Source organism: Candidatus Magnetominusculus dajiuhuensis, assembly GCF_046044395.1.
GTDB lineage: Bacteria > Nitrospirota > Thermodesulfovibrionia > Thermodesulfovibrionales > Magnetobacteriaceae > Magnetominusculus > Magnetominusculus dajiuhuensis.
Window position 1 is genome coordinate 1 of sequence record NZ_JBJUSG010000001.1, and the last position, 57671, is coordinate 57671.

Below are 57671 nucleotides of genomic sequence, written 5' to 3' on the forward strand. Positions count from 1 at the left end.
ATTATACTATACATACTACCAGTATCGTTCTTGCCTTCACCGAGAATCGCTGGTTGGCCATAGACAAACTCGTATGCTTAGGAGTAGAATACCATCATGGAGACACTTACAATCGAACGAGACTTAGACTTAACGGAGATAATCAATGGGGAGGAAGTCGTGTCACCAATCCCTTTTACGAAACACCAACGAATCATCAGTAATCTTTTCAGAATAATAGACCGTCACGTTGAGGCAAATAAGCTGGGGAAAGTATATTTAGCCCCACTTGACGTAATCTTCGAGGAAGGGGTCAACCGGCTTCAGCCCGACATACTATTTATACGTAAAGAGAACGCAGCCATAGAGCAGGATTGGATACGCGGCGTACCAGATATAGTCTGTGAGGTTGTCTCGGCGTGGAGTTACAAAAAGGACATGGTAGTGAAGAGGGCTATCTACGAAAAGTACAAAGTGCCTGAGTATTGGATAATTGTATCAGAGCTGCTGGCAATTGAGGTCTTAACAATCGAGGGCGATAGATACAGGACTTTCTCCATAGGAGATATAGAGGGCGACGGCTTAGTTACATCTAAGGTCATCGAGGGGCTTCAAGTCAATATCAAAGACGTGTTCGAGGTCTAATCTCCTGGCTCTATCATCAGTTGTCTAATGACTTTTAGGGACACTTCTAACTCAGATCGGAGTTATTGTAGCAGCGCTTCTGCTCTAAGAGCTGTTTGGAAGGTAAAGGCATTGCATCTCACTGTCCCCATCTGCTTAACATGCGGTTATATAAATTAAATGAATTGCCTATGCGGTTAACTCAGGTAGAGGGTTCTCTGGATTCCTGCCTTCGCAGGAATGACAGACAGGACAGGGCAAGTGACAGACAAGACGGGGCATATGACAGACAGGACAGGGCAGGTGACAGACAGGACAGGGCAGGGCAGGTGACAGACAGGACAGGGCAGGGCAGGTGACAGACAAGACGGGGCAAATGACAGACAAGGCAGGGCAGAGGACAGACAACATAGGGCAGGTGAACACATAAATGTGTCATTCCTGCGAAAGCAGGAATCCAGTTTTTGATTAACGGAGCTAACGGCATAGACAATTATGACTAATCCCCGCACAACAAACTCCACGCGGATTTCTTACGGCACTATGCTGATTGGCGCGCTGTCGCTTATAAGCCTGCTGCGGATATTGTATATCCTTTCCGGCCAGTTGGATTTAAGCCCCGACGAGGCGCTTTACTGGGACTGCACGAGAAGGCCGGAGTTGAGTTATTACACAAAAGGCCCGCTTATTGTATATCTCATACTGCTTTCGACACATGTGTTTGGGGTGAATGTGTTTGGGGTGCGTATTTTGGCGGTGGTTTTCTCTGCCATGTCAAGCGTATATCTCTATAAACTCTGTATTCACCTCTTTGACGATACAAAAGAAGGGCAATTTACCGGACTTACCGCCGCGCTGCTGCTTCAGGTAATACCGCTTTACGCCGCGTATGGGGTTATCTTTACGATTGATTCCCCGTTTGTATTTCTCTGGATAGTGTCGCTGTATACCTTTTGGAAAATCGTCGGCAACGGCGACAAAGAGGCCGGATATGGTTTGTGGATACTGCTTGGGATTTTGACCGGCGTTGGGTTTATGGCAAAGTATATTATGGCGTTTTTTTACATATGCGCCTTTTTGTTTCTTCTTTTTACCGAAAACCGGCGGCTCTTAAAGACTCCTAAACCGTATGTCTCCTTTGTTGCAGGCATATTGGCCCTCAGTCCTGTTATAATCTGGAACGCGGCACACGGTTGGGTTACGCTCAGGCACACTGCGGGACATGCCCATGTGGCCGACGGGTTACAGATATTGCCGATGAGTCTGCTTGAGTTCATAGGTTCGCAGATAGGTATCGTTACCCCCGTAGTTTTATTTCTTATTATAGCCGCCCTTTTTAAACTCAGGGCAACTAAAAGGGGCGATTTCCTGTTTTGGTTTTCCATCCCCGTGCTTTTATTTTTCACCGTGAAGAGCGTTCAGGGAAAGGTTCAGGCAAATTGGCCGATGACGGGCTATATTACGGGGCTTGCCGCCGCCGCGTGGGTGTTTTTCAGGAGAGACGCGTTTAAGGCCATGTCCATTCACGCCAAAAGGACGATAGTAATAGGGACGGCCGCCGCCTTAGTTGTAACGATAATCGGGCATTTCTCCGTAGTGTTACACTTAAACCCTGACAATGACCCCGCCTCAAGGCTCAGGGGCTGGCGGGAATTTGGGACCGCGATAACCACCATCTACGGCGAATTACAACAGGAGGGCAAGGCATATCCCTACGGCACAGAGGTATTACTCGTTTCTGACAAGTACCAGGTTACGGCGGAGATGGCCTTTTACACGAAGGGAAACCCGTGGGTTTACTGTATAAATCTTGGCCGGAGGGTAAACGAATATGACATGTGGCCGGGGATTAACGAAGCGGCCATAAAACTGAGAAAGGCCGCCCCACAACGGCGCATAGACGCGATATTTGCAACCGACGGCAACCAGCCGACTCATCCCTTTGTGGCATTCGCGTTTGACCGTTGCGAGGCAACACCTCTGACAGTAAATGAAAATGGACAAATCCTAAGGGAATACTCTATATTTAAGTGTTATAATTTCAAAGGTATGATAGAAGCAAAACCAAGTGCCTACTGATTAGGAGGTTGTTAGATGGACATATGCGTAATAGGAACGGGCTATGTAGGGCTGGTAACCGGGGCGTGTTTCGCCGAGTTTGGCGTGATGGTAACGTGTGTTGATAAAGACGCGGGGAAGATTGATGCCCTGAAAAGTGGGGAAATACCGTTTTACGAACCCGGCCTTAAGGACCTCGTGGCCAGTGGTATGCGTGAGGAACGGTTAGTTTTCACTTCAGAACTTGCAGCCGCAGTGAGGAAATCACTCGTAATATTCATAGCCGTGGGCACACCGCCCAGGGAAGACGGAAGCGCCGATATGAGTTATGTGGAGGCCGTAGCCGTAGAGGTTGCCAAATATATTGACTCATACAAGGTTATAGTGACCAAGAGCACCGTGCCTGTGGGAACAGGCAAGTGGCTGAAGGAACTCATTTCAGGGGAAGTCAAAGGGGGAGTGGATTTTGATGTGGTGTCTAATCCGGAGTTCTTAAGAGAAGGCGCCGCTGTCAATGACTTTATGCGGCCCAACAGGGTTGTTGTCGGGTTGGAGGGCGACAGGGCGCTTTCTATAATGAAGGAGCTGTACAGGCCGCTTTATCTGTTAGAGACACCGTTTATTATAACGAATATTGAGACGTCAGAGCTTATCAAATACGCGTCCAACGCGTTTTTAGCCACGAAGATTTCATTCATCAACGAAATAGCAAATCTCTGTGAACATGTCGGCGCGGATGTACACGATGTGGCGCGGGCGATGGGACTTGACGGCAGGATTGGAAAGAAGTTTCTCCACCCTGGACCGGGTTTTGGAGGCTCATGTTTCCCCAAGGACACCCACGCCCTGCTTTCCCTTGCCACACGTGAAGGCGTTACGCTAAACGTAGTGAGTGGGACTATTAAGACGAACGACGCCCAGAGAGAGCTTATGCTTGAAAAAATACTCCGGGCGGTAGGAGATATAAAGGGAAAAACAGCCGCATTTCTTGGCCTATCTTTTAAACCAAACACGGACGATATCAGGGAGGCACCGTCGCTGTTTTTAATTGGCGAGTTGCTGGAAAGGGGGGCGAAGATAAATGCCTTTGACCCGGTTGCGTCGGAAAATGCGGCGAAACTTTATCCAACCGTGAACTACTGTTCAACAATAGACGACACCCTCAGAGGCGCGGATGTTGCTGTGATGATGACTGAGTGGAACCAGTTCAGAACTCTCGACTTTGAACGAATATATGCGATTATGAAAAGGCCCCTGTTTTTTGATTTGCGAAACGTCTATGACCCTGTGAAAATGCGAGGCATAGGCTTTGAGTATTACTCAGTCGGGCGACTATAGCCGGGAAAACCAGCCCCCATAAATATCATGCCGCGCGGTATTGAGCCGCTGCCGTTTTATTCAACAAGCCGCGTGCTCAGATAAGTTTACCGTGGCATACCCGCTCAGACCCAAAAGATAATTTCTCAGCTATGCGGTAAATAACGCCGACAGCCGCCTCTGTCGGCGCAGTAACGCCACGCACGCTAACACGATTACTTTACGGCGGCGAGGGCCTTTTCGTAGTCCGGGTGGTTTGTGACCTCCGGTACTATCTCTATGTATTTGATTGTGCCGGTTTTATCTATTATCACTATGGCGCGTGTCAGCAGGCGTAGTTCCTTTATCAGGAGGCCATAGGCCATTCCAAAGGCAGCATCTTTATAGTCTGAGAGGGTTTTGACCCTGTCAATTCCGGCGGCGGCGCAAAATCTGGCATTGGCAAACGGCAGGTCCATGCTGATATTTAACACCACGACATCAGTGCTTAATTTGGCCGCGGATTCGTTGAACTTCCTCAACTGCATGTCGCAAACCGGCGTGTCCAGAGACGGCGTTACGCTGATTACTACCGTCTTATCCGGGAAATCCTTCAGGGAAACCGCGCCTAACCCGTTGTCTAAAACTGTGAACTCCGGTGCCTTGTCCCCAACCTTTACCTCAGTGCCAAGCAGCGTCAGGCCGCCGCCCTGAAATGCTATAACCCCTGTCCTTTCCATAGCAGACCTCCTCCGTAAATATTTTGTTTTGTGCCGGTGCAGAACCGACTATAAGAATTTTACAATAAATCAAATCCTTTGTAAAGCGCCCTGACTACTAAACAGCCAACTCTCCGTCGCCCTGTGACAGATGATTACTTTTGTGGGTTGCACAATACTGTGTATTTATGATAACATGTGTATCAGTGATGTTGAGGGTGCCAGAAAGGACATGTGTTTGCTGCAGGAAAAAGAACGCAAAAAGCGGGCTTTTGAGGATTGTAGTACCGGAAGACACCCCGATATTCGACAGGTTTAAGAAAATGCAGGGCAGGGGATACTACCTGTGCCCCGATAAAAAATGTGTGGGTAATTTTATGGATGAGAAAAAAATAAATAAATTTTTAAAAAGAAAAATAACTGCGTTGCCGGCATGGAGGGAGTTATTGAAAACGGAGGTCGGGGCTTCATGCACACAATAAGGATAAACGAAGTTGCTAAAGAACTAGACGTACCAAACAAAGTACTGCTTGATTTGATAACTAAGATGGGCATCGAAGGCAAAACTCACTCCTCGGGCATATCGCAGGAACTGGCAGACAGGCTTAAGGCCGCAGTTAAGGGAACAGGGACTATAGAACCCGTAAAACCGCGTACCCCGTATACGCCGCCACCGTCATCATCGGTGCCGCCTGCGAGGCCGCATACACCTTCACAGGCAAGGCCGCCGTACACACCGTCATCGCAACCATCACAGGCGAGGCCGCCATATACGCCATCGTCGGCAAGGCCCACGCCACCAAGACAGGACGCTCAACCGGCAAGGCAAGGCCCACACAACGACAAAAACGAAAAAAGGTTCACCCCTGCCGCCAAACAACAGGCATCCGGTCAAAAGAAGCCGACACCAGGGCCGCAGCGGCACTCTACCCCGAAACCGGCTCATCTGGCTCAACCAGCCCATTCGGACAAAGACAAAGAAAAGCTCATACCAATCCCCGGCGTTGTGGTTGCGAAGACCGAGGAAGAGGATGAGATAACTATTCCCGATAGATTTAAAAAGAAAGTCGAGGTTGAAAAAGCGGAGAAGGCCAAACCAAAGGTCAGTATGCAGCGCGCCTTCCAGTCTATAAGAAAGGTCGAGCAGAAAAAGATATTCGACTCACGCTCAAACAAAAAGGGGATGCGCTCACGTTCGTCGTCGCGCTCAATGCCGCAAAAACAACTAATCCCGGCCACAGTCCCCCGTAAGAAGGTAATGAAAATCCAGGAAGGCACTACGGTAAGTGAGTTTGCGAAGGCCATCGGGCAGAAGATATCAGAAGTCATAAAGAAATTCATGGAACTCGGCACGATGCCCACTATAAATCAGCCCATAGACATTGAGGCCGCCTCCATTGTCGCAGAGACCTTCGGCGTGAAGATAGAGGTATCCGAGGTGGAGGATTTCGATGCGGCCGAGGTGCAGGAGGACTCCGAAGGGCTTGTTCACCGCCCCCCCGTTGTTACAATTATGGGGCACGTTGACCACGGCAAGACCTCGCTTCTTGACGCCATCAGAAAGACCAAGGTAACAGAGTCCGAGGCCGGAGGAATAACCCAGCACATCGGGGCATACAAGGTGACGCTCAAAGGCAAGGAGATAGTGTTTCTGGATACGCCGGGGCACGAGGCATTCACCACGATGAGGGCGCGCGGGGCAAAAGTAACCGACATCGTCGTGCTCGTAGTAGCTGCCGACGATGGCGTAATGCCACAAACCATTGAGGCCATAGACCACGCAAGGGCCGCCGCGGTGCCCATAGTAGCGGCCGTAAATAAAATAGATAAACCCAACGCCGACATAGACAGGGTAAAAAAAGAACTCGCCGAGCATGAGGTAATATCAGAGGCGTGGGGCGGCAAGAATATATTTGTCGAGGTATCGGCAAAGAAGAAAATCGGCATAGAAGACCTGCTTGAGATGATTATCCTGCAGGCCGAGATGATGGAACTAAAGGCCAACCCCAAAAAACCGGCACGCGGGGTGATAATCGAATCAAGGCTGGACAAGGGGCGCGGGGCAATAGCAACCGTTCTAATCCAGTCGGGGACGCTTAAGGTCGGCGATGTGTTCGTAGCCGGAGTAAATTTTGGCCGCGTCAGGGCACTCATAGACGATGTCGGCGTTAAGACCATAGCAGCCACACCCTCAACCCCCGTTGAGGTCATAGGGTTTTCGGACGTGCCAAACGCCGGTGAGATGTTCATGGTAGTGGACGACGAAAAAAAGGCGCGGCAGATAACGCTGTCCAGAAAACAAAAGGCACAGTCACTGACCGTGGCACACGCCAAAAAACTCAACCTCGACGAACTCTACGCCAGAATCAAAGAGCTTGAGATAAAGGAACTGAATATTATCATAAAGGCCGATGTGCAAGGCTCTGCCGAGGCCCTCAGGTCTTCTCTGGAGGGGATAAAGCACGAAGAGGTAAAGGTAAAGGTTATCCATACCTCCATGGGCGGCATCAACGAATCCGACGTAATGCTGGCTTCGGCTTCAAACGCCATAATCATAGGGTTTAACGTCCGGGCAGACGCAAAGAGCATGAAACTTGCCGACAGAGAAGGCGTTGACATCAGGTTTTATAACGTCATATACGACGCCATTAACGAAGTCAAAAAGGCCCTTGAAGGCCTCCTTGAACCGACGCTGAAAGAAACCATTCTCGGCACAGCGGAGGTAAGACAGTTGTTTACTATCTCAAGAATAGGCACTATCTGCGGCTGTCAGGTAACCGAAGGGGTCATTCAGAGGGGAAGCGACGGCATCAGGGTAATCAGGGACAACATCGTCATTTACGAAGGGAAAATTGCCACGCTGAGGAGATTCAAAGACGACATAAAAGAGGCCCATAAGGGCTACGATTGCGGCATTCTCGTGGAGAATTTCAACGATGTGAAAGTCGGCGACATTCTGGAGAACTTTAAGATAGAGAAGGTTGCCGGTAAACTGTAAACTCAACCCCTGCGTTGCGGCTTATGATGTCAGCTTATGATAATAGGGATAATGCGAATCAGCCTATACATACCCGATGCAGGCTCGCTGAAGGCTAAGAGGTTTGTCATCAAATCGGTGAAGGACAAGATAAAAAACAAGTTCAACGTCTCGCTGGCTGAGGAGGCAAACGACCTGTGGCAGCGCGTGGAGCTTTACGCCGCCTGTATATCCACTGACACTCAGCATGTAAACAGTACGCTGGAAAACGTAAAAAATATGATAGAAAAAGACCCGCAGATAGAAATCCTCGGCTATTCGCTGGAGCTTTCCTGATGCTGCCCTATAAGCGTTCACAGCGTGTAGGCGATCTGCTGAGGCAGGAGATTTCGGAGATAGTCCTAAGCAGGATAAAAGACCCGCGGCTTGGATTTATCACGGTTACAGATGTGGAGCTAAGCGACGACCTTAAGACGGCACACGTGTTTATCAGCGTCCTGAAAAAGGGTGAACTAAGCAAGACATTAAAGATACTGAACGCGGCGGCCGGATTTATCCGCCATGAGGCCGCAAAGAACGTCAAGCTGAGGCAGATTCCAAACATCGTATTCGCAGAAGATATATCTCTTGCCTACGGGATGAAAATAGACGGTCTGCTAAAAAATATAGAAAAAGATGAAAGAGAAAGGGTGAAAAATGAAACCTCCTGAGAACTTAGTGTCATACCTGAAGGATAATGACACATTCTACATCGTGCCGCACATGTTTCCCGATGGTGACGCCCTTGGGTCAGCCCTTGCGCTGGAGAGTGCGCTTTGTACCATCGGCAAAAAGGCCATAGTCTTTTCTCGTGACCCCGTGCCGGACATGTATAATTTCCTCCCCGAGGCCTCCCGGATAGCGCCTATAAGCGACCTGAAGTCGTCCGGGGACGCGGTCTTAGTGCTTGTTGACTGCAACGCCCCCAACAGGGCGGATATAGAACGGGTAAAGTTTAAATTCACAATCGTCATTGACCACCATGAGACGGAATCCGACTTCGGCGACATCAGATGGGTGCTGCCCAAGTCCCCGGCCACCGGCCTGATGATATATTTTCTGATTAGAGCACTCGGCGTTGAGATAAGCGGCGCTATGGCCTTAAATCTCTATGCGGCGCTTGCTGTGGATACCGGGATATTCAGGTACTCCAATACGACGGCCGAGTCTTTGTCTGTGGCCGCTGACCTCGTCTCAAAGGGCGTCAGGCCATCTTTCGTAGCCGACCGCCTGCATAACAACTGGACTGAGGCAAAATTCATGCTCCTCAAGCATATGCTCAATAACCTTGAGATACAAAAAGACACGGCCATATGTTTTATAACAAGCGATATGCTGAAACGAACAGGCGCCAAGCCCGAAGACACAGAAAACTTTGTCAACTTCCCCATTATGATAAATACCATAAAAGTGGCGGCCCTGTTTAAAGAGACAGGCAAGGACTTCTGGAAGGCCTCACTGCGCTCTCGCGGCGATGTGAATGTGGCTAAAATAGCCGAGAAACTCGGCGGAGGCGGGCATAAAAACGCGGCGGGCTTTAGAATAACAGGAGACATAGAGACATCAAAAATGGCGCTCATGGAATCTTTGGACGGAATCGGAGAGTCCTCCGGGGGTGATTAACGGCGCTATAAATTTCAATAAGCCGGAAGGGATATCCTCCCATACCGCGGTGCAGCGAATAAAGGCCGCGCTAAAACTCGGCAAGGCCGGCCACGCCGGCACACTTGACCCTCTGGCCGAGGGGGTGCTTATTGTGCTTTGTGGGAATGCCACAAAACTCACACCGTATCTGGCCACGCTGGACAAGAAATACAACGCCGTCGTAAAACTTGGAGAGCACACGGAAACCCTCGACAGAGAAGGGAAAGTAGTCAGGACAGCCCCAATATCAGGGATAACCGCCGAAGGTGTTGAGGAGGCGTTGAAGGCATTTACCGGCGTAATTTCCCAGACCCCGCCCATGTACTCGGCCCTGAAGATAAACGGTACCCCCCTGTATAAACTCGCCCGCAAGGGGCTTGAGGTAGAGCGCAAACAGCGCACCATTACCATATTCGACATCACATTGACGGCCTTCGATTTGCCATACATTACGCTGGCCCTACACTGCTCAAAGGGGACATACGTCAGGAGCCTCTGCAGCGACCTTGCCGAGAGCCTCGGCTCATGCGGATACGTCCACGCGCTCAAACGCACGGGTGTGGGGATGTTCAACATAACCGGCTCATGCGGCCTGGATACCCTTGAAAGCGCGCGGGTGCTTTCTATGGACGAGACTCTGTGCCACCTTGTTGAGAGGACGCTTACCCCTGATGAACAAAGGAAGATACTAAACGGTTCAATGCTTGATGACTATGCCCCTGACCGGCAAAACGGGGAAGCCGTGAGATTAAAGGACATAAGGGGAAATCTGTTTGGGATTGGCACATATGCGGACAAAAAAATTAAGATAGCGACTTTTTTAGGGAAAAGCCGAGGCAATAGTTAAAGCAGAATTTTATAATAAATGGTTAAGTAGCTAAAAAAATGGGAAAAAAACACTTGACAAGATTTTTAGATTATGTTAGAAATATACTGTGATAGATATATTCGGGCCTAAATCGCTGCTTGGGCTGGACATAGGGTCGTCCAGCATAAAGGCCGTGCAGTTGAAAGACCTCAAAACCGGTTACGAGCTGGAACTGTTTGATTTCCTGCCGATTGATTCTGACCTGATAGTCGAAAACGTGGTGGCAGACTCAGAGAAACTCTCCGGCGCAATCAAGGCGCTGGTCAAAAAGGCAAAGATAAAGACCAAAAACACGGTAATATCAATATCCGGGCACTCCTCTGTGATAATCAAACGCATCACGCTGCCAGACATGACAGAGGAGGTGTTAAACGAAAATATACGTTATGAGGCAGAACAGTATGTGCCCTTTGGGATAGACGACGTGAATCTGGATTATCAGATACTTGGCCCAGCCGAAGAACCGGGACAGATTGATGTTATACTGGTGGCGGTAAAAAAAGATGTATTAAACAGCTATATAAGCGCGGTCAAAGACGCCGGATTGACTCCGGTCATAGTGGATGTAGACGCCTTTACGCTTGAGAACATGTATGGGGCAAACTATCAGACCGAGGCATCCAGAAGCGTGGCCCTGCTCAATGTGGGTGCGTCAAATACGACAATAAACATACTGAAAAGCGGGATATCCGCCTTCACAAGAGACAGCTCCATTGGGAGCAGAAATCATACCGAGGCCCTGATGAGCCAATTCTCTTTATCATACGAAGACGCGGAGAGGATAAAGGCCGGTGCCACAGTAAACGGAATTACCCCTGAACAGGCGGCCCCTGTGCTTGACAGTGTATCAGAGGACATAGTGATGGAGATAAATCATTCGCTGGATTTCTTCAGCGATTCTCCAGAGATGGAGGCAATAGAGGGCTTGTGGCTCGGTGGTGGAGGGGCGCTGGTAAAGGGTTTAAAAGAAAAGTTGTCAGACATGACGGGCTATCCCGTGACGCTGTTAAATCCGTTTAAGGATATAAAGATACCAAAGGGTATTGACGCCGCTTATCTGCAGTCCATAGCCCCGATAGCCACGATAGCCGTCGGGCTTGCAACAAGAAGGCTCGGAGACAGATGATCAAAATAAATCTCCTTCCCTCAGATGGAAAGGCGAAAAGAAGAAAAAAACCCCCCGCCGCGATACCCATCCTGTATGCGGTAATCGTTTTGGTGCTGGTGCTTTCATTAGCAGGAGCGGGCTTCGGGTATAAGATTTTGTCAAACAAACTCAATATGATGCAAAAGGAAAAGGCGGAAAAGACCAAACAACTTGAGGCATTGAAAAATAAAACGAAAGATGTCGAGGCCCTTGAAAAGAAAATCAAGGAGATTGCCGATAATAAAAAGGTGATAGAACAGTTAATAGCCAACCAGACCACGCCGGTAAAGGTGCTGGATGAGATAAGTAAACTCCTGCCGGACAATGTCTGGCTGACAAAGATGAGCATTAACGAGCAAGGCCTGTCGTTAAGCGGCACCGCCGAGAAAAACGACGATTTAGTCATATTCGTAAACAAACTTAAGAACTCAAAACTCTTTAATAATGTCTATCTGAGCAAATCCCAGAGCGGGTCTATAAGTATGGGAGGCACGGGACACGCGGATATGCCCGTGTACAATTTTGAGATGCAGATGAGCATAAATGTAGTGGTTAAGGCGGCATAATGCTTGTGCTCCCTGACATAAATAAACTTCACCCCGGCCTTAAGGCATTGATAGCGCTCGTGCCGGCAATCATAATAGCCATACCTTTTTATCTGTTAATATACAGCCCTACCACTGAACAGATTGATAAACTGAAAGTGGAACTCAAAAAGACAGACGAAGAGATAGCCACAGCAGAGAAAAGGGTGGCAAAACTGCCCGGTCTGCAGGCACAGAAGAAATTAGCCGAAGAGGAGTATAATACAATCAGGAAGCATCTGCCCGAAGAACACGAGATAACGAACCTCCTTAAGCAGGTATCTGACAATGCGATAGGTGCCGGATTGAAGGTGGATTTGTGGGAGCCGCAGCCAAGGAAAAACCACGCAAGCAATATACTTTATGAGATTCCCGTCAGGGTGCTGGTACAAGGCACATATCACAAACTTGGCGATTTCCTGAGCAGAATAACGGCACTTGACCGGATAGTCAACACGTCGAAAATAGATTTGAGCAGCCCTAAGGTATCGGGTGACGAGGCGGTTCTGTCTATAAGTCTTGGGGCCTCGACCTTCTCCGCCATCGCTGATGACAAGGGCAAAGGCCCCGGCAAATGATAGGCCAAATGACATGGTATGCAGAGATATGATAAAGGGTTTGTGCTTTATAGCGGCAGTGTGTGTCTGTTTTCTATGGGGCGTTAGTTTGCCGGGTGAATGTGCGGCGTCTCCAGCCGACCCCGCGGCGGCAGTCCCTATGGACAATGAGACGGCCACAGCACTAAAGCCTCTTACAATAGAGAGGTACAACTATGAACCGAATGGAAGGAAAGACCCTTTTTTGTCGCTGGCAGAAATGAGGAAAAAGAGGCTGACGGCATCGGCGGCGGTAAAACCGAACAGGCCCCCCCGCGCACTTTCACCACTTGAGATTCCCGAACTAAATGCCATAGTGTTAAAAGGAATAGTGGTGGATGCAAAGAAAAGATATGCCGTTGTGGAAGTAGACGGAAAGACATTCGTAATAACTGAGAGGATGTATCTGGGCAGAGAAGGCGGAAGGGTTGTCAAGATCAACAGTGATAACTTAGTAGTGGAAGTGATTACATATGACGACCTCGGCAAAGAGGACAAGTCTTTACATCCAATACCACTGAGGAAAGAGGGCCAGGAATGATTAACGCAACAATAAAAGGATTGACAACCACTGCCTTATGTATAGTTTTTCTTAACGGGTGCACCCAGGCAATTGAAACCACAAGAAATGCCCCAACTGCCCCACAACAAGACAACGCCATCGTGTCCACTGACATGGCAAAGGAACCTGTGGCCGCCGCGTCCGACAACTCTAAGCCACAAAAAGCCAGTCTCCCGGACGAACAGACTGGCAATGCCATCACATCAATAGAAGTGACAAATGAACTGGTAAACATAACGGCATCTAAACCGTTCAGGTACAAGGTGGCAGACACCAGTGACTCATACACAAAGAGGATTGAGCTGTTTGACATCTCCCCCGGCCGCTTTAAGGATATTATACTGCCGGGAAGCACAAAGGTGGCAGACATGAAGGTAACGTTAGCTGACAACCGGTGCGTGGTAGTGTTGTCGCTCACCGCGGCTGCCAGCATAAAGGACAAGTATGCCAATAACACCCTCTCGCTGGCGTTTGATAAACCAGAGCCGGGCGTGAACTCCGAGCAGCCCACGGCCAGGCCTCAGCACAACAAAGGACATCTGCCAACCGGGAAAAATGTAACGGGAGTCAGATTTGCAAAAGACGCGGATAAGGCGGCCAGAGTGGAGATAGAAGGAGACGGTTTGTTAACGGCGGACATATCCACTCTCAACGGCAGGGTCATCGTGGATTTACGGGGGGTAAAAATGACCACCGTGACTCCGAAAGATGTCTCACCACCCATCAGGGCAATCAGGTGGGCGCAGCATAAGGACAAGGTTCGCATAGTGATGGATTTATCAGAAAACGCGCAATATAAGGTTGACGACCAGGGCGACAGGCTTGTTATCATCATAGTTGACGCGGCCTCAACGACGCCAGCGGCCACTGTGGAAAAAAAGTCGTCCGCCACAAAGGATAAGGCGGCGGCCACAGAAGTCTCAAGTGAGGACAAACCGGTGCCTTCTCCCACGCCGCAGGCTAAGCCTGATATTTCAAAGAAAAGAAACCCTATCACGCTGAACTTCAATGATGTTGATGTCATTGCGGTTTTAAAACTCATAGCCTACGTCAGCGACTATAACATAGTGGTTGACCCGCATGTAAGCGGCAAGGTGACGATTCATGTCAAGGATATGCCATGGGACAAGGCCCTTGATTTAATCATGGAATCCACTAAATTAAGGAAGATAGTAGAGGGCGACGTGATTAAGATAGTACCGGGTGAGGTGCCCGCCTCCACTGCTGACATCAAATCCACCCCGCCGCCACCACCAATACACATAAATGATTTGAGCATCATGTTCTCTGATGCCGGCGGTGAAATGAAGATTATAAAACGGGCAAACGTAGCGGCAGGCAGCGGCAGCATATGTCTGGATATAAATCCCACTGACATACAACCGGCCATAATTCCCCACCCACCCGTGGCTCAGAAAAAGGCTGTCCACGCGAAGAGCTCCCATAAGAAAAAGGTAAAGAAAAAATGATTTACTTCATAAAGAGCAGTCTCCCCCGGAGGAAAGGTTATGATTAAAAGACGTAATATGCTTGCCTTATTTTTGTTGGCCGTATTATTGGTTTCAGGCTGCGTGAGCACAAACACCACGCTCGGTGATGAGCCTATTCGCGCCGTATCTGATAATGTGTTGACTGATGTCAGCGTTGATGACTATTCGCTGAAAATCACGGCGACCGGGAACTTTGAGTACTCCTTTTCGAGAACCTCCGACCCGTTTAAGGTGTTTATCGAGCTAAAAGGCGTCAGCCAGGGGCTTTTTACAGAACGAATCATCCCTAAAAAAGATGGCATAAGCGAAATTGCGTTTATAAACAAGACTGTGCCCGTAAAGGCCACCCTTATTGAGCTGACCCTGACCGCTCCGTTGGATGTCGCCCATTCTCTTAACGGCAACGTGCTGGCAATTAACGTCAAAAGGTTAGATGATATCTTGTCCAGCCCGCAACCGGCACAGTCCCACCATGACGCCGATGTATTTGTAATGCCGGAGACCGAGACCGCGGAAAACACCCCCGCCCCGTTCAACCCTGACGCCAGAGGCATAACAGGGCTGACGTTTAAGAAAGAAGACGGTGCCGTAAACCTGGTAATACAGGGCGACGGCGCTATGAAGCCTAATTTCTCAAAGCTTCGGGAGACTTTGCTTGTTGACATACCCGGCGTGCGCCTATCAGCAGTTATGCCTACTGATTTGCTCCCCCCTGTAAAGGAACTCAAATCGGAGGAAAGACCCTCAGGAATACGAATAATTATGAAGCTGGATAAAGACGCCTCATCAAAGGTGTTGACCGTCGGCGATACGGTGATAGTGTCCTTGACGACTACGGAGATGGCGGCTGCGGCAGCGAAAAAAATGTCAGACATAGACGCAAAGCATAAGTCGGCCATTGCAGAAGGCAAAAAAGCGGACAGGAAGGCCCCCGCGCAGGGCAAACTTTCCCCACCGCCGGACGGCGGCACTCAGCCCCTGCCTGTGGCGTCATCAACAGATAACGCGGCAGAGGCAAAGGCACCCGATGCCGGTGTAACTGGCGTTCTCTGCGGTAAACCCGTACCCTGCGGCACGAACAACAAGCTGCTCAGCCTCGATTTCCAAAGCGCGGGTATAGTTTCGGTTTTCAAGGTGCTGGCAGAGGAAAGCGGCTGCAACATAGTTGTTGACCCCACGGTTCAGGGGCAAATAACTATGCAGGTGAAGGACGCGCCGTGGTTTCAGATAGTTGACCTCATACTGAAGATTCATTCTCTGGGCTGCGACATCACCGGAAATATCATAAGAATCGCCCCCACAAAAAAACTTGATGAGGAGAGAGACGCAGACCTCAAAAGGGTCAAAACAGATATGGGCATTAAAGATACCCAGGAACAGATGGAACCCCTCGTGACCAAAATATTCAGAATCAGTTACGCAACGGTGGATGAAATGAAAGCCCTTCTCACATCAACTCCATCGGCCACACAGACCTCCACCCCAGCCCCAGGTAGTAATCCCCAGGCCACGCCCCCCCCCTCTGGTACATCGTCCGGGTTGCTGTCTCCGCGCGGCACAATGACAATCGATAAAAGGACAAGCTCCATTATTGTGGTAGATATACCGCGAGTCATGGACAATATAGAAAGGATGATAAAGCAATTGGATAAGCCCCCGCAACAGGTGTTGATAGAGGCAAGAATAGTGGAGGTTTCAAAGAGCGTCAATGACACTCTTGGCATAAACTGGGGCATACTGTCGTATAATAAGTCGGCTGCCAGCAGTGGGCAGACCAGCGGACTTGGCGTTGGCGGAACCTTTGGCTCTCTGGCAGGTAATTCATATCTTGGTACCTTGCCGAGTATACTATCCACCGCCGGTACAGACGGCATAGTGCTTGGTTTTATGAATGCCGCCAAGACGGCTGGACTGGACTTAAAACTTCAGGCGTTGGAAGATACCAGTCAGGGGAAAGTCCTCACAAACCCTCGTCTCCTGACGTTGAATCTACAGAAGGCCAGCATAAATCAGGGTCAGAGCATCCCGTATCCGCAGATGAACGCGCAAGGTGAAATCTCAGCGGCCTTCAAAGACGTAACGATAAAAATAGACGTTACGCCGCAGATTACCCCCGACAATTCGGTTATATTGCAGGTAGACATCAGCAAGGAGGACTTCCTGCAATCTGTCACAATCGGAGGCAGCTCGGCCCCTCAAACAACTAAGCTTGCGGAACAAACAAAGGTGTTGATAAAAGACGGCGAAACTCTGGTATTGGGCGGTGTTTTCGCAACGAAGGAGTCGAAGGGGGACGAAGGTCTTCCCTTTCTGAAAGACATACCGGTACTGGGATGGTTGTTTAAGACCAATACCTATGCACTACAAACAAACGAGTATTTGATTTTCATAACTCCAAGGATCGTAAACAGAGAGGCAGATGAACCTTCGTAAACATAACAGCCTAAGGATTAAAGACGAAGGGGGGTAACCCCCCTTCACCCGTATTTTTGCACATATTTTATCTATTGATTTCCATAGCGAGGTAACGTGTCAGGCATAAAAATAATAACCGCCGGAGAATCACACGGGCAGGCACTCGTTGGCATTGTAGAAGGACTGCCCTCCAATATGCCGCTTAGTCAGGACGATATAGACAAAGAACTCATGCGCAGGCAAATGGGCTACGGCAGGGGCGGCAGGATGGCTATTGAGACCGACAAGGCAGAAATCCTCACCGGCGTCAGGTGGGGAAAGACTCTGGGAAGCCCAATTGCGATAGAAATTTCCAATAGGGACTCCGCCAACTGGGTAAAGGGAATGTCCATCTCATCAGAGCACGAGGGTGCAATCGCCGCGGTAACCAGACCACGCCCCGGACACGCAGACCTCGCCGGAGCGGCTAAGTACGGTTTTAAAGACATAAGAAACATTCTTGAGCGCGCCTCAGCCCGCGAAACCACAACAAGGGTTGCCCTCGGTGCGGTTTGCAAGAGATTCTTACAAGAATTCGAAATCTTCATCGGCAGCTTTGTAACTTCCATAGGAGATGTCCAAAGCAGCGCGCAGCCACAAGTGGCAGAAAGCGGCGAACTCATCGAATTATTCAAAATGGCCGAGGCTGACGTTTCAAAGGGCGACAATCGTACCGTTCGCACTCCCTACTCACTGGACTCAGAGAAAATGATAAGCGCAATCGGCGATGCAATGGCAGCCGGTGACACACTTGGTGGAACTTTCGTGGTGTTTGCGGCGAATGTGCCCGTTGGGTTAGGCTCACACATCCAATGGGATAAAAAACTCGACGGCAGACTGGCACAGGCCATCATGAGCATTCAGGCCGTCAAAGGTGTTGAACTAGGCATGGGATTTAATGCCGCCACACTCAACGGCTCGCAGGTTATGGATGAGATATTTTATGATAAACCTAAGACGCCTCATTTCGGTTTTTACCGGAAGACCAACAACATGGGCGGCATAGAGGGCGGTATGAGCAACGGGATGCCCATAGTGCTGCGCGCCGCGATGAAACCAATCCCAACGCTGAGAAAAAAACCTCTGAAGTCGGTAGATTTACTAACGAAGTCAGCAATTGAGGCCGCCTATGAGCGGTCTGACGTATGTGCCGTGCCCTCGTGCTCAGTCATTGCCGAGGCCATGATGGCAGTCGTCCTTGCCGATGCCTTTTTGGATAAATTCGGCGGCGACGCCATTGACGAAACAAAGGCAAACTATTATAATTACATGAAATATTTATCGGGCATATAAATCGGGCATATAAAATGAAGGCAATAAACTAATTGAAAAACATAGTGCTGACCGGATTCATGGGAACAGGGAAGACGACGATAGGGCGGGTGCTGGCGAAGTTGCTTGGCAGAAATCTTATTGATGTTGACTCGGAGATAGAAAAGGCGCAAGGGATGAGAATCACCGAGATATTCGCCACACAGGGCGAGGCCAAATTCAGGGATATGGAGACAGAAATGGCGGGGAAAATCTCCAACCTCTCTAACGTGGTCATATCCACCGGAGGCGGTATCGTCTTAAGACAGGAAAACATTGAGCTTCTGCGCAAAAACGGCATCGTGGTCAACCTTACCGCCGCCCCCGATGTTATACATGCCCGCATCTCTGGCGGCAACGACAGGCCGCTCCTTAATGTCCCGGACCCGCTGGCCAAAATCAGGGAACTCCTTGAGTTTCGGCAACCTTTTTACCTAAACGCCGACATTGTCATAGACACAGCAGACAAGACGCCAATCCTTGTAGCCGAAGAAATTATTCAATCCGCAAAGTTGATGAGCCGATGAGTGGTTTAATAGATAATCTAACAGTAAACTTAGGCGAGAGAAGCTACGAAATCTCAATTGGAGCAGGTGCGATAGATTCGCTTGGAGAAAAACTATCCTCCCTGGGGTTTAACAAGAAAATCGTGATAGTATCTAACGAGACCGTGTTCAAGCATTATGGGGCGTGCGTGTCGCAATCACTTAACAAGGCAGGCTTTGAGGTATTCCCAATATTTATCCCCGACGGGGAGGCCTATAAGGATATGAGATACGTGGAATCTGTCCTTAACGAGATGTTTACCGTCGGGCTTGACAGGAAATCTGCCGTTGTGGCGCTTGGCGGGGGAGTGGTGGGTGATTTGGCCGGTTTTGCCGCGTCAATCTATATGCGCGGCATTGCTTTGGTGCAGGTGCCGACAACCCTTCTATCGCAGGTTGACAGCTCTGTAGGCGGGAAAACTGGTGTCAATAACCCCTTTGGGAAAAACATGATAGGCACGTTTTATCAGCCGCGATTCGTCTGTATTGATATAGACACCCTGAAAACCCTCCCTGAAAGGGAACTACGGGCAGGTATTGCAGAGGTAATAAAATACGGCATTATAAGAGATGCCGCGCTCTTTGCATTTTTAAAAGACAATCGCCAGAAGATTCTCTCACGCGACAGCGCCGCCCTCAAACACATAATCCACACATCGTGCCGCATCAAGGCAGAGGTCGTCTCTAAGGACGAGAGAGAATCAGGTCTCAGAGAGATACTAAACTGTGGGCACACGGCTGGTCACGCTCTGGAAACCGTAACGCAGTACACACAATACCTGCACGGTGAGGCCGTGGCGTGGGGCATGTACGCGGAGGCGAGGATTGCGGCGGCGTTGGGGCTGCTGCCCGCGGCAGCGCTGAAGGAGATCAGAGACCTGATAGAAGGGTATGGCCTGCCAACGTCAATTCCAAAGGGCATAGCAATAGGGTCGCTTGTCGAGGCCATGATTTACGACAAAAAAACCGTCGCAGGAGCCATAAAATTCGTCCTGCCAACCGAAATTGGCAAGGTTAAAATAATAAAGGGGATAGAAAAAGAGTTTATCCTCTCTGTCCTAAAATCGGAGACATAACAAAATGGGATTTGCTGATAAACTTAAGCTCGGCCTGAGGAAGACCAAAGAAGTGCTCCTCATGGATGTTGAGACCATATTTAAGGGCAAGACAGTAGACGCCTCTACGATAGAAGAGTTTGAGGAAATGCTCCTTGCGTCAGACATTGGCGTAAAGGCAACCACGGAGATAGTCGAGGGACTGAGGGGCAGATACGAAAGCGGCTCTGTAAAAACTGTTGAGCATGTTAAGGAATTCCTCAGACACAGTATCGTGGAAATCCTCGGCCTGCCGCAGCCGTTTGTCTTATATCAGGAGAGGCCGTTTGTGGTCTTATGTGTTGGGGTAAACGGGGTTGGCAAGACCACGACAATAGGAAAGATAGCAAGCAAGGCAGTCTCAGAGGGGCACTCCGTAATACTTGCCGCGGCGGACACGTTTCGGGCAGCGGCCATAGAGCAGCTTGACATATGGGCGGTGAGAAGCCGCGCCCATATAGTAAAGCATCAGCATGGCTCTGACCCTGCGGCGGTTGCCTTTGACGCCATTGAGGCCGCAAAGGCACGGGCTATTGACCTTGTAATTGTGGATACGGCAGGTCGGCTTCACACCAAGAGTCCTCTGATGGAGGAACTGAAAAAAATAAAGCGGGTGATAAATAAATCCATCCCCGGCGCCCCACATGAAACCCTTCTCGTTGTGGATGCCACAAACGGCCAAAACGCCCTTCACCAGGCGAAGATGTTTAATGAGGCCGTGGGGATAACCGGCATAGCCCTCACTAAAATGGACGGCACGGCAAAAGGTGGTATAGTCCTGTCAATAAAAAAAGAACTAAATATCCCCATTCGCCTGATAGGCGTAGGTGAAGGGATTGAGGACTGCCGGGACTTCATCCCTGAGGAATTCATCTCGGCGCTCTTTGACTAGGCCAGAGGTTTTAGCAAAAGAGTGTTTTCGGAACTTTCTGCTTCTTCGGAACTTTCCGCCCGTTAGGATTGTCTAAGTGAATAGAGGTGAAAATGAGACGGCTGACTTTGTCAACGACGCGGAATCGCTTGCCGCAGCGTCTCAGGGCGGTGATACTGCCGCCTTTGACCGGCTTGTCCTTATGTATAAGGACAGGATATATAACCTGTGCTATCGGTTTTTGGGTTCTCACGCCGATGCTGAGGACGCCGCGCAGGATACTTTTATGAAGGTATATACATCAATAAATCAGTTTAAATTTCAGTCATCGTTTTCCACATGGCTGTATCGAATAGCCGTAAATACGTGTAAAAACAAGCTTAAATCATTCAGTTGGAAGAGGTTTTTTCCATTTAACGCCATCACCCCCGATGCCCTCACCGAGATTGCCGATGGTCGGCCTTCACCGGATATGCGGCTTCAGAGCAGACAGCGTGGCAGGGCGATAGAAAAGGCGATACTGGAGTTGCCCGTGGCGCAAAGGCTTGTCGTTGTGCTGCGCGATATGGAGGGGCTTTCGTATGAGGAGATTTCAAGCATAACGGGTTTAAACCAGGGTACGGTGAAATCGAAGCTGTCAAGGGCACGCCATGCCCTCAGAGACAAATTAAAGGATGTAGTGGCATGAACTGTAAGAACGTGATAGAGACGCTGCCGGATTACATGGACGGCCAACTGGATAACGCCGCGGTGGAGGCAGTCAAAGGGCATATATCGGAGTGTGGTACGTGCGCTGAGCAGTTGAGGTCATTAGTGGCACTATCAGAGGCGCTGAAGGGACTTGAGCCGGTAAAGGCCCCCGCTGATTTCACGCACCGGCTCAAAGAGCGAATAGACGCGCGTCCCAAATCCTATTTCGGCCTCATCCCTCTAACGATAAAAATACCGGCAGGCGTTGCCGCCCTTGTGGTAACCGCCGTTATAGCGGTCTATGTGTTTAAGGCGGAGCAGGTGGGTACACCTCTTATTACATGGAAAAAAGGCGAAATGGCGGCAGTTCCTTCAACAAGCGATACACATGACAAGTTAACCGTCGAAAAATCCATTAACCCTGCCGCCCCGGCGGCAATTAAGAAACCGACACCGACGCACAAAGTCCAGATACAAGCGAAGGCCAAACGCGCCGCACAAAAGCCGACGCAAAAGCCAGCGCAGGAACCGGTGCTGATAGCTCTGCTTATCAAGTTACCTACCACGGCTCCGGCGGAGTCGGCTGCTGCCGGAGGCGTGCAAGCTGACAGGGCAATGTCCGCTATGCCTGAAATTTCCCCCATGCCTGAAATGGCCGCAAAAAAAAGTGCCCCTGCCGCCCGCCACGTTGAGCCTCTGGCCGCCGCACTCTCGAAAATCGTCGCTTTCCTGCCGGAACTCAATGCCCATGTGGTGGCTCCTCAGGACGGCCATAGATTGACGATTGATATACCGTCAGACAACTACGACACACTCCTTGTGAGACTTGAGTCAATAGGCACCTACAACAAACCGCCGCCACGCCCGGTAGGAGCTAAGACCATCAGGGTGCAGATTCAGATAGCCGCGGAATAGCCTTCAGCTGGAGTTCTGGAAGCCGCCAACGGGCGGCAGCCCAAATTCGATAGATAAAGCGTGTGCGAGATTACGGGGTGAAGGGGGGGTTACCCCCCCTTCGTCGTTAATCCTTATAATATGAGTACTTACCTGAAATAAAATGGGTGAATACTCATCCATCGCCGCAGCGGCTTTGGCAGCAGATCATATCTTACACCCATTGAATACCCGGCGTACCTGAAACATGTATCCAGAATAAAATATGTGAGCGATGAGTATTTCCCTTCATTGAGCAGCCTTGAGACACCCTCCCTTAAATACCTTAACCCCTCGCCTGCGGGACTGGCATATTTTAAAAGACATCCCTCTTTCAGCGATACACCTATGTCGAAGTTCCTCTTAAACTGTTTTGTAAATGAATAGTTGTGTGAATGAATCACCGCCGCATCAGGGCAGTATGCCACCTTGTAGCCTGATAGGATAAGCCGGGAGGCAAACAGCATGTCTTCATTCATAATCGCAGCATTAAAACCACCCAATGCTATAAAAACCTCTCTCTTTATGGCGGAACACACGTTGGAGAAAAAGAATGTCTTTATGCCAAGGGTATTTAACGCTTCGAGGCTTTTCAGTATTGGCCTGTTGGGATAGTTGAACTCGCGTGAGAAGCTCTCAACTGGGGCGGCGTCGGGGGCGGCGATTTGCCTGGCGTAGGAGGCGGCTGTCTGTGGGTCTTGCAGGGGGACAAGCAACTCCCGCGTGAGCCTGTTGTCGGCGGGCAGGGCGTCTTGTGTCATAAATATAATAACATCACCCGACGCCGCACGAGCGGCAATATTGCGCGTCGTGCCGTGGTTAAAGTCCGCCCTGTTGATTTTTATTACCTTGCAACCCAAGGAGACGGCCTTGTCGGCAGAGTTGTCAACAGAGGCGGAGTCAATTACGATTATCTCCCTAACGGCAGTTAGCTGTTCCCTGATGGCCCCCACTATGGGGTCAAGCAACGCGGAGGCATTCAGTGTCGGAATTATTACGCTTATTGACACACTTACTTGCCGCCGCACGAGGGACAGTTTGGGTCTTTGTATATCTTATATTTTCTAAACTCAACATTTGCGCCCTCCCACACGAGGAGTTTTCCCTTTAGATTTGTCCCAACGCCAGCAAGATACTTCAGCGCCTCAAGCGCCTGAAGGGTGCCTATAACTCCGGGCGTAGTGCCGAGTACGGGAAACACCTCCGAGGGTGGTGCCTCCTGAAATAAACACCTAAGGCATGGCGTCTCCGGCACTTTGATAAACGACATCCTGCCGTCTATGCCCCAAATGCTGCCATATACGAGCGGGATGCCCTTTCTGATTGCCGCGTCGTTCAGTATATAGCGTGTCGGGAAGTTGTCCATGCAGTCAAGGATTATGTCTGAGTTTGCCACAAGCTGGTCAACATTTTCTGCAGTTATCCTATCTACGTGCGCGGTGATTTTTATATCAGAGTTTACGGTGTTTAGTGTGATTTTTGCTGATAACGCCTTGTTTATGCCGATGCGTGAGGGGTTGTGGAGGATTTGCCTGTTGAGATTTGAGTAGTCCGGCGAGTCGAAGTCGCAGATTATTATATGCCCTATGCCAGCCGCGGCAAGATATATAGACACGGGCGAGCCAAGCCCTCCCGCTCCGGCTATAAACACGGTCGAGTTCTTTATTTTTTCCTGCGTCTGCTGCCCCCAGCCCTCCATCATCATCTGCCTTTTGTAGCGCTCAAGTTCGTTTACAGAAAGTGCCATTGATTTTCCTCCGGTAACAATAATTTAATGTAATATTATGCCATATTTTTGTCGCCAATATATAGCTTAACCCAACTCCTTGCCGTTTATTATCAATGTTTTCAGAACACCTCTGCCGTCTTTGCTCAAATAAATAACCGCCACAACGCCCTGACCTAATATGCCATGTTCTATTGCTCGCCCTTTGCCCTCTTCCACAAAAAATTTCTCTATCCCGAACTCAGCGTTTATTTGCATGTCTTCATGCCTGATGGTTTTTTCCACCGTCCCGTAAACCTTGTCGAGGCCGCCTTCACATGTCCTCCACTTCTCATTACTCACAGGGAAATGGAACATCAGACGCCCCTCTTTGTTCACGCAAAAGACATAACGGCCTTCTTTTTGATATGGCTGCCAGTAGTATTCAAACTCGCGTGTGAGACCGGAGTCTTCCTTTACGGTTGTAGTGCCGGTGTAGTTAGTATAAGCGCTGATGACCGTTCCCCTGATGAAAGTCGCTCCTTTTGGTTCGGTCTTTCCGAATGTCGTGGGTGAAAATGTCCCGTCGGCGTTTTTGCTTAACGTTACGTAAATAGTATCTCTTGCCTTAAACGTGTCTTTTACGCCGAACTTGTCGGTTTTTAACGCAGAAATGTCGTAAGAGAGCCTCACATATTCGCCCTTTAACAAATCCCTTGGATCAAACATACGAGTAACAAGGAGTATCCTCTCCCCTGTGGCGATTATATCCTGCTTATATGCAATTATTGACAACAAGAGCAGCAACTGTATCAGAACTGCGATTGATAATCTAATCCTCATAGTCTCCTATACCAAAAGCGGCCAGCAGTTTTCGCCTCTTCTTTTCTAGTACCACTCCAAGGGCAATCAACAGCGCACCGCCCAGTAAAAAGAACAATGACGTGTGCAACATCCCCCACAGGATATCAACATATCTGCCGAGCACATCGAGGGCGAAAAACACCACGCCCACATTGACGTAAACCCGGCTTCGCTTTAAGTATCCAATGAATATTATCCACAGTACGGCCGCCGCGTAGATTAAGTTAGATAGCACTAAGGAAATTGACCGCACAGGCGCTCCCGTAAAACGTGAATAAATATACGGGGAAGCGGTAAAAACAATCATTAGCAGCAGGAGGAGCGCCTCATTCCTCCGCCATTTGCCCCTTGCCCTGCAAGACAACCTCAACGCCTGAGAAAGGAGAAAAACGCAGCCAATACCGATGTAAAAAGCCCTGACCTCAAAAATATCCAGACCAGCAGCCCTCATAGAAGCAGCGCCCTTAAAGGTAAAAACATATGCGGCAAGATACGTCAACGGCAGCCCCGCGGCCAGATAAGGAAACGAAAGAGGATTTAGAGAGCTGAAGTCCTCGTGCATCAACCCAATCCCCCACAGGGTGACACCTACGCCGAGAAATAAAGCGGGGACAATGTCAAAATTGCCAGTTATCGAATTAAATCCCGGGCTTATCTCCATGAATATCCAGACAAGCAGCGTCACAATAGACAAGGCAAGCAGAGGTTTAAGCCTTACCGCGTATGCCATAGGCAGCACACCGGCCCCCCACATCAATATTCCGATGGGAGAATGTGACGATACGTTGTATGCCTGGGCTATCAGAAAAATCCCCGCGCCATATATAATCGCACCTAACAGAAATAAAGAAGCGCCGACGCCAGGATAGTTCCCCTTCTCGTAGTACAAGTAGTACCCCGTGCCATAACTGCTCAACATGCCGACAAAGACTATCGCAATCTTTCCCCAGTTAGGTATCGCCGACCAATGAGCCGAAAAGAAGAGTATTATCCCGGCACCCAAAAGAAGGACACCAAGAATGGAAAGCGTTAATATAAGCCTTGAGGGAATAACGGTCTTGTCCGGTTCCTCTGGCTGATGTATCTCATTATACCGGGCCAAAATCAAATCTCTCTGCCGGGCATCAATTATGCCTTCGCTAAGCCACTGCTCACTCTGCTGCCCAAGCTCCCTGATAAAGGCTGCACTGCCGCCACTGTCTTTCATCATATCAATAAACCCGCGTTAGTTGATATACGCCTTAAAAACTGCACATTATGGCCAACCCGGCCATTTGAGACAGTTTTATCATACATATACTGGCTGGATTGCGTCAATGTTGACATATTTTTTGCCATCGGTGCGCGAGAAGGTCAAAGTGTGATGCCGTGGTAGTGGGTCAGCTTGAATCACGCATGGAATATTGAAGAAATCATTAGATTGTTGTTATAATGGGACAGAATCTTGATTTATACGGTGACCAATCCAGCTAAGTTTGAAAAATTATGGAGATAAAGTGCTTCAAGGAACAGAAAGACAAGCGTTACAGTTGTCGCTATTCGAGCAACAACCGATCAGCAAAAGCAAGATTGTTAATGTTGCTTCAGTCAGGCAGCTAAGCCCCTTTCGCTATCCAGGAGGGAAAACATGGCTTGTTCCCATTGTTCGGGAGTGGTTGCAACAGCGTGATAAGAAACCGGCAGAGTTGGTAGAGGTTTTCGCAGGGGGTGGCATAATCGGCCTAACCGCAGCGCAGGAACGACTTGCGGAGCATGTAACCATGATCGAGTTAGACCCTGATGTTGCCTCGGTTTGGCTTACTATTCTTGGTGAGGATGCTGAATGGTTAGCTGAAAAGATACTTGGTTTTGAATTGACAGTTCTGAACGCGCATGAGGCAATAGAGAAACCTTTCTCAGATACAAAAGAGCGAGCCTTTCAGACGATCCTGAGAAACAGAATCTGTCATGGCGGCATACTTGCACATGGAAGTGGATTTCTCAAACATGGAGAGAATGGTAAGGGCATTGCATCCAGGTGGTATCCTGAAACCTTGGCGAAACGGATCAGGTACATCATGACTTTTCGCGATAGAATTACCTTTATCGAAGGCGATGGGTTGTGTCACCTGCGCAACGTTGCAAAGATACCAGATGTTGCCTTTTTTATTGATCCACCTTACACGGCACCAGGCAAAAGAGCAGGAAAGCGGCTCTATAATTTTTTTGAAATCGACCATGAGGAACTTTTCGATATAGTAAGCACGTTAAATGGCGACTTCATGATGACTTATGATGACGCTGGTTCCGTGCGCGAAATGGCAGAAGCGCGAGGATTCTTTGTTTCGCATGTTCTCATGAAAGGAACCCACCACAACAAAATGTTTGAATTATTAGTGACTCCCTGTGAGCATATCTTGTAGCGTTGAGATATCGGGGCTGTTGTTAAGCCTATCATCAAGTTTTTATTGAAGGTGTTGGATGAAATCATCAATGGGGCTGGCCGGTGTTTTTGTAATGCGCAGCAAGGCTGGTTCGAAAGCAGTGTAAATGGTCTTGTGGCGGGTAAATACGAAGCGATTTTCTTCTTTGTTTAATTCCAGACCATATAAAAACCATGCAACATCAGCCTGTTCGGGTGCTACTGCGGGGAGTTCTGGCAGGGTTGCATAAAAGGATTTATGCAGGGCCACGGCCTGTTTTTTTCTCCATTCATTAAAAATGCCCCCCTTATAAAGCATTTGAGGGGCAAGTCGCTTTCTTGAAGAAGATAGATAATCAGCCCTTGGATAATTGTGGCCATTCCACACCATTTTTGATTGTCCATCGGGGTCTTTCATGTATTGAGCAAAAGGATTTCTGACATTTCCAGAGATGTAAACCGCTTGCACTTCCAGCGATCCAAAATCAAGGAGCTTTCCCTTCTCGTCATAAGACACAAGGACAACATCTATATTGCCGGCCGATTGTCCCGTTCCGTCCTTGAGGCGCACTTCGGTAAGGGATGTCCACGAGGTATCAGGCGAAAAGAAGAAGGCGGCAGCATCTTCTGCTATAATCCAGTTTTCGCGAAACCTAATTGGACATGTTATTGTTGCGCTTCCGTCTTCGACTAATATGGAGCAAACTCCTAAAGGATCAATCGCCTTGTCCTTCGTGCAATTGGGAACCTTGTTGTTGAAGGGGCAAAGCCTTCCCCTTCGGTAACGTTTTGCTTCATGGCTTTGGTTATCTATTGGAAAGCCAAAAACCTCTGCGAGCGGATTGTCAGGCACGCTGATCCCTTCCTTATTCTTTGATTGCTTATTATAGCACACCAACCCCCTAAATAATTCAAACCGCCCACTACTTATCCCAACCCCGCGCTTGCTTTTACGTGCGGTTTATTTCATAATATGGCATTGAGCAACATTGAGCCAGTATATTCTTAATGATACAACTAAAATTCAGGAGGATGGTTGAACATGGAAAGGTTGAAGAAACTTGAAGGATTCTCAGGCCGTAAGGGTCCGTTGCTTTTTATTATAATGGATGGAGTTGGGCTTGGAAAAGACGACGACACTAACGCGGTTTATCTGGCAAAGACCCCCGTGTTGGATAAACTCTTTAAAAGCGAACTCTTTACATCAATCGCGGCACACGGCGAGGCTGTGGGGCTTCCAAGCGATGAGGACATGGGTAACAGCGAGGTCGGGCACAATGCCTTTGGTGCCGGACGCGTGTTCGCCCAGGGGGCAAAGCGAGTGAACGAGGACTTTGCAACAGGTGCGGTCTTTAACGGCAGGCTCTGGAAAAAAATCGTAGAACGCGCCAAAGACGGTTGCGCTGTGCATTTCAGCGGACTTCTCTCTGACGCGAATGTCCATTCAAACATTAACCACCTCTACGCCATGCTGAATAAACTTGCCGAGAGCGGCGTGAAAACGGCGCGCGTGCACCCGTTACTTGATGGCAGGGATGTCGGCCCGCGTACCGCCCTTGAATATGTCGTCCCCCTTGAGCAGCTCTTAAAGAAAATCAGAGACGAAAAGGGCTATGACTACTGTATCGCCTCAGGCGGTGGCAGGATGAACGTTACTATGGACAGATACGAGGCCGACTGGAGTATCGTCAAGCGCGGCTGGGATGCCCATGTCAACGGCATAGGCAGGCCGTTTCGCTCGTGTGAGGAGGCAATTGAGGCCTTTTATAAGGAAGACCTCGATGACCAGAACATGGGGGCATTTGTCATTGTTGACGAGACCGGGCAGCCCGTCGGTAAAATGGAATCCGGCGATTCGTTTATATTTTGCAATTTCAGGGGCGACAGGGCAATTGAGATCTCCCTTGCCTTTGACAGCGGCCCTGAATTCACCAAAATAGACAGAGGCCGCATCCCTAATGTCTTCTACGCCGGAATGATGGAGTATGACTCTGAGGCCAAAATCCCTAAGAACTTCCTCGTTGAGCCACCGCAGATTTCAGAGACCGTCGGCGAGTACCTTGCCCATGAGAAAATCTCTATGTTTGCCATCTCCGAGACTCAGAAATTCGGGCACGTCACATACTTCTGGAACGGCAACCGCTCCGGCTACATAGACAAGGACCTGGAGCTCTATGTCGAGATACCATCGGACAAACTCACCTTCGACAAGGCGCCGAAGATGAAGGCATACGAGATAACAGAAAAAACCATAGAGATGCTGAAGTCGGGGAAATATAAATTTGGCCGCCTGAACTTCGCAAACGGCGACATGGTTGGCCACACAGGCGTCATGGAGGCCGCCATAACGGCCGTAGAGACAGTGGATGAGTGCGTGGGCAAACTACTAAAAGTAGTAGAGGCACTTGATGGCATTGTCGTAGTAACCGCAGACCACGGCAACTCAGACGAGATGTATGTCATGAAAAAAGGCAAAAAAGTCCCCAAGACGTCACATACCCTGAACCGTGTGCCGTTTATAATCGTAGACTCCGGGTATAAAGGGGAATACAAAATGGCTGAGCATGAAAGCCGCGGATTAAGCAATGCCGCCGCTACCATTTGTAATCTGCTGGGTTACGATAAACCAGAGAACTATGACCCATCGCTGATAAAATTTGGTTCATAAGACAAGAGGGTAATCGCAATCTGACTTGTAATCTGGTTCCGATTGTGGCGCCAGGTTACGGGTCGGGTTAGATAATGCCAAAAAAAATCTTGACATTCTTTTATTTTTTTGCTTTAATTGGGGAAGTCATTTTGCTTTAATTAAAGAAACCAAGGACAAATACGCTTGGGCAGTTTATTGTTAATCGTTCGTGGTTACACCACATATACCACGGCTGCACCACGTTTTATACTGCGGCTGATTGCACAAAGGCTGTTTCGGCCTTTATCATAACAGATGGGAGGACATTCTATGAGAAGTATTTCTGCGTTTTTTGAATCATTCAAATCAAGTTCGTTCACTCCTCGGGGTAAAGCTATACTAACCTATACTATACTATTCCTGCTTTTAAGTATTTTAACGTCAACCGCGGCAGTAGCTGAAACTTATTCTTTTGTTACAAAATGGGGCAGTACTGGTACAGGGGATGGCCAGTTTACTCAACCTACCGGCATAGCAGTTGATAGAGGAGCGTATGTTTATGTTGTAGATTACAGTAATAACCGGGTCGAGAAATTTACAAGCACCGGGACTTTTGTTACAAAATGGGGCAGTAGTGGTACGGGGGACGGCCAGTTTAGTGGTCCTTTTGCTATAGCAGCAGACAACAGCAGCGGGTATATTTATGTTGCCGATACTGGTAATAGCCGGGTCGAGAAATTTACAAGCACCGGGACTTTTGTTGCGAAATGGGGCAGCTATGGTACAGGGGACGGCCAGTTCAGTTTCCCTGTAGCTATAGCGGTAGACAGCAGCGGGTATGTTTATGTTGTCGACGTTAGTAATAGCCGGGTCGAGAAATTTACAAGCACCGGGACTTTTGTTACAAAATGGGGCAGTAGTGGTACAGGGGACGGCCAGTTTAAGGGACCTTATGGTATAGCAGTAGACAGCAGCGGGTATGTTTATGTTCTTGATGCTGGGAATAACCGGGTCGAGAAATTTACAAGCACCGGGACTTTTGTTGCGAAATGGGGCAGTAGTGGTACAGGGGACGGCCAGTTTACTGACCCTTGGGGTATAGCGGTAGACGGCAGCGGGTATGTTTATGTTGTCGATAATAATATGGCCCGAATCGAGAAATTTACAAGCGCAGGGACTTTTGTTACGAAATGGGGTAGTAGTGGTACAGGGGACGGCCAGTTTGAGGACCCTTATGGTATAGCAGTAGACAGCAGCGGGTATGTTTATGTTGCCGATTACCATATTAACCGAGTCCAAAAATTCCAATCTTCTAATGTCTCCAGCGCCTACAGCTTAACCGTAACCACAACGGGCACGGGTTCTGGCACGGTAACACCGTCAAGCGGTACTCTCACATGGAGTGGCAGCACTGGTACGGCGTCGTACACATCAGGCACATCGGTAGTGCTTACGGCGGCGGCCGCTTCTGGCTCTACCTTTTCAAGTTGGAGCGGGTGTGATTCGACAAGCGGAGCTACTTGTACCGTTGCGATGTCGGCGAATAAGTCTGTAACGGCGACATTTGCATCGTCAGGGTCATCGGACTATACACTTGCCTCTGCGGAAATTAATGTAATCTATAATCAATATGCCTCGTTCTTTGGAACAAAATCTGGAGGTGTGACAACAGGAACTGACACAAGCGGCATATACTATGTCCAATGGTTTACCAATGGCGCTGCCCTTGTAGCATGGACAGATGGATATATGTATACTTTCTATGCAAATACATGGTACGCTTTAGGGGTAAAATGGAAAACAACAGACAGCGACTTAGATAAGGCAACCTCTGAAATAAATGTACTCTATAATCAATATATTTCATTTTTTGGGACAAAGTCTGGAGGCATAGTTACGGGAACATCAGGCTCAGCCACATACTACGTCCAGGGGTTTACCAATGGCGCCGCCCTTGTAGCATGGACAGATGGATATATGTATACTTACTATTATAATACATGGTACGCTTTAGGGGTAAGCTGGAAATAAGTAAAGTTACCGAACCGGTGGGCCGGAGTACCGAAGCCGCCAACGGGCGGCAGATGGAATTCAACTGATAGAACATGTGCGAGAATACGGGGTGAAGGGGGGGTTACCCCCCCTTCGTCGTTAATCCTTTCAAATACTGGTCGTTTGAATGGCCTCTGACTTTTCAAGTAGCTTTACCCTCGTCCTTTCCCTTTTTTCATCGAGGGCAGTTTTTATCTCTGTGTACTTAATGGAGAGAATTGAGCAGGCCAGATATGCGGCGTTTGCCGCGCCGTTTATGGCCACTGTGGCAACAGGTATCCCGGTGGGCATTTGCACGGTTGAGTACAGGGCGTCAACACCGTTTAACTCTCCTGATTTAAGGGGTACGCCGATGACGGGAAGCGTTGTACAGGCAGCAATGGCACCGGCCAGATGGGCGGCCATCCCGGCACCGGCGATGATTACCTCTATGCCTCGCTGCCTTGCGCTCCGCGCATACGCCGCCGTCTCTTGGGGAGTCCTGTGAGCCGAACTTATCCTCATCTCATAACCTACGCCCATTTCCTTTAATACCTCAGCGGTTTTTTTCATTATGGGTAGATCGCTCTCACTTCCCATCACAATGCCGACAAGGGACTTTTTATCTTTCATCTTAGTATCTCCACGTTATGATTTATTATGCTTTCTGATCTTATGCTCATACATCAACCGGTCTGCCGCGGCCATCAGGGCGTCTATTGTCAAATCACTCTCCGGACTATAGAGCACAAAGCCTATGCTCAGGGATATTTTGTATGGACAGTCCTGCCGCTCGTTGTATATTGCCGCGGTACTAGCCAACCTCTCTGTAACCACATCCTCTGTTACGCCAAAAACGTCTGTAATTAACACAACGAACTCATCGCCGCCTATACGGCCTATTATGTCGGATTCCCTGAATGTCTCCTTTAGGATAGACGCGGTATCCACTATCGCGCGGTCTCCGGTGGGATGGCCAAGGGTGTCGTTGATGCGCTTGAGGCCGTCCACATCTATGAAGACCATGGCTATCTTTCTGTTAAACCTCTTCGCGCGTTTAAGCTGGTGCTCGGCGAGCATGTAAAATCCACGGCGATTGTTAAGCTCGGTCATGCTGTCGGTAAGCATCATGTGCCTGAGTTTATCTTCCAGCTCCTTTCTTTTTGTCTGGTCCTGAAACGTGACCGCGGTGCCCAATATACTGCCTTGCTCATCCTTAATCGCTGCTGTGGTCATGCTTACCGGTACGGCCCTGCCGGTATTTGCTATCAGTAAGAAGTCTGTTAAACTAACGGTGGTGTCTCCTGCCATGGCGACGATAAGGGGATTGAAGGCGTCGTCAGATAAGTCCTCAGAGGTTTCATCTTTAAGTGTTATCAGTTCCCCTATTGGCAACCCTATGGCCGCGTCTTCTTTGAGGCCGATCAGTCTTACCGCCGCCTTATTAATAAACGTGACATGCCCGTCGGCGTTCGTGGTGATTACGCCGTCGCCTATGCTCATCAGGGTGGTGGAAAACCACTTTTGGCTGTCACTGAGTTGACGCTGCATCTTATCCTTGTAAAGAGCCATTTCTATCGTCGTATAGAGTTCCCTATCCCGAAACGGTTTAATAAGATAGCCGAAGGGTTCTGTTATCTTTGCCCTTTCCAATATGAATTCGTCTGAGTACGAGGTCAGAAAGATAACGGGCGTGCCCATGGCAGAATGAATCAGCGTGGCCGCCTCAATGCCGTCCATAGCGCCGTCGAGCACTACATCCATCAGCACAACATCCGCCTTGTCGGTTTGAGCGCGTCTTATCGCCTCCCCGGCGGTTGAGGATATTGAGGTAACAGTATAGCCGAAATCCATAAGGGTTCGCTTGATGTCCATAGCGATAACCCCCTCGTCCTCGACTATCATTACGCGCGCCTTTTTTGTCTTATGTGCCATATTTGCCTAAAGGGTACGGTATTTTGCAAGCTCTTCGCTTGTTTTTGATAGCCTGCCGATTAGGGTCCTTAAAAATACCTTATTGAAACGCAACTGGCAGTGGACGGTCATCTTCTCTATGAGTGTGCCGCTTACTTTTATCAGCGCCACGGGGGTCAGCGATACAATATCGGCGGTACGCTGTGTCTTTGCGAGGTATCCCATTTCGCCGAAGCAATCTCCGGCCTTTAAGGCGACAATCGCCTTTTCGCCTTTTTTCACCAGCACATCGCCTGATATTATCACATAAAAGGATTCGTCAATGTCGCCTTCGGTTATTATCTGCTCGCCCACGCCGTACAGTTCCCATGCCCCGGCGCGTATTACCTCGGTGAGTTCGGAGTCGAAGAATCCCTTGAAGAAGTTCAGCTTTTTCATCTGCTCAAACTTTGCCTGTTCCTTTATATCAACCACAGGGCGTTTAAGATTTCTGTAAACCTTGCTGAGGTCGGCGGCAAAGTCCAGCCCACGGGGATAACGGCTTCGCGGGTCTTTTGTCATTGCCTTTTTGACGATTTGCTCCAGCTCCTCCGGGATGTCCCTGTTGTAATGGCACATAGGCGGGGGCGTCTCGTTTACGATTTTAAAGACGAGGCTTGATACGTTTTCGGAGTCAAACGGCACTACATGCGCCAGTAATTCGTACATTACTGAGCCGAGTGAAAACAGGTCTGTCTGGCTGGTAATCTCCTCCTCTTTGACCTGCTCCGGTGACATGTACTTTGGTGAACCGATGATTCCCACGATTTGCGTCACTTCGGCGCTGATTATCTGGGCAATGCTGAAATCCCCTATTTTTACGTCCATATCGGGAGTCAGCATTATGTTGCTTGGCTTTATATCGCGGTGCACAACGCCCATGCTGTGGGCATAGTCGAGGGCCTTGCAGCACTTGAATATTATATCTATGACTTTCTCTATGGGGAAAACTTCCTGTTTCTTATTAAAATCTTTAAGGGTCTTTGCCCCTTTGACGTATTCCATGACGAGATAGCAGTACCTGCCCTCGATACCCGCGTCGTGGACGTGAATAATATTGGGGTGGTCAAGCATTGCGGCGATGCGGGCCTCGTTGAAGAAAAGTCTGCGCCGCCGTGAGGCTGAGTCCTTGTCGTTGTCGCTGTCTGTGTCGGTAATTTTAATGGCCACTTCGCGGTTGATAAACGGGTCATAGCCGCGATACACCACCGCCATGCCACCGCGGCCTAGCTCCTCTTTTATGTCATACTTTCCTACTCGCTGAATGTCAAGTCTATGCACTGTTTTTTTCTCCGCACACACTTTAACATAACAAAGTTTCGGGGGCTTTTACAAGATGCCGCCTGCCGCGCTCCCCATAGTACATGTGGGTTGTCTTGACCTTCGATTTATTTTTGTTGACATCTTATACACTGTTGATTTAATATACATAGTAGAGTAGAGGGTAACGGCAGCAGATTTTAGGATGGAGGTGGAGCAGATATGGGATTTTTCGATTTTTTATCACTTATGAACAAGGACGACCAACCGAATAAATCTGATACGAAGGCAGTTGAGCCACCCCAATTATTCCAACCACATTATTCCTTAAACAAAAGGGAAAGCATCAGATATTTAGTCCACGGCATTCCACGTAATAAGGTTGGAACGATTGTCAATATGAGCAGAGGTGGCTGCATGATTAAAAAGGCTGTACCTGACCAAATTGACTACATGCATATCATACTTCGCTTTGGAATTATGAAAACCACCGCGTTGATAGTTTGGCAGGACGAGGATTTCATGGGTATTCAGTTCCTCGGCGGGCATAATGACTCAGGCTATATTTCAAGACATATGAAGCGCATTAAAGAGGGCAAATTCAGCCCGGTAAAGAGTTTACATGTAGATACGATTATAGCATTTATAGCAAAAGACCCATTCAGCAACATGCTGAATCTGATAGCGGAGATTGAGTCGCCCAATACCAATATAAACAGGTTGAAGTCATTAATCATAAAGGTACCGGAACTCGCGCCAGAGACAGTGGCAAAGGCCGGCATAAATAAAACGGAAGACGAAATTGAGCTACGAGACGTTGACCAGGCCGTTAAGCTGCTTGGCATGGACGCCGTTAAAAAGAATTCATTGGAATTTATAAAACTAAACAGAGAGAAGATAGAATCAGCAGGTCCAAAAAATAGCCTGCATGAATCTCTGAAGACCGTGAAAAAGGTGTTTTTCGATATTCTTGCGCCATATTTTGGATATACACGCGGTACGGGGCTTGTAGATAACCTGGCGGCTATTGAGTATAAGGGGATTGATATAATAATCGCCGATACCGAAGAGACGCCTAAGATAAAGGAGTTCTATAACTCCACCCCGAAGATATACTCCGAGATGACGAGGTTTTGTGAAAGACTCCTTATTGGCAGAGACTTATTAAATATAAACAGAATCAATATAAGGATAAGAAAAACGCTGCTTGAACTTTTCGATGGATATCTGCTTGCACACATGATGTTAAACCCTATATATTCAATTGATTCCTATGTGGAGGTGTCAATAAATAAACTCAACCTGAGTTTTGCCTATATAACTTATTTGACATTCATATCAGCGCAGGCAATTATAGAAAAAGACGCTACCGCGGTAGCGGTTTTTAAGGAACGGCTTCAGGCAACGGGTATGGATTCAAGCACGCTCAACTCATTTGTGTCAATGTGTGTGTCCGAGGTAAACAGAACCCTGGCTGATTTAGGCCGAAGCACAAAATTACAGAGTACTGCTTCAGGGAAAGGATTTAATTTTTCCGATTACATGTCAATAAGAGAGATGCCTCAATATGAAAGGTTTATCAAGCCATTGAAGGAATTAGACATTATAAAAAGAGCGGTTATTGCCTATGAAGACGAGGCATATACGCACTTTATATTAGGCAAAATACTGGCTGCCGAAGATATCGGTCTCAACACAAAGATGTTTTGCGTAATACCCTGCGAGAATCTGTCAACAGATGAAATAATATACGACACGTTTTCATTTTTCGGCATTGTAGTCCTGAAAAATATTGATCAAATAGCAAAACGCCACCAGAAATTGTTTATCAAGCTGTGGAATCACTTTGAAGGTATTCTGATAGTAACCTTCAATAAATACAGCATGTACGATTTTCATTGCGCGGAATTATACACGTTATTAAAAGAAAGCATAATTGACTTTCCCTCGTATTTCGACAGCGAAAGGATATACGATAAAATGCTTGAACACACCGCGGCGTATATAAGTCCATACGTCGAAGGACAACTAAACATCCCGAAATATAAGACAGAGAAATACTCAATGAACACAATCAGAGGTTGTGAACTACTAAACACAGACCCGGTTATTGAAGAGGAAAAAGAAGACGAAGATAACCCATTAGTTGGATAAAACTAAGGAAAAAGAGGATGACTGCCGCGATGGCAACCACACTATTGAACATCAGGATTGAATGTTGAGTTGAGATTTCATCGCCGGAGTAGATGATTGACAATAATTTCTACTGGAACTGATAATCTAACTTGAGTTTCAACGGGAGTGTAAATATCGATATCAATTTCTGGCGTATAGATAGATACAATTAAAGCATAGCGAGTTTTTTTGTTCCATCGCTTAAGATTATGTCTTTCTCTCCACCATCCTACCGATGGATATATCCCGATAATATTGGAATTTGCAAGCTCGGCTGCTTGTCCTTGCCAGATGTCAGAGTGGATAGACCCTACATTTCGCGCATCACCTATTAGCCACTCAGGACCTTCAGTCCCGGGATGTTCTCCGTCATCGCGGGCCTGAATATTGATGCGCCGTACAAACTCACCCTCAGATTCTCCTGGCCCGTTGACTGCAAATCTGAGCGCATGAGAAGCGTATCTGTATCGGTTATCCCAACCAACTTCTCCCGGCCCTGGCTCTATGAAGTAAGAAAGCGTGACTCTCATGGTCACCTTCGTTTCCCCAAGGTTCGATAATTCATCTGAAGGCCACGGAAGTTTGTAAAGATGCATTTCATTGGTTTTATAATGGCTGCCGTCTTTATAGAATGGCTGCAACTGCGCTTGCGAAATTAATGTAAGAGAATTTGACGAACAGTATAAGGCGCGGTTGAGATTTGGCACGCCGTATCCGCAGATTCGAAGTAATTTCGCAAAATCTGTTTTGTTAGGCGATTGAGATTTTATGAATTGAGTCTTCATCGTCTTAGTCCATTCTGCAGTATGAACAATCAAGGCACGTATAGTTTCAGGCCAAGCATCTGGGTATTGGGTCTGAATTTGAGCTGCCATCCATGCGGCTTGGGCAGATGCGGCACTTGTTCCATTAAAAGATGCAAATTGGGCAACCTGAGGGTTGTAATACGTTGAGAGCAACTGCAGGTCATCTACATCAACAATAGAATCATTAGGGCCGCTGGCCACATTCCCGCCTTCAAAGACAACCTCAGGTTTTATTGGCCACTTACGCCAAGGCCATGATAACGACGTCGTGCTGAAAGGAGAAAGGCCGCCATGTGGGGCAATAGGGTAATATGATTTCCATGTATGGTCAGTGATTGCCGTTTTTTCAGAATAAGCGCCAACAGTCAAAGCATTCCATGCCTGACCAGGGTCGTGTACCTCGTCAGTCTGGTTCGCGTTTGGATAGTTTCGCCAATTCGAGTTATCAACATTTCCCGCACAAACCACTATTAAACGTCTGGTATCATCTTCATATCCAGAAGCTAACGCGTCCACCTCGGCTGACCATGATGAAGGTTTTCCACTGTCACGGCTGTCAGTGGATGTAACCGCCATACACATGATTCGCTTACGCTGTGGTGATTGAATCTCCGCACGGCTTAAACCTTGAGCAGTCATGTATCCCCAAAGATCTCTCAGATTTTCACTATCAGGCGGCAGGATTTTTGCGGACTCCAAGCGATGGTTAATCTGCACACGGCTTTTATTATTAAGAACAGCCAGCAAATCTCCATAGGCTGCCGTCCCCGCCATTAAAGTACCGTGCCCTTTGTGGTCATGTACACCCCATTCTGGTTTAACCGTATGAAGATCAGCGTCATCCAAGACTGGCTTGATTAGCAGGTGCCCATTGTTTACGCCAGTGTCGAGGATGCAAATGGCTACATCCGTATCATCGTTGAAGCTGGTTCTGCTTAGAAGTTCTCTTACTTGCTCTACCTGCTCATGATTTTCCATTTCAATATAAAAAGTGGCTATTTCCTTGGCTGCACGCAACTCAGCAATGTCATCTGAGACCTCAATCAATTTTTCCAATTGGGTTTGATTTGCCATGATAAGCTCAACCGTTCTTTCTGGAAACCTCAATACATGGTCAGCTCTATCAATATTTAATTGATTCAGCAGGGAAGTAAATCGCGCAAAAACTTCATCCTGATCACTACTGAGCCAGACTTCCACCCACTCAGAATCTTTACCAGGAAGGAGCTTAATGTCATCCAACCAGAATGACTTGAGTACGGAAGCACGAATATCTGATATGCTGTTGATTAATTTATTGTTTTTTGGTTTACCATTCTTTTCTTCCATTGCATACTTTGTGATCTTATTTAAGAAATGACGACGCTTGTTAAGAGGAACATACACGGTGGCTAATGTTTGCTCTTGCTGATCATCGCCAGTTCTTTTTCGAATATTTAAAAGACGGATACGCGATCTTATGTCTTCCAGGCTTTGCGTCATTAGGTCAAAGCCAGGCTCACTGACAAATTCAATGTAAACAGCGTGACGTTCAGCCTGAATAACTGATTGCCGTGATCCGGCCTCTGTCCATGCCGTCTCAAACCGTTGTTTTAGGTAATCACTATGACTGAATCGGTCACGGGCAGGAATGCGAGGTTCAGAACCATGTCCTGTTCGATGCGTAAACCCTTGCTTGTGAGTTGGCCCGGACAGAAAAATATGCTTGTATTGCTCTTCAGGCACTATGGCGCTCTCCTGCCAAAACAAGCATTTCTACGTTCGTTTAACATCTGCCCTAACAGTGATGCCTCCACTTTTTGTTTGTCAGACAGGATTGCCTGCTTTATGGCATCGCGGCAAGACTGATCGATTTCAGCATGACTTAATCCATCGCTTTCTTTCAATATGGTCTTCCATGTAAATTTTGAAGCCATAAACGCCCCAAGCACATTTTGAATCAAACTTTTACACTCTTCAGTAGTAGGTTGTTCATAATACAGCACATCATCAAAACGCCGAAATAGCGCACGATCCAATAGCTTTGGACTATTAGTGACCGCAATAATGACGCTATCAGAGATGTCCTGCTCAATAAATTGTAAAAATGAATTCAGTACGCGCCGCATCTCACCCACATCGTTGTCCAACGACCTTTCCCCTCCGATTGCATCAAACTCATCGAAGAGGTAAAGCCCTGTCTCTTTCTGTATCAGATCAAATATCTGGCGTAGTTTAGCACTGGTTTCACCCATAAATTTTGTGACCAGCCGATCCACCTGGATAGTGTACATAGTCAGACGGAGTTCGCGGGCTAATACCCTTGAGGTCATTGTCTTACCGGTTCCTGGTGGTCCTATGAGCATGATTTTCCGGCGATTTGTCAAACCGTGGGTTTTTAGTTTTTGCTGTTGCCGGTATTCATGAATTATACGCTCGACACGGTTTCTTATGGCTGTTGGAATAACTAAAGCCGAGATAGGAATGTCCGGCTCCTCAGATAGCACCAGCCCTCGCATATCTTGTGGAAATTTGAGGATTACGGCTCCCTTAGGTTGGCGGGCCTTGTCCACCATTTCCCGTATATCATGGGCCAATGCGCCATGTCCCTGCCCTGCCTCGTGCGCCGCCATCTGGAGCGCCACGGTAATAAACCGTTCAGGGTCGCTGCTTAGATGCGACCGAATCAGAGATTTAATTTGTTCTGCTGTTGCCATATCACGTATCATCCTGCCTCACTAACATTGTAAAACAATCATACAAATTTTAAAAAGCTATAATCATCACCGTAGATCAAATACATGGCATTACTGCGGCGAGCCTTTGTCAACTGTGACACAACCTCGTCTGATATATGCGGGAGTCTATGTTAAGCAAATGGATAGTGTTGTCGGATAGTTTGAATGTGATGCGAACGTCACGAGTTACGAAACATGAATATGAACCTTTTAATAGTTCGCCAAGTTTTTTTAGAAATGGTTTATCAGCTTCAAGATTAAGCATCCTCAGAAACCGACTCAAGAACAGCCTTTATTAATTCATTGGAATTATTAAAGACATACCTCTCAGGATTGGCCTCGGCGGCAATACACTCCCCGATAAAGGCCTTATGCTTGCGCTCCTTCTCAGCAAGAAAAGATGTAAACTCAGCTATCTCTTTAACGCGCTCAGGGGAAAGCTCCGGTAACGTCGCGGTAATCCGCTCAATATCGGGGTTTGTAACAGCAACCACAGGGGCACCTCTGTTATAGTTTCGCTCATAGTGGTAGTATAGCATAATACGCCGGTTTAAACACTCAGCAACTCCCGCCACATAATCTTCCCTTGTTTGACATTTAACGTCCCATGCGATACAATCTTATTTAGAATGTCATCAACACATAGATTTAAAAGTCTCACCCCGGATGCCGCTGCCGCATTTGTCTATGTGGCCGCGTTTTTGGCTTATGTGCTTGTTGCCCTTTGCCTTCAGCCCATCATAAACGGCGATACCGACTTGTGGTATCACCTTAACGGCGGCAGATATATTGCCGCACACGGTGAGATTGCCAATAGTTCATTCTTTTCCTTCATTGACCCCCCGCGCCATAGGGCCAACTACTACTGGCTTTTTCAACTGCTCAGCTATAAGGTTTACCTCCTGCTGGGATATGGCGGGCTTATCGTGCTGCGCTCTGCGCTGTTCATATTTATCACTGCCATTGTCTGGGCGCTGTTTCGATGCCGCATTGGCGGGGTTACGCCGTTTTTTGCCATGCTGCTTACCCTTTATGTCATGCTGCTTATGCCGCGGCTACTCCTCAGTAGACCTCATGTCTTTAGCTATCTCTTTATGGCGGCCTTTGTGTATGTCTATGAAGTCAGGCCCGGCAGGTCTTATCTCCTCCCCGTCATCGCCCTTTTGTGGGTGAATCTCCACGGCATCCAATACCCCGTGATGCTCTTAATCTCAGGCGCTTATATGGCAGAGGTCTACGTAAGTCGCCTGAAAAGAAAAACTCCATTTACCAAAGAAGAACTTATCGTGATAGTATCGTCGGCGGCCTGTATAGGGACGGTATATCTGACCCCCAACGGGGGCACCTTGCTGAACGTGCCATTTACTGACACGCGTTACGCCTCCTTGTATATTAACGAACTGAGGACTCTGACCACCGGAGAGTTTTTTAATTTCAGCATAAACAAGGATGGGATTTCCTACTCATCGCTTTTCAACGTAACCGTTGTTTTAACAATCATCTGTGGCACCGCCTCCCTGATGTATAAAAAACTCAGACTTAGCCATATCATTATACTCATCGGCGCAGTAATCCTCTTAACAAAGGGCGCTCGCTTCAGGACAGAGTTTGCGCTCCTTGTCATGCCGCTTATCGTCAGCAGCCTGCCGCTTATTTATAATAACGCAAGGGCAAGGTCAGAAGGTATTCCCCCGCCTTTACCATATTGGCGAACTGTCGCCACAGCAGTGCTGCTTCCCCTGCCATTTATGTTTGTCCACACCACGCTGAAGGACTCACCTGTGCGGGCGCGGGAGTTTCCCCATGGCGTGGTCTCATTTCTTAATCATGTCAAACATACACCCGGCACACTCATGAACCATCCCAACTCCGGCGGCTATCTCCAGTGGGAACTCTACCCGCGATATAAAATTGCTATGGACATGGAGGTACCTTTTTTGTTTACTGACTTCGATTTTTATAACCTCATCATGAGCTATCAGGACGAGGTGGTCTTCAGGAAATTCATTGCCAAATACCGGCCAACCTTTATAACCGTACCCATGCAGTACGCCGCGTTTAAGGGAATAATCGCGAAATTCCCGGAATATAAACCCGTCTTCTTCGACGACGCCGAGGTCTTATATTCAAAAATCCCCCAAGTAATAAATTTATATTCCATACAGAACGTTGACCCGTTTACACCGGCGATACCCACGAAGGAAAACGCAGCGGCGGTACTTGGGGAGTTGAATAAAATCGCCTCAATAGACCCGGAAATTGATACCGTAAACCAGTTAATCGCCCATATAAAAATTACCGATGGCAGATACGATGAGGCAGGGCAGTACGCCGAAAGGCTGATTAAGTCATCGCCTGAGCTGCCGACCGGATATTATTTGAAGGGAGATTCTCTCATAGGCAAGTTTGACTACGCCGCGGCGGCCAGATCATTCACAATGGCCATAGGGCGCGCGCCAGACGGCAAAAAGTCCTCCATATACAGGAAACTATGGGAGTGCAGTTTTAAAATGGGGCATGACAATGAAGCCTATAAGGCGCTGTCAAAGGCGGTTGATGTCTTCTCGCCCCAGACGCCCTATTCAGACTTGTACGCGCTGGGGCTTCTTGCCCTCAAAGATGGTGACGGCGAAAGGGCGCACACGCTCTTTAGTGCCGCTTACGAGAAACTTCCACCCGCTGACGACATAAGCAATCGGGACAACGCCTCACTGGCGGAGTGGGAGCGAAAAATCAGAGAAATGCTCTCTGCGTATTAACACCAAGAGCCTGCCATCCAGCCTTCAGCCGGAGTTCTGGAAGCCGCCAACGGGCGGCAGATGGAAATCAATAGATAAAATATTGGCAAAAATACGGGGTGAAGGGGGGGTTCCCCCCCCTTCGTCGTTAATCCTTAAGGCCGTGCCCTAAAAACCGCACTTGTTGTTGTTATTGTCAATCTTAATCTCACCACTGGCGCAGCTTGCCCCGGCGGATACGGTATTAGGTGCCAGATTTGCCCCAATGTTATATGTTGTCCGGTTGGTGTTTACCTCTATTCTGTAAGTAAAGAGCAGCCCGCTGGTATTACCAGGCTTCCACGCTGGCAGAAACGACAGTATAGAGGCGGCACCTGTTATCGCCTGGTCTGTAAGGGTCGAACATGGCGCGTAATAGCAGCCGTTTTCATTGTAATACTGCTCCATGAGAACCCTCAGCGACTGGATGTTTTGGGCGGCCTCTGTCCTCTGGGCCTTTACCCTTTGTCCCAGAAACAAGGGGATTGCGATGGCCGAGAGAATCCCTATTATTACCAACGTTATAATCAGCTCAACCAACGTAAATCCCCTCTGTCCGCGTAACTGGCTTGACCGGTCAGCCGCGCTCATCGCACTCACCGTGGCCATTATACCTTTGTTCATCTAATCCTCCTCGTTGTGTCTGTCCTGGTTTCATTGGCGCGTCAAGATTGCACCGGCAAGGCCGGAGACTATACTCCCTAAGTCGTTACACATATTCTAACAAAAAAACACAGATTTTTTCTTTAGCCGTGACGCCATCCTGAACAATTTCTCAGCGGCGTAAATACTTTCCAGCCTCTTTTTGCATCTTCGCGGCAACCAAAAGTGAAGCGGCCTGCTGCCCAAGTTTGCCGGCGGGGTCGGCGTCAACGACCTCATAAAAAAAATCCACCGCCTTATCGTAATCTTTTAGCTCAAAGTAACAAAGCCCCAGATTAAACTTTGTCTGCGAAAGGTAGGAGGCAAGCTCAATGGCCTTGTTGAAATAGGAAATGGCCGTCTGAAGCGCCTCGGTTTTTCCTTGTTCATCCACACCCGGCGCCCCCGACATCTGCATATAAACATAGCCGAGATTGTTATAGGCGGCAGTGCAGCCGGGGTCATTATTAATGGCCATCATGAGATAGCCCATAGCCTTTTTATAGTCTTTTTTAGCAATCTCTATGTTTGACAAGGCGTTAAATACGAGGGCGGCCTGTTCGCCGGATTTATTGGGAACCTCAAGCGCGGCAAACAATTCCCTTTCGCCGCCTGCGAAGTCCAGTTCCTGCAGCAGGGCTATCCCGTAGTTCGTGTGGGCAACAACAGAGGATGGGGATTTCTTAACCGTGTCCCCCCAAAGAGTCAGGTCAGACCGCCACACCCCCGTCCGCTCATAAATCAGTACAAAATACCCGGTAGATATCAGTATAAACACGCTGATTAAAACCCTCCTGTTTAATACGTTCGCAAGCAGGCCCACGCCCAGTATAGAAAACCCCACAGAGGGCAAGTACAGATAGCGCTCACCCAACGGCGCGGCTACCTGCGAAAATATGATTGAAAGAGATGGGAGCATCGTAAGGACAATCCACAATATTAAAAATGACATGACAGAGCCACACCTGATAAAACAAAAAATGGATGCGCCAACGGCCGCACAAAACAGCCACACATAACCGCTGCCCTCGGGAATCGCCGGAAGGAGATTGAGATTCAGAGGCAGCAGCAGCTTTTCTATATAATATCCGCTTCCATAGACAAGGTCGTAGAGAAAATTTATCATCGAAATCAGCGGCGATAGATATGCCCCCTGCGTGCCAGGCCTCTTAATGACATCGCTTAGGCCGCTGCCCTGTCTCATCACAAAATATACTACGACAACCGCCAACAATATGCCGGCAGACAACACAAGCCGCCTCCACGGCATCTTCGTAAGAAGCCCATAGGCCACCACAACGGCAATCAGGGTAATCCCGTTTTCTTTGGAGAACATCGAAAACAGATAAAACACGGCACATATCACAATGCCCCTCGGATTGTCCTCCCAACGATAGATGAGAAAACCTAAAAACGCAAGGAGAAAAAAGAACGTCGCCAGTAAATCTGTCCTGCCCGAAATCCACGCAATGGCCTCGGAATGCACTGGATGCAAGGCAAAGGCCAGCCCCGCCAAAAACGCGGGCAGCATATCGCCGTTGTCCTTTGCTATAAGACGCCCGGCCACGACAAAGACTAAAACAGAGTTGGCCGCGTGTATAATGAGATTATGCAGGTGATAACCCATCGGGGACATCCGCCACAACCCCCAGTCCAGAGACAATGACAGGCGGAGAAATGGCCGGTAATAGAGGCTTTTGCCAAAGAAATAGCCGTAAAACGAGTTTGAATCAACAAGTACGGGATTCGTTACCATGTGCATATCATCCCATACAAATCCATTTGACAGCGCGGCTATCGCACCGAAAAAGGCGGCTGAAACGATGGACAAAATGAAAAAAGCGTTAACCGCTGACCGCCCCTTTAATAATCCCGATATTGTCATATTATACCCCGCACAAACATCCACCTATAATAAATAAAAAGGCTGGGGAAAGGACAGCCCCTTTCCCCCGCCAAAATGAGACAGATACCTGTCAGAATTAACGGCTTGTGACAAGTTGGCTGAGCATAGGTGAAGTAGAGTTTGAGGCATAAGCCAAAAGGTTTATCGCGCGGCTTCCGTTTGGACTTAAGAGAACCTGGCCGTCTGTCGGTGCAGTCGTTACAAACAATGGCAGACCATTAAACGCGCTCTTGTCTCCCTTGAACGTGTGATGGGAGATAAAGTGGTCAACAATCGTCGTGATACCGCCTGGATAAGCCGTGTATGTGCCGGTGCTGGCCTGGTTGAAAACGGACAGACAAGAGGCTCCGGTTGCGGTTGCGCCATTGGATTCGTAGCAGCCCTGCGTGCCTGTTGCGTCAGTAATTATTATGTACGGGTCCCCTGCTATATAGGAGTCAAGATAACCCTGTAAGTCCGCTACCGCGCCCTTAGCGCCTGACTCAGTTGCCCTCACCTTCGCCTTTTCCCTCTGTCCCAGAAACGCCGGTACCGCGATAGCAGTCAATATACCGATAATCGCGATAACAATCAGCAGTTCAATTAATGTAAAACCTCTTTCATCTCTTGCCTTCATCTCTGAAATTATTTTGTACATTGGGTATCCCTCCTAATACTCTGCGCTTGGTTGCTATATCACGGTTAAAAACCGCTTGATTGCATCTGCCGGTTATATTTGCATATTTCATACCACCGACTACCAATTAAAACATATGGCTTATTTTCATTATACATGCCGACGACTTAGACACAGTAACTCTGAAAAAGGTTTAGTCTCGTTTTGGCATTTTTTTTAAAAAATTTTAAGTCACCGCATAACACCATATTCGGGGATATTTAGGAACCTTCACGGCTGCGTAGGTGGAGATATTATAGGTGATGGCTCACGAGCGAACACGGACATATTTTGTCAGTACGTGACAAATTTCGACAGTGGAGATTACTCCTCATACCAAAATGCGTTCATAGAAGTAAGATGATGTCCACAACAATCGAATCATCCTGAGCCTGTCGAAGGATGTGCCTTTTATTTAGCACATCCCCACAAATGCGGAATCCTTCGACAAGCTCAGGATGATTCAATTAGAGGATTATTTTATAAGAATGATTGTTACTCATTTGGCTGCAACTTGGTATAGTCCGTCATTCCGGCTTGCAGACTGTGTCATAATTATGTGGAATAATTCGTATTGCATTATCGATAATTATTATCGAAAAGTTATTCCAAGTTGCAGACAAATGAGTTAATTAGAAAACTGTGTGATGATATTTTTCAATAAATTACATTATTCATCGGAGTTTCCATTGATTATTATGTTGTTCCATGCTTAAAATAACTGGATTCCTGCTTTCGCAGGAATGACAGACCAAAGAATATGCAATCTTTGACCTACTTTTGTTATTAGAAAAAAGTCATAGGTCGAAATGCCAATACAGTGATAGGCATATAACCATATGTTTTATATGTTTCGACTTTTTTTGTAAAAAATAATTATGACACAGTCTGTTGTCCGGAATCTTATTTGGCTTGAGGATGTAGTGGAGAGACCGATTCCGGACAAGCCGGAATGACGACAAGGCAAGCCTGGTAGAGACAATTTATTTGTTGTAGAGACAATTTTTTTGTCGCGGAGTGAGAATTTATTCATATGGTAGCAACTTCGTATCAGTCCAGTTGCTCTGGCCTTGCCCTGTAATTATCGGGCAGTTACGATTTGGCTGAAGACTGGCGTGGAGTTCATGGCGTAAGCCACGACAACAATAGACTTGCTATCAGACGGGCTCAAGAGTACCTGGCCAAAGCCGTCTGGCCCATGAGAAGTAACGAACAATGAACGGCCTCTAAACGCGTCCTTGTCCCCCTTATACTTGCTATTGTTCACAAAGTGGGAGATAACAGTGGACATGCCAGCCGGGTATGCCGGATACGTGGCCGTGCTGGGTTGATTGAAAATGGACAAACAAGAGATACCCGTTGTGGTCGCATTAGACGCCTCAACACAACTTTGCGTACCCAACGCATCACTAATCATAATATAGGGGTCACCGGCCATATAAGCGTCAAGATAAACCTGCAAGTCGGCAACCGCGGCCTTCGCGCTTGTCTGTGTTGTCCTCGCCTTTGATTTGTCCATATGCCCAAGATACGCCGGCAACGCAATAGCTGACAACAAACTCACGACCGCAATGACAACCATGAGTTCAACTAACGTAAAACCTCTTACATCTTTTGCCCACATAGCTTAAATCCGCATACCTCTGTTCTTTATAACTTATCGCACTGTTACCAATTGACTGAATATTGTTGATGTATGGTTTGTGGCGTAGGCAAGGATAGTGACAGACCGGCTGTCAGTCGGGGTTAAGAGAACCTGACCGTCGTTTACAGAGGCCGTCACAAACAGCGGCAAACCGTTAAACGCGCTAAAGTCTCCTTTAAACGTATGGTGCGAGATGAAATGGGCGATAATGGTGGTTATGCCGCCAGGATATACGGCATATGTGCCCACGCTGGCTTGACTGAAAACAGATGCGCAAGTCTTATCAAGCCCGATTGCGTTATTGGCCTCAAAGCATCCCTGCGTCCCCGTGGCATCAGTTATTATTACATAGGGTTCACCAGCTACGTAGCTATCAAGATATCCTTGTAAATCAGCAACCGCAGCCCTTGCGCCTGATTCAGTTGACCTGACCTTTGCCTTTTCCCTCTGCCCCAGAAACGCCGGTACCGCGATAGCAGTCAATATGCCGATAATCGCGATAACAACCAGTAGCTCAATCAGGGTAAAACCCTTTACATCTCTTGCCTGCATCCATTTATACATCATTATATTCTCCTCAAAAAAAACGGGAGGGAGATTGCCCCCTCCCGCGCTGGTCTATGGCAATTACCGTGACGTTACTAATTGGCTGAGCATAGGTGAAGTCGAGTTTGAGGCATAAGCCAAAAGGTTTATCGCACGGCTTCCGTTTGGACTTAAAAGAACCTGGCCGTCTGTCGGGGCAGTTGTGACAAACAGAGGCAGACCGTTAAACGCGCTCTTGTCTCCCTTGAACGTGTGATGAGAGATAAAGTGTGCAACTACAGTTGTGATACCGCCGGGGTATGCTGTGTATGTGCCGGTGCTGGCCTGGTTAAAAATGGACAGGCAAGATGCGCCGGTTGCGGTTGCGCCATTGGATTCGTAGCAGCCCTGCGTGCCTGTTGCGTCAGTGATTATTATGTATGGGTCTCCGGCTATATACGAATCAAGATAGCCCTGTAAGTCTGCGACCGCGCCCTTAGCGCCTGATTCAGTTGCCCTTACCTTTGCCTTTTCTCTCTGTCCCAGAAAGGCCGGTACCGCGATAGCAGTCAATATGCCGATAATCGCGATAACAATCAGGAGCTCGATCAATGTAAAACCTCTTTCATCTCTTGCTTTCATTCCCGAAATTACTTTGTACATTTGGATGTACCTCCCTAAAATACATTCTGAGCGATTAAAAACCGCCGATGTCTTGCCTCACAACACAACCTTAACTTTACAGCATTATACGTTATAGTACAATCAGATGTCAAACGTGCCGTCTTCTGTCAAACATGCCGACTTCTGCCACACGTGCCGACCTGCTACAGTGTAGCAAATACTATGCCCACCCATAATCCGCGCAAAATCCTCTATATGCCGTAAAACTTCTGATTCACACTGACATAATGTGTCACTTGTGACATATTTCAGCACTTTTAGAGGCAGCCGTTATATGCTGTAATCTGCTATACTACCGACGATGGCACCATATAAGAAAATCCTTATCGTAAAACCCAGCTCGCTTGGAGACGTGGTACATAGCCTGCCTGTGCTTAGCGCCCTTCATAAGGCGTATCCCGGCGCATCCATACACTGGGTCATAGCATCGGGGTTTGAGGGGCTGCTTGATGGACATCCGATGATAGAAAGGCTCCGGGTAATAAATAAGGACAGATGGAAGCGCCCCTCGGCACTTAAAGACACGCTTAAAGAGATAGCTGCGCTTGCCACCTCGCTAAAGAGCGAACGCTACGACCTCGTCTTAGACCTTCAGGGGCTGTTGAGAAGCGGCCTGATAACTGGCCTAAGCCGATGTCAAACCCGCGTGGGGTTTAAGGAGGCCAGAGAGGGCAGTACCGTGTTTTACACGCACACAGTCGAAGGGGGGCGTGGCGTACACGCGGTTGACCGGTATATGAAAATTGCCGGATTTGCGGGGGCACCCACCGATGAGATAGAATTTCCGCTGCTCTGTGAGGATATAAAGGAGGACTGGGCGCGTGGGCTGAAAAAGGGGCAGTATATTGTCATGGCCCCTGGGGCCGCCTGGGTTACAAAGCGCTGGGCAGCGAGAAACTTCGGGCGGCTTGCCGCTAAGTTTTCCATCCCGGCGGTGGTTGTCGGTGGGGGCGGGGATTATTCTTTGGGCGAGGAAGTCGTGGGGCATGCGGGGGGAATGGCCATCAACGCCACCGGTAAAACGACGCTGAAGGGCCTCGCATCATTAATCAGAGATGCGCGCTTCATGGTCACCAACGACACCGGCCCGATGCATATCGCCGCAGCCCTGGGCGTTGTCGTGTTTGCCATATTTGGCCCGACCGACCCCCAAAGAACCGGTCCGTACGGCACCGGACACACCGTCATAGGGCGTGATATTGCGTGTCGGGCGTGTTTCAGGAAAAAATGTTCCAATGTCAGATGCCTGAGGGATTTACCTTTTCAGCATGTTTATGACATAATAGCCGACCAGAGGGTAAGTTCCGGCGTTATTTAGGCCTGGGGGCAGGCTGCGGGTTGTTTGGAGGCGAATTGTTTATAAGATATATCATGGTGTTTATGCTGGCGGCGGTGGCCGTGTCCCCCGCGATACTTGCGGCACACGACTTCCCGGAAGGGGCGGTGCCGTATGAGAAGTCAAGGCGGTGTTCCGCATGCCACCCTGCGGTGTATAAGGAGTGGGCGGGTTCGCTTCATTCCCAATCGTCCGTTCACAAAGACGCCGCGCACAGAGCGATGTACGGGGCGTTTCTTGATGATATGAAAAGTGAGGGGAAAGAGGGCAGCTATCACTGCGCGACGTGCCACACGCCGATGGCGGACAATGTCAAAGAACTCGTTGACGGGACGGCCAAACCGAATGAGAACTTATGGAGGGAGGACGAGGGCGTTGGATGCGCGTTTTGCCACCGCGTTGACACAGTAGTAGAGGGGAAAGACAGAAACACATTTACAATCAATAAAGATGGCGCGTACATCTCATCGAATCCGGTTGAGAAGGCACCTCACGGCGTTGGTGTGAGCCAGCTTTTTGCCAGCGGTGAAATCTGTATGGGCTGCCACAGCCACCTGGAGAATCAGGACAGCGTTGCAATATGTTCAATGAAAGAGGAAGGCCAGGGCAATTGTATCGCCTGCCATATGGAGAGAAAGGAAGGGCCGCCCTCAACTGAATCAGCAAAGGAGACCCACGCCTCACACGAAATGGCGGGTGGCCACAGCCTCGTGATGCTGTGCAGGGCTGTCAGTGTCAACGTAAAAATCAACAAAACAGACAATAGCACAACCGTTGACGTAGAAATCACAAACAAGACATCTCACGATTTCCCTTCGACAATGCCGATGCGCATGGCGTTTTTAAAGGTGGCGGCTTTCGACGCCGACAAGAAGGCCGTATTCAGAAATTATCAGGTAAACCCTATGGAGGACAGGAAGGCCGTATTTATGAAGGCCTTCAGAGGTGGAGGCGATGTGGGCGTACCGGCATGGAAGGCGCAAGAGGTTGCATTAGACACAAGGCTGAAGAGCGCCGAGACGCGCAAATTTTCTTATCCAATCCCAAACGACGGCGTTAAATCAGTCTCGGTGGAGATAATCTACCGCCTTTTCCCATCTCAGGCGTTAGAAAAATACCGTGCCCTGAAAGATGCCGACGATAAGTCCATTGATACAAACTTTACGTTGTATAAGAAGGATTTTCCTTTTTAAAATAACCATCTTCTAAAATGGCCGTGCCATGATAAGATGGCTAATAACACTAAGACAGGAGGGTTGGACAAAATGACAATCGGGTTTTTGATAACAAGAGACGGTTATAAAGACGACATAATCGGCCTGACAAAGGCAGCCGTCAAAAAAGGGTTAAACGTTATCCTTTTTATGATGGACGACGGCACGAGACATTCTCAGGACAAGGATATCGTGGCGCTGATGGGTTTAAACGGCGTGACGATGAGCCTCTGCGACCATAGCGCGAAGCTTAGGAACGTCATCGAGATCCCTGAGGGATGCGCGGCTGGAAGCCAGTACCAGAACTCTGTTATGAATCAGGACGCCGACAAGGTAATCTTAATATAACACAAAGCTAAGGAGAACTATATGCCGAAAAAGATAGCAGTGCTGGTAAGAGACAGACAGGGCGAGGCCCTCAGAATGAGCGTTGGCATAACCGTTATGGACGACATCATAGACGTATTCATTCTGGACAAGAAAATAGAGCCTGGCGAGGAAAACGACATGAACCTCGACATGATAAAGGAGATGGAATTGTCGTTGTGTACGAATGTCAGGGATTACGAGGGAATAGAGTACTGTTCCACCGAGGCAATCGCCAAAAAACTCCTCGACTACGACAACATCCTTGCCTACTAGGGAAATCAAAAAGGAGGTAACATGACAAAAGTCCTATTCTTACTGAAGCAGGAACCGGACAAAACCGCTAAGACCATCATAGATGTACAAAAGACACTGGCCGATGTGACGGTCATTGATATGAGAACCGATAAAGACTACGACAAGATAATCGGTGAGGTCGTCGCAAGCGATAAAATCATTACGTGGTAATATAAATCAGGACTGGGGGTGTGAAACTGCGCCCCCTCTTACCCATGACCACTTAAACTGCATTTAGCCTGTTCCCGGATGCTGTACCTCGGATATAGGAGATTTGAGCTTAGGACGAAAATATTTCTTGCATTTTATTATTATTTATAGTATGATTACCACGAAATGCGCCACCCGTATATAAGGACAACGGCACTGATTGGGCTGGGTTTGTGCGGCGCGGTGGTGGGGTGAAGGCTGTTTAGCTTACTAGACCTAAATTTATTAGGCCTAAACTTATTAGGTTATACGTCAGATTAACTTCGGGAGGTAGGGCTATATGAGTAAAGTGGAACTGATAGAGAAGGTGGCAAAGGATGCAAACTTGTCAAAAGCAGATGCCGGCAGGGCACTTGACGCGGCTATTGCGGCCATCATTGACACATTGAAACACGGACAGAAACTGACCCTCGTAGGGTTCGGTACGTTTTCAGTTTCGTTGAGAAAGGCAAGAGATGGCCGTAACCCCAGAACAGGCGACGTAATTAAGATACCTGCGGCCAGTGTTCCTAAGTTTGTCCCCGGCCTGGCGTTTAAAGAAGCGGTAAATAAAAAATAGTCTATCTAAGTGTGAGACCATAATTGGTGAACTGTAGGCTTGTTTTTGTGTGTTTGGTGCTTGCGTTGTCGGTACACGGCGTAGCTTTCGCTGCGGACGAGGCTGCCCCACCAGACAGTGTGGCCTCAGTGGTTAAGCCGGGCAGCCGCAGCACGCTGGAGACATACCTGTTCAAATCGGGTGGGTTTATCGCGGATAAGCTGCAGGTTTACGGAAAGGTTGTGGCGGCACCGGCACCAGGCTCTGACCGCATCCTCTTTGGCAAAAATGACTATGTCTATGTGGATATCAGCCAGGATTACGCAGACCAGTACTCAGATTACTTCATCGTCGAGATAGGTGATAAGGTCAAACATCCAAAGACCGGTAAAAACATGGGGAAGCTAATAACGATTATTGGGCAACTGAGATTAATAGGCCAGGAAGCCGGTTATAAAAAGGCGCTCATCACCGATTCAACCAGAGAGATAGTCCTCAAGCAGCCGATTATCCCCTCTTATGTCTTCCAGCGTCCAGAGGATAGCGAGACCGTCAAGCCAGGCATCAACGGTTTGATAATGAAAGTTATGCCGTTGCATTTACTAGGTGCCCAGTACCAAATCCTCTACGTAGATAAAGGGACTGACGACGGCCTGAGGTCCGGCGATATGTTCACGGTCATGTCAACCACAAAACCCATATCGCCTATTGGAAAGATAAAAATACTCTCCACACAGAAAAATACCGCAACAGCGTATGTCATCGAATCCAAGACATCTATTTTCGTAGGCGATACCTTTTAGTTAGAAATGCCAGATGATCAGGACAAATATGATCTGTCGTTTTTTGATATAACTGGCAACTGCAACCTAAGATGCCCGTTTTGTATAAACGACTGGTCAACGATAAGCGGCAACGTACCAGTTAGCGAGAAGACGTTTGGCAAGATATTGACGCTCCTGCCGCTTTTAAATAGTTTTTACCTGTCCTGTTATTTTGAACCGACAATTCATCCTGATTTCAGCTCAATAATTAAAATGATACCCGATGAGCATAGGAAAAAGGTCTTGTTTACGACAAATTTATCAAGAAAACTCTCAGACGATGTAGTAGAAGGGTTGACCAACAGCGGCTTTAACTATATAAATGTATCATTGGATTCTCTGAATCCCCAGGTATTTGAGAGCCTGCGCAAGGGGGCGCGGTTTGATGTGTTCTATGACAACCTCAGATGCCTGACAGATGCCTTTTCCGCAAATCCCAACGCCCCCCCACTCAGATATATAACCATTTTGACCAGGCACAATGTTGATGAAATACCAAAGTTGATAGAGGACTGCGCGACTAATTATCTTTCCACGATGAATGAACTAAGGACTTTTGTCCCGATGCCGCACATCAACAAGGACTGGATAAAAGACAATGAAATAACAGAAGACAGGCGCAACACCCTGTGGGAGACCCTGTACGAATTTCCTCATAAGTGGATGTATGTGGATTACGGCAAAAAATCTGAATACGACGAATTTTTTGATTCATTGGAAGACCCTAAGAAGAAAAAGATTTACTTCCTGCCACCGTTTACAGGACTGCGAATCTCCTCGGAAGGAATAGTTGAACTCACTCACATGGGCATCGAATCAAAGTATGACATAAACAAGATGGACGACCCATATGGCGTGTTTAAGGAGATACTGGCCCTCCACCACCTTGACGTGGAAAGGGCGGGGGAGATAAAAAATCTTCACGGTGAGAAACTGAGCATCATAAAAGAAAAAGATAGTGTAATAGACAATATAACGTCCGAAAAAAATGCCGCAATCAAGGAAAGGGATGATTCCATCTGCAATCTGACGAACGAAAGAAACGCCCTTACCGAAGAAAAACACACGCTGACTGCCGAAAAAGACGGCCTTACAGACGAACTTGCCACAGTCAAGGCGACATATTTCTATATGCTTTCGCAAAAGGACATGGTCGGCGTATGGAGAAAATTCAGGCACTCGGCTGGAAAACTCCTTTTTAAGAATAACCCGGAACTAAAAAATCATATAAAGAAGACCTTAAGAATCGGCAAGTGAGACCACCCGTGCGAGTTTCCTTCATTATCCCGAACTGGAACCACAAACAGCTCCTTGATGAGTGTATCACATCTATAAAGGCATTAACAGGGGATTTTGAAAAGGAGATAATAGTTATAGACAATGCCTCAGAAGACGGCAGCGCCGCGTTTGTAAAAGACGCACATCCCGACGTGATTTTACATCGCGGCCAGAGCAATGTTGGTTACGCAAAGGCGACCAATATGGGGGTGTCGCTGTCGGGCGGACAGATGATTTTTCTGTTAAACAATGACGTAAGACTCTTTCCGGACTGCCTGCAAAGACTGTATGACTGCATGGAAGACAACCCGCGTGCCGGGGCGGCTGCCCCGCTTTTGTACTATCCAGACGGCAGATTTCAGATCTCATGCCGACGTTTCCCTTCGCCTGCGGCATTGGTTTTGGAGCAATTTGGCGTGTTCAGGCTCGGTAGGTTCAGGAAATGGAAGCTGACGCAAGAGGAACACCACCGCTCAGGTGAAGTGCCCCAGCCCATGGCCTCAGCTCTCCTTATAAAAAGGGAGTGCTGGGATGAGGTCGGTGCGTTGGATGAGGACTTTCCTATCTTTTTTAACGATGTTGACTGGTGTTACCGGCTGTACAAGGATACAAAGTTTACGATTGCCCTCTGCCATGGTGCAAAGGCAATTCACCACGAAGGCGTCTCGGTAAACCGTCTTGGATTCAGGAAGAAGATAAACTTTTACAGGGGACTTTTCAGTTTTTACAAAAAACACTACCTCATAAGACAGAATTAGTGGAAAGAAAGGCCAGCATTTGGTTATAATCCATTAACAGGTTTTTTTTACTAATGGGAGGCGGCAATGAAAAAGATAGCGGTAACCGAGACATATGAAGACGGGCAGGCAATCATAAAAGAAGGTACGCACGGCGAAGGCACCTATGTGATAATGTCCGGGCAGGTGGCTATAAAGGTAAAAATTGACAACGTGGTCATAACGATAACAGAGTTAGAAAAAGGGGACATCTTCGGGCACATGAGTTTAATTGACAGGCAGCCGCGTTCGGCCTCCGCTGTGGCTGTGGGACAGGTGAAGGTGGGGCTTTTCGACAAGGACTATCTCGACTCCGAAATAAACCAGACCTCCGAGGATTTTCGAATAATCCTCAGGGCACTGGTTGACAGACTAAGAAATACGACTACTAAATATACCAATCTCTGCATTAAACATTATAAGCTGACGGGGTCAATAGAATAAAAGGATTAACGACGAAGGGGGGGTAACCCCCCCTTCACCCCGTAAATCTTGCCACGTTACTCTGGCTAAAGGCTGCGTCGCTGTCAATTCATACTTTTTTTAACGACCAACACTGCACACATGCTAAGGGCTATCACCCTTTCCGCAACGCTGCCCATGAAGACACTAGCAAGCCCTGTGCTGCCATAGTTGCCCATGATAATAATATCGGCCCCCATCTCTAAGGAGGCATTGACCAATGTCTTATACGGCTGCCCTACAAGCGGAAATGTCTCTACTTTTACCCCTTTGGCCTTGGCCTTGGCTTCTATTTTGCTCAAGATGTCTGTTGCCTGGCTTAACTTGCCCCTATCGGTGACTACCGATACCGCTGATAGTGTCTTTACGGTCGGACAGCGGCTTGCCATATCTATGGCCTCGTCCACCGCCCCTTCACTTTGTTGGGAGCCGTCTGAGGCTAGCAGCAATGTCTCCCCCCTGAGCTGCGTATCCCTGGGGACTACAAGCACCTTTGACGAGGTGCTGGCTATTA

56 protein-coding genes (1 of these 56 running past the window's edge) are annotated in these 57671 nt (G+C 48.2%); 37 read left to right on the forward strand and 19 right to left on the reverse strand.

Annotated features, from left to right (window positions below; all coding sequences use genetic code 11):
• Nucleotides 1-96 precede the first annotated feature (96 nt).
• The 4 genes from AB7D94_RS00005 to AB7D94_RS00020 all read left to right on the forward strand — a co-directional run bounded on the left by AB7D94_RS00005 (nt 97) and on the right by AB7D94_RS00020 (nt 3999).
• Complete coding sequence (locus AB7D94_RS00005; RefSeq protein ID WP_420263571.1) at nt 97-624, forward strand: Uma2 family endonuclease; 528 nt, start codon at nt 97-99, stop codon at nt 622-624.
• Between the two features lie 170 nt (nt 625-794).
• On the forward strand, nt 795-962 hold the full coding sequence (locus tag AB7D94_RS00010) for a hypothetical protein (protein ID WP_420263572.1): 168 nt from the start codon (nt 795-797) through the stop codon (nt 960-962).
• Nucleotides 963-1098: 136 nt separating this feature from the next.
• A complete protein-coding gene (locus AB7D94_RS00015; protein WP_420263573.1) occupies nt 1099-2682 on the forward strand; it encodes an ArnT family glycosyltransferase in 1584 nt (527 codons plus the stop codon).
• A 15-nt stretch (nt 2683-2697) separates the two neighbouring features.
• Complete coding sequence (locus AB7D94_RS00020; RefSeq protein ID WP_420263574.1) at nt 2698-3999, forward strand: UDP-glucose dehydrogenase family protein; 1302 nt, start codon at nt 2698-2700, stop codon at nt 3997-3999.
• Nucleotides 4000-4193: 194 nt separating this feature from the next.
• Here the strand turns inward: AB7D94_RS00020 and tpx are convergent, their stop codons facing one another.
• Nucleotides 4194-4697 carry a thiol peroxidase gene (gene tpx / locus AB7D94_RS00025; RefSeq protein ID WP_420263575.1) on the reverse strand — a complete coding sequence of 168 codons (504 nt, stop codon included), beginning with the start codon at nt 4695-4697 and terminating at the stop codon, nt 4194-4196.
• Nucleotides 4698-4894: 197 nt separating this feature from the next.
• Between tpx and AB7D94_RS00030 the strand changes: the two genes are divergently transcribed.
• From AB7D94_RS00030 to AB7D94_RS00115, 18 genes are all read left to right on the forward strand, one after another.
• On the forward strand, nt 4895-5158 hold the full coding sequence (locus AB7D94_RS00030) for a YlxR family protein (protein ID WP_420263576.1): 264 nt from the start codon (nt 4895-4897) through the stop codon (nt 5156-5158).
• Nucleotides 5146-7674 (forward strand): translation initiation factor IF-2, encoded by a 2529-nt coding sequence (gene infB / locus AB7D94_RS00035; protein ID WP_420263577.1) that lies wholly within the window; start codon nt 5146-5148, stop codon nt 7672-7674. The genes AB7D94_RS00030 and infB overlap by 13 nt, the downstream gene beginning before the upstream one ends.
• A 36-nt stretch (nt 7675-7710) precedes the next feature.
• Entirely contained in the window at nt 7711-7989 is a 279-nt protein-coding gene (locus AB7D94_RS00040) for a DUF503 domain-containing protein (RefSeq protein ID WP_420263578.1), read from the forward strand.
• Nucleotides 7989-8363: a 30S ribosome-binding factor RbfA gene (rbfA, locus tag AB7D94_RS00045; RefSeq protein ID WP_420263579.1), complete on the forward strand. Its 375-nt coding sequence runs from the start codon at nt 7989-7991 to the stop codon at nt 8361-8363. The genes AB7D94_RS00040 and rbfA overlap by 1 nt, the downstream gene beginning before the upstream one ends.
• Nucleotides 8350-9315 carry a DHH family phosphoesterase gene (locus tag AB7D94_RS00050; protein ID WP_420263580.1) on the forward strand — a complete coding sequence of 322 codons (966 nt, stop codon included), beginning with the start codon at nt 8350-8352 and terminating at the stop codon, nt 9313-9315. The genes rbfA and AB7D94_RS00050 overlap by 14 nt, the downstream gene beginning before the upstream one ends.
• The gene (gene truB, locus AB7D94_RS00055; RefSeq protein ID WP_420263581.1) at nt 9308-10183 is read left to right on the forward strand and encodes a tRNA pseudouridine(55) synthase TruB; all 876 of its coding nucleotides are present in this window, start codon (nt 9308-9310) and stop codon (nt 10181-10183) included. Before AB7D94_RS00050 ends, truB begins: the two co-directional genes overlap by 8 nt.
• An 88-nt stretch (nt 10184-10271) precedes the next feature.
• Entirely contained in the window at nt 10272-11330 is a 1059-nt protein-coding gene (pilM, locus tag AB7D94_RS00060; RefSeq protein WP_420263582.1) for a type IV pilus assembly protein PilM, read from the forward strand.
• Nucleotides 11327-11917, forward strand: a complete 591-nt coding sequence (locus AB7D94_RS00065; protein ID WP_420263584.1) for a PilN domain-containing protein — start codon at nt 11327-11329, stop codon at nt 11915-11917. The genes pilM and AB7D94_RS00065 overlap by 4 nt, the downstream gene beginning before the upstream one ends.
• A complete protein-coding gene (locus AB7D94_RS00070; protein WP_420263585.1) occupies nt 11917-12513 on the forward strand; it encodes a type IV pilus inner membrane component PilO in 597 nt (198 codons plus the stop codon). Before AB7D94_RS00065 ends, AB7D94_RS00070 begins: the two co-directional genes overlap by 1 nt.
• Nucleotides 12514-12541: 28 nt before the next feature.
• Nucleotides 12542-13072: a pilus assembly protein PilP gene (locus tag AB7D94_RS00075; protein ID WP_420263586.1), complete on the forward strand. Its 531-nt coding sequence runs from the start codon at nt 12542-12544 to the stop codon at nt 13070-13072.
• Nucleotides 13069-14562 carry an AMIN domain-containing protein gene (locus tag AB7D94_RS00080; protein ID WP_420263587.1) on the forward strand — a complete coding sequence of 498 codons (1494 nt, stop codon included), beginning with the start codon at nt 13069-13071 and terminating at the stop codon, nt 14560-14562. The genes AB7D94_RS00075 and AB7D94_RS00080 overlap by 4 nt, the downstream gene beginning before the upstream one ends.
• Nucleotides 14563-14601: 39 nt before the next feature.
• The gene (gene pilQ, locus AB7D94_RS00085; protein ID WP_420263588.1) at nt 14602-17016 is read left to right on the forward strand and encodes a type IV pilus secretin PilQ; all 2415 of its coding nucleotides are present in this window, start codon (nt 14602-14604) and stop codon (nt 17014-17016) included.
• Between the two features lie 96 nt (nt 17017-17112).
• Entirely contained in the window at nt 17113-18330 is a 1218-nt protein-coding gene (gene aroC / locus AB7D94_RS00090; protein ID WP_420263589.1) for a chorismate synthase, read from the forward strand.
• A 32-nt stretch (nt 18331-18362) separates the two neighbouring features.
• Nucleotides 18363-18875, forward strand: coding sequence for a shikimate kinase (locus AB7D94_RS00095; RefSeq protein WP_420263590.1), 513 nt, complete (start codon nt 18363-18365; stop codon nt 18873-18875).
• Entirely contained in the window at nt 18872-19969 is a 1098-nt protein-coding gene (aroB, locus tag AB7D94_RS00100; RefSeq protein ID WP_420263591.1) for a 3-dehydroquinate synthase, read from the forward strand. Before AB7D94_RS00095 ends, aroB begins: the two co-directional genes overlap by 4 nt.
• 4 nt (nt 19970-19973) lie before the next feature.
• On the forward strand, nt 19974-20879 hold the full coding sequence (gene ftsY, locus AB7D94_RS00105; protein ID WP_420263592.1) for a signal recognition particle-docking protein FtsY: 906 nt from the start codon (nt 19974-19976) through the stop codon (nt 20877-20879).
• Nucleotides 20880-20955: 76 nt separating this feature from the next.
• Nucleotides 20956-21546: an RNA polymerase sigma factor gene (locus AB7D94_RS00110; protein ID WP_420263593.1), complete on the forward strand. Its 591-nt coding sequence runs from the start codon at nt 20956-20958 to the stop codon at nt 21544-21546.
• Nucleotides 21543-22463, forward strand: coding sequence for an anti-sigma factor family protein (locus AB7D94_RS00115; RefSeq protein ID WP_420263594.1), 921 nt, complete (start codon nt 21543-21545; stop codon nt 22461-22463). Before AB7D94_RS00110 ends, AB7D94_RS00115 begins: the two co-directional genes overlap by 4 nt.
• A 128-nt stretch (nt 22464-22591) precedes the next feature.
• Here the strand turns inward: AB7D94_RS00115 and AB7D94_RS00120 are convergent, their stop codons facing one another.
• The 4 genes from AB7D94_RS00120 to AB7D94_RS00135 form a co-directional block, all read right to left on the reverse strand.
• Nucleotides 22592-23491 (reverse strand): glycosyltransferase family 2 protein, encoded by a 900-nt coding sequence (locus AB7D94_RS00120; RefSeq protein WP_420263595.1) that lies wholly within the window; start codon nt 23489-23491, stop codon nt 22592-22594.
• A gap of 2 nt (nt 23492-23493) precedes the next feature.
• Nucleotides 23494-24228, reverse strand: coding sequence for a HesA/MoeB/ThiF family protein (locus AB7D94_RS00125; RefSeq protein ID WP_420263596.1), 735 nt, complete (start codon nt 24226-24228; stop codon nt 23494-23496).
• 66 nt (nt 24229-24294) lie between these two features.
• Complete coding sequence (locus tag AB7D94_RS00130) at nt 24295-25029, reverse strand: GDYXXLXY domain-containing protein (RefSeq protein ID WP_420263597.1); 735 nt, start codon at nt 25027-25029, stop codon at nt 24295-24297.
• Nucleotides 25019-26260: a DUF2157 domain-containing protein gene (locus tag AB7D94_RS00135; protein ID WP_420263598.1), complete on the reverse strand. Its 1242-nt coding sequence runs from the start codon at nt 26258-26260 to the stop codon at nt 25019-25021. Before AB7D94_RS00135 ends, AB7D94_RS00130 begins: the two co-directional genes overlap by 11 nt.
• Before the next feature lie 286 nt (nt 26261-26546).
• Here AB7D94_RS00135 and AB7D94_RS00140 point away from each other — a divergent pair, with 286 nt between their 5' ends.
• On the forward strand, nt 26547-27452 hold the full coding sequence (locus tag AB7D94_RS00140; protein WP_420263599.1) for a DNA adenine methylase: 906 nt from the start codon (nt 26547-26549) through the stop codon (nt 27450-27452).
• A gap of 42 nt (nt 27453-27494) precedes the next feature.
• Here AB7D94_RS00140 and AB7D94_RS00145 read toward each other — a convergent pair whose 3' ends face one another.
• Nucleotides 27495-28346, reverse strand: a complete 852-nt coding sequence (locus tag AB7D94_RS00145; RefSeq protein WP_420263600.1) for a NotI family restriction endonuclease — start codon at nt 28344-28346, stop codon at nt 27495-27497.
• A 147-nt stretch (nt 28347-28493) separates the two neighbouring features.
• On the opposite strand from AB7D94_RS00145, the gene gpmI reads away from it, so the two are divergent.
• Complete coding sequence (gpmI, locus tag AB7D94_RS00150; protein ID WP_420263601.1) at nt 28494-30119, forward strand: 2,3-bisphosphoglycerate-independent phosphoglycerate mutase; 1626 nt, start codon at nt 28494-28496, stop codon at nt 30117-30119.
• Between the two features lie 291 nt (nt 30120-30410).
• Nucleotides 30411-32111: an InlB B-repeat-containing protein gene (locus AB7D94_RS00155; RefSeq protein WP_420263602.1), complete on the forward strand. Its 1701-nt coding sequence runs from the start codon at nt 30411-30413 to the stop codon at nt 32109-32111.
• 129 nt (nt 32112-32240) lie between these two features.
• Here AB7D94_RS00155 and purE read toward each other — a convergent pair whose 3' ends face one another.
• From purE to AB7D94_RS00170, 3 genes are read right to left on the reverse strand one after another with little or no spacing between them, the layout of a single operon-like run.
• Nucleotides 32241-32744, reverse strand: coding sequence for a 5-(carboxyamino)imidazole ribonucleotide mutase (gene purE / locus AB7D94_RS00160; RefSeq protein ID WP_420263603.1), 504 nt, complete (start codon nt 32742-32744; stop codon nt 32241-32243).
• Nucleotides 32745-32759: 15 nt separating this feature from the next.
• Nucleotides 32760-34046, reverse strand: coding sequence for a GGDEF domain-containing response regulator (locus AB7D94_RS00165; protein WP_420263604.1), 1287 nt, complete (start codon nt 34044-34046; stop codon nt 32760-32762).
• A gap of 6 nt (nt 34047-34052) precedes the next feature.
• Entirely contained in the window at nt 34053-35345 is a 1293-nt protein-coding gene (locus AB7D94_RS00170; protein ID WP_420263605.1) for a protein kinase domain-containing protein, read from the reverse strand.
• 201 nt (nt 35346-35546) lie between these two features.
• On the opposite strand from AB7D94_RS00170, the gene AB7D94_RS00175 reads away from it, so the two are divergent.
• Entirely contained in the window at nt 35547-37478 is a 1932-nt protein-coding gene (locus tag AB7D94_RS00175; protein ID WP_420263606.1) for a hypothetical protein, read from the forward strand.
• Between the two features lie 77 nt (nt 37479-37555).
• Here the strand turns inward: AB7D94_RS00175 and AB7D94_RS00180 are convergent, their stop codons facing one another.
• The 3 genes from AB7D94_RS00180 to AB7D94_RS00190 all read right to left on the reverse strand — a co-directional run bounded on the left by AB7D94_RS00180 (nt 37556) and on the right by AB7D94_RS00190 (nt 41597).
• A complete protein-coding gene (locus tag AB7D94_RS00180; protein WP_420263607.1) occupies nt 37556-40030 on the reverse strand; it encodes a S8 family peptidase in 2475 nt (824 codons plus the stop codon).
• Nucleotides 40030-41001: an AAA family ATPase gene (locus AB7D94_RS00185; RefSeq protein ID WP_420263608.1), complete on the reverse strand. Its 972-nt coding sequence runs from the start codon at nt 40999-41001 to the stop codon at nt 40030-40032. Before AB7D94_RS00185 ends, AB7D94_RS00180 begins: the two co-directional genes overlap by 1 nt.
• Before the next feature lie 278 nt (nt 41002-41279).
• On the reverse strand, nt 41280-41597 hold the full coding sequence (locus AB7D94_RS00190; protein ID WP_420263610.1) for a hypothetical protein: 318 nt from the start codon (nt 41595-41597) through the stop codon (nt 41280-41282).
• Between the two features lie 54 nt (nt 41598-41651).
• Between AB7D94_RS00190 and AB7D94_RS00195 the strand changes: the two genes are divergently transcribed.
• Entirely contained in the window at nt 41652-43781 is a 2130-nt protein-coding gene (locus AB7D94_RS00195) for a tetratricopeptide repeat protein (RefSeq protein ID WP_420263611.1), read from the forward strand.
• Between the two features lie 147 nt (nt 43782-43928).
• Here the strand turns inward: AB7D94_RS00195 and AB7D94_RS00200 are convergent, their stop codons facing one another.
• The 6 genes from AB7D94_RS00200 to AB7D94_RS00225 form a co-directional block, all read right to left on the reverse strand.
• Nucleotides 43929-44423 (reverse strand): type IV pilin protein, encoded by a 495-nt coding sequence (locus tag AB7D94_RS00200; RefSeq protein WP_420263612.1) that lies wholly within the window; start codon nt 44421-44423, stop codon nt 43929-43931.
• 151 nt (nt 44424-44574) lie between these two features.
• Nucleotides 44575-46326, reverse strand: coding sequence for a tetratricopeptide repeat protein (locus tag AB7D94_RS00205; RefSeq protein WP_420263613.1), 1752 nt, complete (start codon nt 46324-46326; stop codon nt 44575-44577).
• A gap of 97 nt (nt 46327-46423) precedes the next feature.
• Nucleotides 46424-46984: a type IV pilin protein gene (locus AB7D94_RS00210; protein ID WP_420263614.1), complete on the reverse strand. Its 561-nt coding sequence runs from the start codon at nt 46982-46984 to the stop codon at nt 46424-46426.
• A gap of 1099 nt (nt 46985-48083) precedes the next feature.
• On the reverse strand, nt 48084-48626 hold the full coding sequence (locus AB7D94_RS00215) for a type IV pilin protein (protein WP_420263616.1): 543 nt from the start codon (nt 48624-48626) through the stop codon (nt 48084-48086).
• A 33-nt stretch (nt 48627-48659) separates the two neighbouring features.
• On the reverse strand, nt 48660-49214 hold the full coding sequence (locus AB7D94_RS00220) for a type II secretion system protein (protein WP_420263618.1): 555 nt from the start codon (nt 49212-49214) through the stop codon (nt 48660-48662).
• A gap of 60 nt (nt 49215-49274) precedes the next feature.
• A complete protein-coding gene (locus tag AB7D94_RS00225) occupies nt 49275-49835 on the reverse strand; it encodes a type IV pilin protein (RefSeq protein WP_420263619.1) in 561 nt (186 codons plus the stop codon).
• A gap of 322 nt (nt 49836-50157) precedes the next feature.
• On the opposite strand from AB7D94_RS00225, the gene AB7D94_RS00230 reads away from it, so the two are divergent.
• The 10 genes from AB7D94_RS00230 (at nt 50158) to AB7D94_RS00275 (ending at nt 57139) form a co-directional block, all read left to right on the forward strand.
• Nucleotides 50158-51174: a glycosyltransferase family 9 protein gene (locus AB7D94_RS00230; protein ID WP_420263620.1), complete on the forward strand. Its 1017-nt coding sequence runs from the start codon at nt 50158-50160 to the stop codon at nt 51172-51174.
• Nucleotides 51175-51209: 35 nt separating this feature from the next.
• Nucleotides 51210-52385: a multiheme c-type cytochrome gene (locus tag AB7D94_RS00235; RefSeq protein WP_420263622.1), complete on the forward strand. Its 1176-nt coding sequence runs from the start codon at nt 51210-51212 to the stop codon at nt 52383-52385.
• A 72-nt stretch (nt 52386-52457) separates the two neighbouring features.
• Complete coding sequence (locus tag AB7D94_RS00240) at nt 52458-52754, forward strand: hypothetical protein (RefSeq protein ID WP_420263623.1); 297 nt, start codon at nt 52458-52460, stop codon at nt 52752-52754.
• Nucleotides 52755-52775: 21 nt separating this feature from the next.
• Nucleotides 52776-53048 carry a hypothetical protein gene (locus tag AB7D94_RS00245; protein ID WP_420263624.1) on the forward strand — a complete coding sequence of 91 codons (273 nt, stop codon included), beginning with the start codon at nt 52776-52778 and terminating at the stop codon, nt 53046-53048.
• A gap of 21 nt (nt 53049-53069) precedes the next feature.
• The gene (locus AB7D94_RS00250) at nt 53070-53240 is read left to right on the forward strand and encodes a hypothetical protein (protein WP_420263625.1); all 171 of its coding nucleotides are present in this window, start codon (nt 53070-53072) and stop codon (nt 53238-53240) included.
• A 319-nt stretch (nt 53241-53559) separates the two neighbouring features.
• Nucleotides 53560-53838, forward strand: coding sequence for an HU family DNA-binding protein (locus AB7D94_RS00255; protein ID WP_420263626.1), 279 nt, complete (start codon nt 53560-53562; stop codon nt 53836-53838).
• A 26-nt stretch (nt 53839-53864) separates the two neighbouring features.
• On the forward strand, nt 53865-54620 hold the full coding sequence (locus AB7D94_RS00260; protein WP_420263627.1) for a hypothetical protein: 756 nt from the start codon (nt 53865-53867) through the stop codon (nt 54618-54620).
• 6 nt (nt 54621-54626) lie between these two features.
• A complete protein-coding gene (locus AB7D94_RS00265; RefSeq protein ID WP_420263629.1) occupies nt 54627-55898 on the forward strand; it encodes a radical SAM protein in 1272 nt (423 codons plus the stop codon).
• An 8-nt stretch (nt 55899-55906) separates the two neighbouring features.
• Nucleotides 55907-56677, forward strand: coding sequence for a glycosyltransferase family 2 protein (locus AB7D94_RS00270; RefSeq protein WP_420263630.1), 771 nt, complete (start codon nt 55907-55909; stop codon nt 56675-56677).
• Between the two features lie 66 nt (nt 56678-56743).
• On the forward strand, nt 56744-57139 hold the full coding sequence (locus tag AB7D94_RS00275; RefSeq protein ID WP_420263631.1) for a cyclic nucleotide-binding domain-containing protein: 396 nt from the start codon (nt 56744-56746) through the stop codon (nt 57137-57139).
• A gap of 83 nt (nt 57140-57222) precedes the next feature.
• Here AB7D94_RS00275 and AB7D94_RS00280 read toward each other — a convergent pair whose 3' ends face one another.
• A protein-coding gene (locus AB7D94_RS00280) for a universal stress protein (protein WP_420263632.1) crosses the window boundary here: on the reverse strand, nt 57223-57671 show its 3' portion. 427 nt of this gene lie beyond the right edge of the window; the window shows 449 of its 876 coding nt (coding positions 428-876); its start codon lies beyond the right edge, outside the window; the stop codon is at nt 57223-57225.

Bases quoted from the DNA above. Each gene is read 5' to 3' on its own strand.
- AB7D94_RS00010 (WP_420263572.1), top strand. From the start codon at position 795: ATGCGGTTAACTCAGGTAGAGGGTTCTCTGGATTCCTGCCTTCGCAGG.
- infB (WP_420263577.1), top strand. From the start codon at position 5,146: ATGCACACAATAAGGATAAACGAAGTTGCTAAAGAACTAGACGTACCA.
- AB7D94_RS00230 (WP_420263620.1), top strand. From the start codon at position 50,158: ATGGCACCATATAAGAAAATCCTTATCGTAAAACCCAGCTCGCTTGGA.
- aroB (WP_420263591.1), top strand. From the start codon at position 18,872: ATGAGTGGTTTAATAGATAATCTAACAGTAAACTTAGGCGAGAGAAGC.
- AB7D94_RS00015 (WP_420263573.1), top strand. From the start codon at position 1,099: ATGACTAATCCCCGCACAACAAACTCCACGCGGATTTCTTACGGCACT.
- AB7D94_RS00240 (WP_420263623.1), top strand. From the start codon at position 52,458: ATGACAATCGGGTTTTTGATAACAAGAGACGGTTATAAAGACGACATA.
- purE (WP_420263603.1), bottom strand. From the start codon at position 32,744: ATGAAAGATAAAAAGTCCCTTGTCGGCATTGTGATGGGAAGTGAGAGC.
- ftsY (WP_420263592.1), top strand. From the start codon at position 19,974: ATGGGATTTGCTGATAAACTTAAGCTCGGCCTGAGGAAGACCAAAGAA.
- pilQ (WP_420263588.1), top strand. From the start codon at position 14,602: ATGATTAAAAGACGTAATATGCTTGCCTTATTTTTGTTGGCCGTATTA.
- AB7D94_RS00050 (WP_420263580.1), top strand. From the start codon at position 8,350: ATGAAACCTCCTGAGAACTTAGTGTCATACCTGAAGGATAATGACACA.
- AB7D94_RS00115 (WP_420263594.1), top strand. From the start codon at position 21,543: ATGAACTGTAAGAACGTGATAGAGACGCTGCCGGATTACATGGACGGC.
- AB7D94_RS00130 (WP_420263597.1), bottom strand. From the start codon at position 25,029: ATGAGGATTAGATTATCAATCGCAGTTCTGATACAGTTGCTGCTCTTG.
- AB7D94_RS00080 (WP_420263587.1), top strand. From the start codon at position 13,069: ATGATTAACGCAACAATAAAAGGATTGACAACCACTGCCTTATGTATA.
- AB7D94_RS00125 (WP_420263596.1), bottom strand. From the start codon at position 24,228: ATGGCACTTTCTGTAAACGAACTTGAGCGCTACAAAAGGCAGATGATG.
- AB7D94_RS00005 (WP_420263571.1), top strand. From the start codon at position 97: ATGGAGACACTTACAATCGAACGAGACTTAGACTTAACGGAGATAATC.
- AB7D94_RS00040 (WP_420263578.1), top strand. From the start codon at position 7,711: ATGATAATAGGGATAATGCGAATCAGCCTATACATACCCGATGCAGGC.
- AB7D94_RS00070 (WP_420263585.1), top strand. From the start codon at position 11,917: ATGCTTGTGCTCCCTGACATAAATAAACTTCACCCCGGCCTTAAGGCA.
- AB7D94_RS00165 (WP_420263604.1), bottom strand. From the start codon at position 34,046: ATGGCACATAAGACAAAAAAGGCGCGCGTAATGATAGTCGAGGACGAG.
- AB7D94_RS00255 (WP_420263626.1), top strand. From the start codon at position 53,560: ATGAGTAAAGTGGAACTGATAGAGAAGGTGGCAAAGGATGCAAACTTG.
- AB7D94_RS00205 (WP_420263613.1), bottom strand. From the start codon at position 46,326: ATGACAATATCGGGATTATTAAAGGGGCGGTCAGCGGTTAACGCTTTT.
- tpx (WP_420263575.1), bottom strand. From the start codon at position 4,697: ATGGAAAGGACAGGGGTTATAGCATTTCAGGGCGGCGGCCTGACGCTG.
- AB7D94_RS00175 (WP_420263606.1), top strand. From the start codon at position 35,547: ATGGGATTTTTCGATTTTTTATCACTTATGAACAAGGACGACCAACCG.
- AB7D94_RS00250 (WP_420263625.1), top strand. From the start codon at position 53,070: ATGACAAAAGTCCTATTCTTACTGAAGCAGGAACCGGACAAAACCGCT.
- AB7D94_RS00225 (WP_420263619.1), bottom strand. From the start codon at position 49,835: ATGTACAAAGTAATTTCGGGAATGAAAGCAAGAGATGAAAGAGGTTTT.
- AB7D94_RS00195 (WP_420263611.1), top strand. From the start codon at position 41,652: ATGTCATCAACACATAGATTTAAAAGTCTCACCCCGGATGCCGCTGCC.
- AB7D94_RS00065 (WP_420263584.1), top strand. From the start codon at position 11,327: ATGATCAAAATAAATCTCCTTCCCTCAGATGGAAAGGCGAAAAGAAGA.
- rbfA (WP_420263579.1), top strand. From the start codon at position 7,989: ATGCTGCCCTATAAGCGTTCACAGCGTGTAGGCGATCTGCTGAGGCAG.
- AB7D94_RS00275 (WP_420263631.1), top strand. From the start codon at position 56,744: ATGAAAAAGATAGCGGTAACCGAGACATATGAAGACGGGCAGGCAATC.
- AB7D94_RS00220 (WP_420263618.1), bottom strand. From the start codon at position 49,214: ATGATGTATAAATGGATGCAGGCAAGAGATGTAAAGGGTTTTACCCTG.
- AB7D94_RS00210 (WP_420263614.1), bottom strand. From the start codon at position 46,984: ATGTACAAAATAATTTCAGAGATGAAGGCAAGAGATGAAAGAGGTTTT.
- AB7D94_RS00075 (WP_420263586.1), top strand. From the start codon at position 12,542: ATGATAAAGGGTTTGTGCTTTATAGCGGCAGTGTGTGTCTGTTTTCTA.
- AB7D94_RS00185 (WP_420263608.1), bottom strand. From the start codon at position 41,001: ATGGCAACAGCAGAACAAATTAAATCTCTGATTCGGTCGCATCTAAGC.
- AB7D94_RS00245 (WP_420263624.1), top strand. From the start codon at position 52,776: ATGCCGAAAAAGATAGCAGTGCTGGTAAGAGACAGACAGGGCGAGGCC.
- gpmI (WP_420263601.1), top strand. From the start codon at position 28,494: ATGGAAAGGTTGAAGAAACTTGAAGGATTCTCAGGCCGTAAGGGTCCG.
- AB7D94_RS00215 (WP_420263616.1), bottom strand. From the start codon at position 48,626: ATGTGGGCAAAAGATGTAAGAGGTTTTACGTTAGTTGAACTCATGGTT.
- AB7D94_RS00265 (WP_420263629.1), top strand. From the start codon at position 54,627: ATGCCAGATGATCAGGACAAATATGATCTGTCGTTTTTTGATATAACT.
- AB7D94_RS00020 (WP_420263574.1), top strand. From the start codon at position 2,698: ATGGACATATGCGTAATAGGAACGGGCTATGTAGGGCTGGTAACCGGG.
- AB7D94_RS00135 (WP_420263598.1), bottom strand. From the start codon at position 26,260: ATGATGAAAGACAGTGGCGGCAGTGCAGCCTTTATCAGGGAGCTTGGG.
- AB7D94_RS00155 (WP_420263602.1), top strand. From the start codon at position 30,411: ATGAGAAGTATTTCTGCGTTTTTTGAATCATTCAAATCAAGTTCGTTC.
- AB7D94_RS00200 (WP_420263612.1), bottom strand. From the start codon at position 44,423: ATGAACAAAGGTATAATGGCCACGGTGAGTGCGATGAGCGCGGCTGAC.